The sequence below is a fragment of the Deltaproteobacteria bacterium genome (assembly GCA_016709225.1).
Lineage (GTDB): Bacteria > Myxococcota_A > Polyangia > Nannocystales > Nannocystaceae > Xiheibacterium > Xiheibacterium phototrophicum.
This window is the reverse complement of record JADJEE010000002.1, coordinates 2188794-2246464: the sequence shown is the minus strand read 5'-3', so window position 1 is coordinate 2246464 and position 57671 is coordinate 2188794. Positions and strand designations below refer to the sequence as shown.

The 57671-nt window shown below is 70.6% G+C and carries 45 protein-coding genes (2 of these 45 cut by a window edge); 27 read left to right on the top strand and 18 right to left on the bottom strand.

Annotated elements, in window-relative coordinates; genetic code table 11:
- From IPH07_23405 to IPH07_23395, 3 genes are all read right to left on the bottom strand, one after another.
- Positions 1-1069: the 5' portion of a DUF1552 domain-containing protein gene (locus IPH07_23405; GenBank protein ID MBK6920367.1), read on the bottom strand. 389 nt of this gene lie to the left of the window's left edge; 1069 of the gene's 1458 nt are visible here — the first part of the coding sequence; the start codon lies at positions 1067-1069; its stop codon lies off the left edge, out of view.
- Entirely contained in the window at positions 1069-2796 is a 1728-nt protein-coding gene (locus IPH07_23400) for a DUF1592 domain-containing protein (protein MBK6920366.1), read from the bottom strand. The genes IPH07_23405 and IPH07_23400 overlap by 1 nt, the downstream gene beginning before the upstream one ends.
- A gap of 73 nt (positions 2797-2869) precedes the next feature.
- Positions 2870-3271 carry a VOC family protein gene (locus tag IPH07_23395; protein MBK6920365.1) on the bottom strand — a complete coding sequence of 134 codons (402 nt, stop codon included), beginning with the start codon at positions 3269-3271 and terminating at the stop codon, positions 2870-2872.
- Positions 3272-3493: 222 nt separating this feature from the next.
- On the opposite strand from IPH07_23395, the gene IPH07_23390 reads away from it, so the two are divergent.
- Positions 3494-4681: a putative DNA binding domain-containing protein gene (locus IPH07_23390; protein MBK6920364.1), complete on the top strand. Its 1188-nt coding sequence runs from the start codon at positions 3494-3496 to the stop codon at positions 4679-4681.
- Positions 4678-5697 (top strand): ParA family protein, encoded by a 1020-nt coding sequence (locus IPH07_23385; protein ID MBK6920363.1) that lies wholly within the window; start codon positions 4678-4680, stop codon positions 5695-5697. Before IPH07_23390 ends, IPH07_23385 begins: the two co-directional genes overlap by 4 nt.
- A 45-nt stretch (positions 5698-5742) precedes the next feature.
- Here IPH07_23385 and IPH07_23380 read toward each other — a convergent pair whose 3' ends face one another.
- Positions 5743-6297 carry a hypothetical protein gene (locus IPH07_23380; GenBank protein ID MBK6920362.1) on the bottom strand — a complete coding sequence of 185 codons (555 nt, stop codon included), beginning with the start codon at positions 6295-6297 and terminating at the stop codon, positions 5743-5745.
- A 518-nt stretch (positions 6298-6815) separates the two neighbouring features.
- A complete protein-coding gene (locus tag IPH07_23375; protein ID MBK6920361.1) occupies positions 6816-8204 on the bottom strand; it encodes a hypothetical protein in 1389 nt (462 codons plus the stop codon).
- A 222-nt stretch (positions 8205-8426) separates the two neighbouring features.
- Here IPH07_23375 and IPH07_23370 point away from each other — a divergent pair, with 222 nt between their 5' ends.
- The 3 genes from IPH07_23370 (at position 8427) to IPH07_23360 (ending at position 13914) form a co-directional block, all read left to right on the top strand.
- The gene (locus IPH07_23370) at positions 8427-9071 is read left to right on the top strand and encodes a hypothetical protein (protein ID MBK6920360.1); all 645 of its coding nucleotides are present in this window, start codon (positions 8427-8429) and stop codon (positions 9069-9071) included.
- Between the two features lie 405 nt (positions 9072-9476).
- Complete coding sequence (locus IPH07_23365) at positions 9477-11279, top strand: acyl-CoA dehydrogenase (protein ID MBK6920359.1); 1803 nt, start codon at positions 9477-9479, stop codon at positions 11277-11279.
- A gap of 88 nt (positions 11280-11367) precedes the next feature.
- A complete protein-coding gene (locus IPH07_23360; GenBank protein MBK6920358.1) occupies positions 11368-13914 on the top strand; it encodes a S9 family peptidase in 2547 nt (848 codons plus the stop codon).
- Between the two features lie 23 nt (positions 13915-13937).
- Here IPH07_23360 and IPH07_23355 read toward each other — a convergent pair whose 3' ends face one another.
- Both IPH07_23355 and IPH07_23350 read right to left on the bottom strand, forming a co-directional pair.
- Entirely contained in the window at positions 13938-14498 is a 561-nt protein-coding gene (locus tag IPH07_23355) for a nucleotidyl transferase AbiEii/AbiGii toxin family protein (GenBank protein MBK6920357.1), read from the bottom strand.
- Entirely contained in the window at positions 14491-14670 is a 180-nt protein-coding gene (locus tag IPH07_23350; protein ID MBK6920356.1) for a hypothetical protein, read from the bottom strand. Before IPH07_23350 ends, IPH07_23355 begins: the two co-directional genes overlap by 8 nt.
- Positions 14671-14977: 307 nt before the next feature.
- On the opposite strand from IPH07_23350, the gene IPH07_23345 reads away from it, so the two are divergent.
- Positions 14978-15253: a hypothetical protein gene (locus tag IPH07_23345; GenBank protein ID MBK6920355.1), complete on the top strand. Its 276-nt coding sequence runs from the start codon at positions 14978-14980 to the stop codon at positions 15251-15253.
- 7 nt (positions 15254-15260) lie between these two features.
- On the opposite strand, the gene IPH07_23340 is transcribed toward IPH07_23345, so the two are convergent.
- The gene (locus IPH07_23340; GenBank protein MBK6920354.1) at positions 15261-17354 is read right to left on the bottom strand and encodes a sulfatase-like hydrolase/transferase; all 2094 of its coding nucleotides are present in this window, start codon (positions 17352-17354) and stop codon (positions 15261-15263) included.
- 17 nt (positions 17355-17371) lie between these two features.
- Positions 17372-20317: a serine/threonine protein kinase gene (locus IPH07_23335; protein ID MBK6920353.1), complete on the bottom strand. Its 2946-nt coding sequence runs from the start codon at positions 20315-20317 to the stop codon at positions 17372-17374.
- A 239-nt stretch (positions 20318-20556) separates the two neighbouring features.
- On the opposite strand from IPH07_23335, the gene IPH07_23330 reads away from it, so the two are divergent.
- Positions 20557-22416 carry an IgGFc-binding protein gene (locus IPH07_23330; protein MBK6920352.1) on the top strand — a complete coding sequence of 620 codons (1860 nt, stop codon included), beginning with the start codon at positions 20557-20559 and terminating at the stop codon, positions 22414-22416.
- 35 nt (positions 22417-22451) lie between these two features.
- Positions 22452-23636, top strand: a complete 1185-nt coding sequence (locus tag IPH07_23325; GenBank protein MBK6920351.1) for a putative Ig domain-containing protein — start codon at positions 22452-22454, stop codon at positions 23634-23636.
- Between the two features lie 230 nt (positions 23637-23866).
- Here IPH07_23325 and IPH07_23320 read toward each other — a convergent pair whose 3' ends face one another.
- Both IPH07_23320 and IPH07_23315 read right to left on the bottom strand, forming a co-directional pair.
- Entirely contained in the window at positions 23867-25489 is a 1623-nt protein-coding gene (locus IPH07_23320; protein MBK6920350.1) for a hypothetical protein, read from the bottom strand.
- 209 nt (positions 25490-25698) lie between these two features.
- Positions 25699-26496: a helix-turn-helix transcriptional regulator gene (locus IPH07_23315; GenBank protein MBK6920349.1), complete on the bottom strand. Its 798-nt coding sequence runs from the start codon at positions 26494-26496 to the stop codon at positions 25699-25701.
- Between the two features lie 107 nt (positions 26497-26603).
- On the opposite strand from IPH07_23315, the gene IPH07_23310 reads away from it, so the two are divergent.
- On the top strand, positions 26604-26969 hold the full coding sequence (locus IPH07_23310; protein MBK6920348.1) for a hypothetical protein: 366 nt from the start codon (positions 26604-26606) through the stop codon (positions 26967-26969).
- A 136-nt stretch (positions 26970-27105) separates the two neighbouring features.
- Here IPH07_23310 and IPH07_23305 read toward each other — a convergent pair whose 3' ends face one another.
- Positions 27106-28071 carry an NAD(P)-dependent alcohol dehydrogenase gene (locus IPH07_23305; protein ID MBK6920347.1) on the bottom strand — a complete coding sequence of 322 codons (966 nt, stop codon included), beginning with the start codon at positions 28069-28071 and terminating at the stop codon, positions 27106-27108.
- Positions 28072-28184: 113 nt separating this feature from the next.
- Between IPH07_23305 and IPH07_23300 the strand changes: the two genes are divergently transcribed.
- A complete protein-coding gene (locus tag IPH07_23300) occupies positions 28185-29891 on the top strand; it encodes a hypothetical protein (GenBank protein MBK6920346.1) in 1707 nt (568 codons plus the stop codon).
- 16 nt (positions 29892-29907) lie between these two features.
- Here the strand turns inward: IPH07_23300 and IPH07_23295 are convergent, their stop codons facing one another.
- Positions 29908-30303 (bottom strand): MAPEG family protein, encoded by a 396-nt coding sequence (locus IPH07_23295; protein MBK6920345.1) that lies wholly within the window; start codon positions 30301-30303, stop codon positions 29908-29910.
- Positions 30304-30468: 165 nt separating this feature from the next.
- On the opposite strand from IPH07_23295, the gene IPH07_23290 reads away from it, so the two are divergent.
- The 5 genes from IPH07_23290 to IPH07_23270 are packed head-to-tail and all read left to right on the top strand — an operon-like array spanning position 30469 to position 37338.
- Positions 30469-30993, top strand: a complete 525-nt coding sequence (locus tag IPH07_23290; protein MBK6920344.1) for a hypothetical protein — start codon at positions 30469-30471, stop codon at positions 30991-30993.
- A 57-nt stretch (positions 30994-31050) separates the two neighbouring features.
- Complete coding sequence (locus tag IPH07_23285; GenBank protein ID MBK6920343.1) at positions 31051-31680, top strand: peptidoglycan-binding protein; 630 nt, start codon at positions 31051-31053, stop codon at positions 31678-31680.
- Positions 31677-33068 carry a peptidoglycan-binding protein gene (locus IPH07_23280; GenBank protein ID MBK6920342.1) on the top strand — a complete coding sequence of 464 codons (1392 nt, stop codon included), beginning with the start codon at positions 31677-31679 and terminating at the stop codon, positions 33066-33068. The genes IPH07_23285 and IPH07_23280 overlap by 4 nt, the downstream gene beginning before the upstream one ends.
- Positions 33065-34300, top strand: a complete 1236-nt coding sequence (locus IPH07_23275) for a hypothetical protein (GenBank protein MBK6920341.1) — start codon at positions 33065-33067, stop codon at positions 34298-34300. The genes IPH07_23280 and IPH07_23275 overlap by 4 nt, the downstream gene beginning before the upstream one ends.
- 47 nt (positions 34301-34347) lie before the next feature.
- The gene (locus IPH07_23270) at positions 34348-37338 is read left to right on the top strand and encodes a tetratricopeptide repeat protein (GenBank protein ID MBK6920340.1); all 2991 of its coding nucleotides are present in this window, start codon (positions 34348-34350) and stop codon (positions 37336-37338) included.
- Positions 37339-37344: 6 nt separating this feature from the next.
- Here the strand turns inward: IPH07_23270 and IPH07_23265 are convergent, their stop codons facing one another.
- Genes IPH07_23265 through IPH07_23250 form a run of 4 tightly spaced genes read right to left on the bottom strand, consistent with a single transcriptional unit; the run spans position 37345 to position 42112 of the window.
- Complete coding sequence (locus IPH07_23265) at positions 37345-38418, bottom strand: agmatinase family protein (protein MBK6920339.1); 1074 nt, start codon at positions 38416-38418, stop codon at positions 37345-37347.
- Between the two features lie 2 nt (positions 38419-38420).
- Positions 38421-38972, bottom strand: a complete 552-nt coding sequence (locus IPH07_23260; GenBank protein MBK6920338.1) for an inorganic diphosphatase — start codon at positions 38970-38972, stop codon at positions 38421-38423.
- A gap of 57 nt (positions 38973-39029) precedes the next feature.
- Complete coding sequence (locus IPH07_23255) at positions 39030-40385, bottom strand: DUF1552 domain-containing protein (protein MBK6920337.1); 1356 nt, start codon at positions 40383-40385, stop codon at positions 39030-39032.
- 11 nt (positions 40386-40396) lie between these two features.
- Positions 40397-42112: a DUF1592 domain-containing protein gene (locus IPH07_23250; GenBank protein ID MBK6920336.1), complete on the bottom strand. Its 1716-nt coding sequence runs from the start codon at positions 42110-42112 to the stop codon at positions 40397-40399.
- A gap of 190 nt (positions 42113-42302) precedes the next feature.
- Here IPH07_23250 and IPH07_23245 point away from each other — a divergent pair, with 190 nt between their 5' ends.
- The 9 genes from IPH07_23245 (at position 42303) to IPH07_23205 (ending at position 54728) form a co-directional block, all read left to right on the top strand.
- Positions 42303-43256: a hypothetical protein gene (locus tag IPH07_23245; protein MBK6920335.1), complete on the top strand. Its 954-nt coding sequence runs from the start codon at positions 42303-42305 to the stop codon at positions 43254-43256.
- Between the two features lie 106 nt (positions 43257-43362).
- The gene (locus tag IPH07_23240) at positions 43363-45024 is read left to right on the top strand and encodes an alkaline phosphatase D family protein (protein ID MBK6920334.1); all 1662 of its coding nucleotides are present in this window, start codon (positions 43363-43365) and stop codon (positions 45022-45024) included.
- Between the two features lie 45 nt (positions 45025-45069).
- Positions 45070-45864 carry a class I SAM-dependent methyltransferase gene (locus IPH07_23235; protein MBK6920333.1) on the top strand — a complete coding sequence of 265 codons (795 nt, stop codon included), beginning with the start codon at positions 45070-45072 and terminating at the stop codon, positions 45862-45864.
- 244 nt (positions 45865-46108) lie between these two features.
- Positions 46109-47272 carry a hypothetical protein gene (locus IPH07_23230; GenBank protein ID MBK6920332.1) on the top strand — a complete coding sequence of 388 codons (1164 nt, stop codon included), beginning with the start codon at positions 46109-46111 and terminating at the stop codon, positions 47270-47272.
- Positions 47273-47482: 210 nt separating this feature from the next.
- On the top strand, positions 47483-48160 hold the full coding sequence (locus IPH07_23225) for a haloacid dehalogenase-like hydrolase (GenBank protein ID MBK6920331.1): 678 nt from the start codon (positions 47483-47485) through the stop codon (positions 48158-48160).
- Positions 48157-49905 (top strand): SDR family oxidoreductase, encoded by a 1749-nt coding sequence (locus IPH07_23220; protein MBK6920330.1) that lies wholly within the window; start codon positions 48157-48159, stop codon positions 49903-49905. Before IPH07_23225 ends, IPH07_23220 begins: the two co-directional genes overlap by 4 nt.
- A complete protein-coding gene (locus IPH07_23215) occupies positions 49906-51102 on the top strand; it encodes an SDR family oxidoreductase (protein ID MBK6920329.1) in 1197 nt (398 codons plus the stop codon).
- 4 nt (positions 51103-51106) lie between these two features.
- A complete protein-coding gene (locus IPH07_23210; protein MBK6920328.1) occupies positions 51107-52555 on the top strand; it encodes a polysaccharide pyruvyl transferase family protein in 1449 nt (482 codons plus the stop codon).
- A gap of 220 nt (positions 52556-52775) precedes the next feature.
- Positions 52776-54728, top strand: a complete 1953-nt coding sequence (locus IPH07_23205; protein ID MBK6920327.1) for a hypothetical protein — start codon at positions 52776-52778, stop codon at positions 54726-54728.
- Positions 54729-54747: 19 nt separating this feature from the next.
- Here IPH07_23205 and IPH07_23200 read toward each other — a convergent pair whose 3' ends face one another.
- Positions 54748-55539 (bottom strand): dimethylargininase, encoded by a 792-nt coding sequence (locus IPH07_23200; GenBank protein ID MBK6920326.1) that lies wholly within the window; start codon positions 55537-55539, stop codon positions 54748-54750.
- 160 nt (positions 55540-55699) lie between these two features.
- Between IPH07_23200 and IPH07_23195 the strand changes: the two genes are divergently transcribed.
- The 3 genes from IPH07_23195 to IPH07_23185 all read left to right on the top strand — a co-directional run.
- Positions 55700-56365, top strand: coding sequence for a hypothetical protein (locus IPH07_23195; GenBank protein MBK6920325.1), 666 nt, complete (start codon positions 55700-55702; stop codon positions 56363-56365).
- A gap of 230 nt (positions 56366-56595) precedes the next feature.
- Entirely contained in the window at positions 56596-56994 is a 399-nt protein-coding gene (locus IPH07_23190) for a hypothetical protein (protein MBK6920324.1), read from the top strand.
- Between the two features lie 30 nt (positions 56995-57024).
- Positions 57025-57671, top strand: partial view of a hypothetical protein gene (locus IPH07_23185; protein MBK6920323.1) — the beginning only. It continues 1579 nt past the right edge of the window; only the first 647 of its 2226 coding nucleotides appear in the window; it begins with the start codon at positions 57025-57027; the stop codon falls past the right edge of the window.

Here is a 57671-nt window from a genome sequence, read left to right as displayed (position 1 = left end):
ACAGCCAGGTGTCGAGCAGCGACGACGAGACCCCTGAAGCGCCGACGTCGCGCGCGTAGTGGCCGAGCGAGTGGCCGATGCCGAACGCCGAGTCCATCGGCGTACCGACCGGTGTCCACGGCGTGAGGATGTCGGCGATCTCGAGGTTCGCGACGTTGGTCAAGCCGCAGCGCAGCGCCGCGATGATGAGCTGCACGTGCTGATCGCCGATGATGTTGCCGACTTCGTTGCCGTTGGCGTCGATCCCGGTCGGTGGCTCGCACACGACCGGATGCTGCAGCTCGTACTCGAGTGCGCGCAGGTGATCGAGGTGGGCCTCGATGACCTGGAGGTCCTTGGCGCTCACGCGGCCCTTGCTGCGATCGTAGGACTCGATCAGCCCGTCGAGCACGCTGCCGCGAAGGCTCATCTGTCGCAGCTGCGCCGCGCTCGGCTCACCGCCGCTCACGCCCGCGAACAGCGTCGCGAACGCGGCCGCCGGGCTCTCCTCGCCGTAGGCGGCCTCGCCCGCGGCGCGGAAGTAGGGCGTGCCGTACTGGTGGCCCGGCACCATCAGGTGGATGCGGGGGAACGGCACCGGCTGGCTGACCAACAAGCGATCGGCGACGACCTGATCGATGCTCGGACTCTGCGCGATCGCGGCTTCGTCACCGCCCGGCGCGAGCGCGGCGGTCAGCGCCGTCACGTTCGAGATGCCGTGACCGCCGGAGTTGTAGTCGGCCTGCGACATCGCGGCCTTGTTGTCGACGCCCTCGAGCTGCAGCAGCTTGGCCTTGTAGGGCTCGAGCGGCTCGAGGATGGGCCCGAGCACCAGCGCAGTGCTGCTGGGATCGGCGGGGCGCCACCAATCGTTGCCCTGCTCGGCGCCGGTGCCGTCGTGGCGGCCCGAGTGGCTTTGGTTCGACAGCGTGCCGCCGTGCTCGAACATCGTGATGAAGCGACGCGGCGCGCCGTTGCCCGCGGCCCACAGGTGGCCGTGGGTGTACTCGAGCAGCGGCAGGCCCAGCACCGCCCCGCCCAGGCCCTTCAAGAACGCACGTCGACCGGAGTGTTTGAAATCGCGGCGCATCACTGCCCCTCCGTCGAGAAGTATCGGAAGCCGTCGCTGGTGACCAAGGTGATGAGCAGCTCGTGCATGTCGCCGGTCTCGACGAACCGATCGCGGACGTCGCGCTGCGTGCAAGGGTCCAGCGCAGAGCCCTCGACGCCGAGCGCGAGCATGGCCCAGCGATCGGCGAAGCACTCGCGCACCATGGTGCTGCCGGCCAGGCGCTCGCTGGTCTGCAGCGCGCCGTCGACCGCACCCTCGATGTCGCCCACCAGCTCGCCGCTGGCGTCGATCGGCTTGCCGCTGACGAGCTCTTGGTCCTGCCAGCGACCGATCGCGTCGTAGTGCTCGAACGAGAACCCGACCGGGTTGATCACGCCGTGGCAGCCGGTGCAGCTGCCGCCCGCAGTGCGCAGCTCGGTCTCTTCGCGCACGGTGCGGACGATGGGATTGCCGTTCTCGTCGACGTTTTCACCACCATCGACCGGGGTGTTGTCGACGTTCGCCGGTGGGTCACCGAGGTGCAGGCACATCATCTCCTTCACCACGAACACGCCGCGCCGGATCGGCGACTGCGCCTTCGAAGCGGCGTACACCGTGAGGAACGCGGCCCGCGTCAGCAGCCCCGCACGCTCGCCGGCGGGCAGCTCGACCCACGCCCAGGTATCGTCGTCGGCCGGCCCGGGCACGCCGTAGAGCTCCGCGAGCGAGGCGTTCACGTAGGCGTCGCGGGTCGTGAGCAGCGCCTCGAAGTCGCCACCTTGCTCGAAGAACACCCGGCGTACCAGCGCCTCGTGCTCGATGCGCATCGCGGCCTGCAGCGACGCGTCGTAGTCGGGGAACAGCGCGGCGTCCTTGGTCGTCTCCTCGAGCGGGAAGTGCAGCTTGCCGCCGTCGAGCTGCAGCCAGTCGGAGACGAAGTGCTGCAGCTTGGCGTCGGTGCGCGTGTCGGCCAGCATCCGCTGCACCTGCTCGCGCAGCCCGGCCTCGCTGTCGAGATCGCCGGCGTCGGCCGCCGCGAACAGCTCGTCGTCCGGCAGGCTGTCCCACAGCAGGTAGCTCAGGCGCGAGGCCAGCTCGTTGGGGTCGAGCTTGCGCAGGCCCGGGGCGTCGGGCACGTCGGTGCCGACCTCGAAGTGGTAGACGAAGGCGGGGCTCTGCAGCATCGCCATCAGCAGCGCGTCCATCGCGTCGGCGAAGCCCAGCTCGGCGAGTGCGGCGTCGTAGGTGGCGCGCAGCGTCGCGCGCTCCTCTTCGGTCACCGCGTGTCGCAGCGCGCGGCGGCCGAAGTCCGTGATGAAGCTGTCGACGCAGGCCTCGTCGGCGGCGCCGCTGGTGTCGCAGGGGAACACCGGCTTGGTCCAGCTGGCCTTGCGCGAGACCATCGCCTCGGCGTCGCTGCGCAGCTGGCGGACGCCGAGCTCGCTGGTGATGTCGGCGAGGTCGGCGTAGCTCGGATCGAAGTCGGGGTCGCCGAAGAGATCGCGCATCGTGTTGCGGTACTGCGCAGGCGTGAGGCGTCGCAGCGGGGCCGCGGGAATCGCCGCGCACTCGCCTTCGGGCACACCGCCGTCGGAGCTGCCGCCATCGGCCCCGCTACCGGCCGTACCGGCATCGGTGCCACCACCCTCGGCGCCCGAGGCCGCATCGCCGGCCTGGCCCGAGAGGCCCGAGTAGCAGCCCGGGACCAGCAGCGCGCAGCCGAGCGCGAGCGTGCCCATCCCGCGGGGACTTGGAATCCGTCGCATCGGACCATGAGTCACACGAACGGCCAAACCATCCACGGGTAATTTGCGTGGGGCAGGCCACATCAAAGCGGCATCACCCGCCGTGGGGTCGCGCGGGCGCGAGCAGCTGCACGATGTTGCCCTCGGGGTCCGCGCACTCGCAGTACTCGCGCCCGTCCCACGACCACGGCGCCTTCGCCTGACCTCCGTGGTCGAGGACGCGCTGTCGCTGCCCTGCGAGATCGTCGGTCGCGAAGCTCAGCTTCATCGCCGACTCCTCGCGCCACGCGGCTGGCGAGGTGAGAGCGATCGCCTCCGCGACGTGGTCGGGTACGCGGTGCAGCGCGAGGTCGCCCCCCGCGGGCCCGCGCAGCATCACGAAGCCGGCGTCCGCGGTGTCCTCGCGCGTGAAGTCCAGTGCGCGGACGTAGAAGTCGATCATGCGCTCGAGATCGCAGACGAACAGGAACGCGTGCGCGAGACGGGCGGTCGGCATCACCACGCGAGTGTAGTCGACGCGGGTGGCGTGGGGCCATCGCTCGACGTCGCGGGGAGCCGAACCATCGTCGACGCGAGCAGGCTTTGGCTGCCGCGGCTATCGATCGAGCCTCCGGTGACGGGCGCGAGCACCACACCGTCGACGTCGCCGCGGCCCGCGGCGGCAGCCGGCGACCCAGGAACGAGAAACCCGGCGACCTGCGATATGCTCCTCGGACGCATGATCGATGAAGCGACGGTGACGGCGCTGGCCCGCGCGCTCGAGAGTCAGCAGGTCGAGCGCAAGCAGTCGTTGTCCGACAAGTCCAAGGTCGAGCAAGCGATCTGCGCGTACGCCAACGATCTCCCAGGGACAGGCGCGAGTGGCTTCGTCCTCGTCGGCGTCACCGATGCCGGGGCTCCCGTCGGGACGCCGGTGACGGACCAGCTCCTTCGCGACCTCGCGAACATCCGGAGCGACGGCAACATCCTGCCGTTCCCCCGCATCGACGTGTACGAGGCGAAGCACGAGGGCGTGCCGATTGCGGTGGTCGAGGTCCACCCCTCGCCGAGTCCACCCGTGCGGCTGCGCGGAGCAGTGTGGATTCGTGTCGGGCCGACGTCGCGCCGCGCCACACGGGATGAGGAGCGTGTGCTGGTGGAGCGCCGGCGCGCCTGGGACGGTCCGTACGATCAGACCACCGTCCACGGTGCGACGATCGACGACCTCGACCTCGAGTTGTTTCGACGCGAGTACCTACCGAACGCGGTGGACACGGAGACGCTCCGGGAGAACCAGCGCTCCTTGCCCGAACAGCTCGCGGCGTTGCACCTCGCGGACCCAGACGCCGTCCCCAACGTCGCGGGGCTGCTGGTTCTCGGTCACGAGCCGACCGCGTTCGTGAAAGGGGCATACATCCAGTTCCTGCGCATCGATGGTCTCGAGCTCGCGGACCCGGTCGTCGATCGACGCGAACTCCGGGGTCCGCTGCCGATCCTCCTGCGACAGATGGATGAACTCACGCGTGCACACATCCGCACCGCCACGACGATTGCAGGGACGGATCGCGAGGTCGTACGGCCTGACTATCCGGTCGATGCGCTGCAGCAACTCCTTCGCAACGCAGTGAAGCATCGCAACTACGAGACGAGCTACGCACCGGTGCAGTGGTACTGGTTCCGCGATCGGATCGAGATCCACAATCCGGGTGGACTGTTCGGTCGTGCGACACCGGAGACGTTCGGGAATCCCGGCGGGAACGACTATCGCAATCCGACGATCGCTGAGGCCCTGCACGCACTCGGCTACGTTCAGCGATTCGGGTTCGGTGTGCCGATGGCGCGTAGGGCCTGCGCTGACAACGGCAACCCCCCGCCAGAGTTCAGCTTCCAGCCGGGCAATTTCGCGGCAATCGTGAGGTCGGCGTGAGGACGCTGGCGTTCTTCAACAACAAGGGTGGCGTCGGCAAGACGACGCTGGTCTATCACTTCGCGCACATGCTCGCAGAGTCCGGGATTCGCGTTCTCGTGGTCGATCTCGATCCGCAGTCGAATCTCACCGCGATGTGCTTGCCCGAGGAACGCCTCGAACAGCTGTGGCCGGACACACCGGAGCATGCGAGCACGGTGCTCGGGTGCTTGCGCCCCATCCTTCGCGGTACGGGGGATGTCGGTGAGCCGCACATCGAGCTGCTCGGTGAGCGTCTCGGACTCGTGCCCGGTGATCTCGGCCTTTCACAATTCGAGGACAAGCTGTCGGACGCGTGGCCGAGGGCGCTCAACCGCGACGAGGCGGCGTTCCGAACCTTGTCGGCGTTCCATCGGATTGCCCGTCGCGCCTCGGATGCGCACGCCGCCGCGGTGACCATCATCGACGTCGGCCCCAATCTGGGAGCGATCAATCGCGCCGCCTTGCTCGCCGCACAACACGTCGTGACACCACTCGCTCCCGACCTCTTCTCCGTTCAGGGTCTGCGAAACCTCGGACCGACGCTTGCGGATTGGCGTCGCGATTGGAAGGACCGTCTCGATCGAAGGCCGGCGGGCGTCGACTTGCCGGACGGCGGGATGAACCCGCTGGGCTACGTGCTGATGCAGGCGGTCATGCGCCTCAGTCGACCGGTGCGGGCCTACGAGCGTTGGGTGAGCCGCATGCCCGCGGAGTATCACCGTAGCCTGCTGATGGACCAGGCTCCCGCGAACGACGCTGCAGCAGATCCGGCGTGTCTCGGGATCATGAAGAACTATCAGAGCCTCATGCCGCTGGCCCACGATGCGCACAAGCCCATGTTCGCGCTGAAGCCGGCCGACGGCGCCATCGGGGCCCACGCGGCCGCGGTAGCGCGTTGTCGCGACGACTTCCACGCGCTCACGACTGCGGTGCTCCAACGAATCGTCGCGGTCGAGAGTGCGCGGGCTGGCGCGCTCCCCCGCGGCGTGGCCTGAACCGCCTGGGGAGCGCATGCGTGCGGGCGGCTCGAGCGGCGTGACTCAGCCGAACCACAGCTGGAGCGTGAACATCACGGTCTGGATCCGCGTGCCGGTGGTGTCGACGCGGAAGTCGTAGTCGACGCCCATGCGACCACCGACGTGGTCGCGCATGGTCTGCACGCCGATGCCGGCGACGCCGCCCACCGCCGGCAGCACCCGCGCGAGCTCGGCCCCGCGCGGGCCCGATGGCATGTTGGCCATCACACCGGCGCCGGCGCGGACGTAGACCGCGCGCCACGAGGCCGTGACCACGCCGTCGAGGCCGCCGGCGGGCCGCTTGCGACCGAAGTACTGCATGAGCTTGGGGTTGGCGCCGAACATCAGGCGGAGGTTGCCGCGGCGGAACGCGAAGCCGGACTCGACGTCGTAGCGGATGCCCGGCGCGAAGCCGTTGGCGTACATCGAGACCATCGGCGAGCTACCCATGATGAAGTAGCCGCTGCGCGAGAACCACGGCAGCTGCGGTGCGCGGCGAGTCGCAGCTGCCGACGCAGCGGTCGACGCCGTGCTCGAAACGGTCGGCGCCGTCTCGGGGCCGGGCGCTGTGAAAACCATCTGAACGAGGAAGAGGTAAGCAGCAGTTGCGATCACGCCAGAGACCATGACGCCGTGCGCGACGATCGTCCGCTCGTGCGCCACTCGCTGTGATGCGGGTCGCCCGGCAGCGCCGTGCACGGTCGGGTGGCACCCGTCGTTCGCATCGCGAACCCCAAGCGTCGCCGCTCGAAACCCGACGAACCTCCTCACCGTCCGTGGTCTCGCGAACACTCGCCTCGCATGCGTCGCGCGCAGTTGCCTGCGGTTGCATGACGCGTCGCGACCACGCGTGCGTCAGGCGGCCTGTTGCGTGCGCGCGACACTCGGCACGCGCATCCTTCGCCTGTGAAAACCGTGCGAACGGTGTCGAGGCTAGTACCTCGACACAGCGATAGTGACGGGCCATAACACCGCCCTGACCGCGCCTCGCTGCGTTGCCGCACCTTGAAATACGCCCGGTATTCCGGCGGCACGGCGCCTTGCGGAGTCGCGGCCATGACGGCGTTCTGACCCATCACTATCGCTGTGTCGAGGTACTAGTCGCGCGGCCACGCGCGCCACCAGGGCGGATGCGAGCGCAGGCCGCCACGACGGCGCCACAGCGCGAACAACACCACCGCATAGGCGACCAGCATCGCGATCGTGGTGCCGGTGCCGCCGTCGCCGTCGCGCCAGCCCGAGACGGAGATCGGGATCACCGCCAGGAAGAGCGGCATGCCGAGCGGCACCGCAGCGGTTGCCGCAAGCACGGTGCTGCGCGCGACCGGCCCGCGCAGCTCCGGGTCGACCATGCGCAGCAACGCGAAGCCGGTGGGCATGGTGCCGGTCGAGGTACCGAAGAGCATCAACACGTGGGCGAGTGGCGCGTCGGGGAAGGCGCGACGACCCAGCCACAGCGTCACCACGAGGGTGAACACGCCGCCGGCGGCCGCGATCACGAGGATCGGCGCGAGCCAGGGGCCGATCGCGTCGAGCTCGAGCGCTCCGAGGGCGGCGGCCGTGGTCAGGTCGACCGCCGTGATGGCGATGCGCGAGAGCACGATGTCGTCGAGCGCGAACCACTGGGTGCGATCGACGACGCGACGCAGCGTGATCGCGAGCGCGGAGCCGACCAGGAAGTGGAAGCCCCACACCGTGGCGGCGGCCGAGCTGCCGCTGGGCAGCAGCGAGGTGAGGCTCCAGAGGACTGCGAACACCAGCGCGTAGACACAGCCGATGCACACCGCCGCCAGCGTCAACGGCTCCATGCGTTGCTCGCGTCCGCCGTCGTGGTGCGCGGCCTCGTGGGTATTCGTGCTCGCGGCCTGCGGCGGCTCGATGGGCGTCGGCGGATCGAGCCAACCGCGCCGACGCGCCCACGCCACCAGCGGGATGCCGAGCACGCAGCATGCAGCGAAGCCCAACGCGGCGAACAGCAGGCCGATCTGTGCGCCCTGCACGAAGCCCAGCGCCTCCCACGCGCTGCCCAGCGAGAGCGCTTGGCCGGGGCCCTGCGCGAAGCCCAGCATCAGCATGAAGCCGAAGCCGGGGTGCAGCGCGTCGCCCGTGACGGCCGACCACGCCGCGATCGCGGCGAACCCCAGCAGCGATTGCAGCACCGCCAGCGCGATGAAGCCGAATGCCAGCGAGCGCGCGCCTGGGGTCACGAGCACGCGCGGCGCGGCGCGCAGGCCCAGCGCGATGAACACCACCGCGAAGCCGTGGTAGACCAGCGGCTCGAGCACGGCGCCGCCGAACGCGAGCGAGTGCGGCACCACGTCGAGCGCGCTCGGCCCGACCAGCAGCGCCAGCGCGCCGGCGAGCAGGCCATCGGGGATGCCCAGCCGCCGCAGCGGGGCGATGCGGGCCCGCAGCGTCGCTGCGATCGCGAGGGTGATCGCGAGCACCAGCAGGTTGCCGACGAGCGCGTGACGCCAGAACTCCATGCGATCGAAACCTTGGGCCGACGCCGGCCTGGCGCCGACGCGAGGCGCGATCGTGCAGCGGACGAGCGCCGCACGCCAGCCGGGTCGGCGCACAAAAGTCGCGGCTCGGGGCGAGCACACACCCCTCGGCTCGGTCGGAATCGATCGCCCGATGGCGCCGGCGGTCGCGGCCGTCGCGGCCCCGCGTTGCCGAGCGTGACGCCGCCGTGGTCTACTGCGGTGATGCGAACCTGTGCCCTGGGTGTGATCTTGGCTCTGTGCGCGTGCGTGATCGCCTCCGACGGCGATGACGGTGGCGATGGCAGCGACGGTTCGAGCGGCGGCGGCTCGGCCAGCGGCGCGAGCTCCCAGGGCTCGAGTGCCAGCGCGAGCGCGACGGCGAGCGACACCGCGAGTGCGGGTGACTCGAGTGGCGGTTCGATGTCGGGCTGCGAGAGCGGACCGCTGCCCGAGCCGATCGCCGGCTGCACACCGACCCCTGCGGCGAGCAGCGGCGACCCGTACCAGGACTGCGTCGATCGCATCAACCAGTTCCGCTGGGAGTGTCAGTGCCTGCCACCGCTGGCGCGCTGGACCGACGCCGAGATGTGCACCGACTCGCAGTCCGCCGCCGATCAGCAAGGCGGAGTCGCCCATGCGAACTTCGGCACCTGCGAGGAGTTCGCGCAGAACACCTGCCCCGACTGGCCGTCGACCGATCAGGTCATCGTCGGCTGCTTGCAGGCGATGTGGGACGAGGGGCCGGGCGAGCCCTTCGAAGAACACGGTCACTACATCAACATGTCGAACACCGAGTACACCAAGGTCGCCTGCGGCTTCTCGGAGTCCGGCCAGGGCATCTGGGCGAACCAGAACTTCTCGTTCTAGTACCTCGACACAGCGATAGTGATGGGTCAGAACGCCGTCATGGCCGCGACTCCGCAAGGCGCCGTGCCGCCGGAATACCGGGCGTATTTCAAGGTGCGGCAACGCAGCGAGGCGCGGTCAGGGCGGTGTTATGGCCCGTCACTATCGCTGTGTCGAGGTACTAGGCGCGCGGGCGTCGAGCGGCGCGGGCTGCTGGTGTGCCCGTGGTCGGCGAGGCGGACGCAGCGCGTACCGCCTCGACGTCCCGCGTCGTGCAGGCTGCTCGAGGGTTCGGAGCGCGGCCCCGCGCCGGCGGCTCGCCCCGCGCCCCCAGAGCGCGGCAGCCATGCAGCGCTGCAGTGCGATGGTGCAGTCGCGCCCTACCCAAAGTTGGTGATCGGCGGCTATTCTCTGCGCCGAAATCCCATGAGCACGCCGTTTCGCGTCGACCTGGACGATCTCGAGTTCATCTTCTTCGAGCAGCTGCGCGCGCACGAGCGCCTGGTGCAGTTCGAACCCTACCGTGAGCTCGATGCCGACACGTATCGCGCAACCTTCGCAGAGGCCGCCCGCCTCGCGACCGGCGTGCTGAGCCCGATCAACAGGGTCGGTGATCGCGAGGGTTGCAAGCTCGACGGCGAGGGCAACGTGACCACGCCGACGGGCTTTCGTGGCGCGTGGCGGCAGATGGCCGAGGGCGGCTGGATTGCCCCGTCGGCGCCGGTCGAGCTGGGCGGCGCTGGCATGCCGCGCTGCGTGACGATGGCGGTCAACGACATGTTCGATGCCGCCGCGATCGCGTTCATGATGTACCCCGGCCTCACCGCCGCAGCCGGGCGGATGGTGCGTGCGTTCGGGCCGGAGAACACCCGCGACATGGTTGCGGGCAAGCTGTTCGGCGGCCAGTGGGGCGGCACGATGTGCCTCACCGAGTCCGGCGCCGGTAGCTCGGTCGGCGACAACCGTGCCCGCGCCACGCCGAGCGACGAGCCCGGGGTGTGGCTGCTCGAGGGCGAGAAGATCTTCATCTCGGGTGGCGACAGTGACCTGGTCGAGAACGTCGTGCACCTGGTGCTCGCGCGCACGCCCGACTCGCCCAACGGCACCAAGGGCCTGTCGCTGTTCCTGGTGCCCAAGTTCATGTTCGACGAGGGCGGCAAGCTCGGCGCGCGCAACGGCGCGAAGGTCGTCGGCATCGAGCACAAGATGGGCATCAACGGCTCGGCCACCTGCACGCTGGCGCTCGGCGCCGACACACCGTGCAAGGGCTGGATGGTCGGCAAGGAGCGCGAGGGCATCGCGCTCATGTTCCACATGATGAACGAGGCCCGCATCGGCGTGGCGGGGCAGGGCACCGCGATCGCCGGCGCCGCGTACCACTACGCGGTGGACTACGCGAAGGACCGCGTGCAGGGCACCAAGCTGACCAAGCGCGACAGCGATGCCGAGCGCGTGGCCATCACCTCGCACCCCGACGTGCGCCGCATGTTGATGACGCTCAAGGTCATCGCCGAGACCACCCGCGCAGCGTGCATCCGCATGGTGTTCCTGCACGACATCGCGCGCAACACCACCGACGAGCAGGAGCGCGCGCGCTGCGAGGCTCGGCAGGACATCCTCATCCCCGTGCTCAAGGCCCACTGCACCGACCTCGGCTTCGAGATGGCCGCGCTGGCCGTGCAGGTCTACGGCGGCTATGGCTACCTCGGCGAGTACCCGGTCGAGCAGCTGGTGCGCGACGCGAAGATCCAGTCGATCTACGAGGGCACCAACGGCATCCAGGCGCTCGACCTGGTCGGTCGCAAGCTGCGGGCCCAGGGCGGCGCGGTGTTCATGGGCTGGATGAGCGAGGCGCAGGCCGAGCTCGCGGCCGCCGGCGCCGAGGGCTTCACCGCCCAAGCCGACGCGATCGGAAAGTCGCTCGCGCAGCTCGGTGCGTGCGCGATGCACCTCGGCAAGACCGCGGCCGGCGGCAACGTCGACGGTGCGTTCATCTATGCGGTCCCGCTGCTGCGCACGATGGGCGTGATCCAGCTCGCCTTCGAGGCGCTCGAGCAGGCCCGCGTGGCCAAGCGGGCGATCGCGGCCAGCGGCGAGACCCCGCTGCTGCGCGGCAAGCTGCTCAACCTCGACTTCTACGTCGCCCACATCCTGCCGCAGGCGATCGCGACCGCCAAGAGCGTGCAGTCGGGCGACGAGAGCTGCCTCGATCCATCGCTCTTCACGTGAGGTGACCTTGTCGATCCGCGCCCCGCTTCCTCGCCGTGCCCCGCTGTCGCGGGGCCTCCTGTCTGCTCTGCTGGCCGGCGCGCTGGCGATGGGAATGGGCGCCGGCGTGCTCCGGGCCGAGGATCGCTACCAGCAGGCCGCGCCGCAGGTGCGCGCGGTACTCGACACACCCGCGCCGCCGTCGGTGCGGGTGCCCTCGGTCGGTGCGTACGCGCTCGCGACCCGCACGCTGCGCTACCCGCCGATCGCCGAGCTCGCGCGACCGCTGCTCAAGCTCGCGGGCGTGCGCATCGATCCCGAGAACCGCTCGCACCACGGCCAGCGGCACGTGGTCGAGCTGTCGATGCTGACGCTCGCCGACGGCGTGACGCGTCCGGTGGCGCTGCCGGCCGGTGCTCGCGTGGACGACATCCAGTGGAACGCAGCCGGCACCAAGGCGGCCTTCACGGTCGTCGAGGATGGCGCGGTGCAGCTGTGGCTGCTCGACGCCAAGACTGCAAAGGCGCGCCGGGTCGGCAAGCTCGCGCTGAATCCGATGATCGGTGAGGCGCTGCAGTGGCTGCCCGACGGGCAGTCGCTGTTGGTGCAGCTGGTGGTCCCGGGCGCGCCACCCAAGCCCGCGCCTGCGCCCGCCGGGCCCCGCATCGAGTCGAGTGCGAAGGCGGCGGCCGCCAGCAGCACGTACGAGTCCCGCGACCTGCTGCGCACGCCCCACGAGGCCGATCTTTTCCAGCACTACGCGACGTCGCAGCTGGCGATCGTCGAGGCCAGCGGCCGCACGCGCAAGCTCGGTGCGCCCGCGGTCTACGGCAACACCGAGGTCTCGCCCGACGGCAAGCACCTGCTCGTGCATCGCATCGAGCGGCCGTACTCGCTGACGCGGGCCTACTGGCGCTTCCCCACCGATGTCGAGGTCTGGGACCTGCGGGGCCACGTGGTCGAGACCATCGCGGAGCTGCCGCTGGCAGACGCGGTGCCGGTCGATGGCGTCCGCGTGGGCCCGCGCGACGTCGGCTGGCGACCGACCGCACCGTCGACGTTGGTGTGGGCCGAGGCCCAGGACGGCGGCGACACCTACAAAGAGGTCGCGCACCACGACCGCGTGATCACCAAGCCGGTCGGCAAGCCGGCGACGACGTGGTTCGAGACCAAGCAGCGCTTCGGCGGCATCGCGTGGTTCGACGACGGCAAGCACGCGCTGGTCTCGGAGGTCGATCGCGATCGACACCGGCTCCTCACCAAGCTGATCGAGGTCGATGGCTCGGCCACCGCCGCCCGCACGGTGTGGGATCGCAGCTACGACGACCGCTATGGCGACCCCGGCGCGCCAGTGTATCGCGTGAGCGCCGATGGCAGCTGGTTGGTGCAGGTCGATCGCGGTGCGATCTACCTCGTGGGCGAGGGCGCCACGTCCGAGGGCGATCGACCGTTCCTCGATCGCCTCGACCTCGCGACGCTGGAGACCGAGCGACTGTTCCGCTCCGATGCGACGGGCGTCGAGCGCTTCGTGCGTTGGCTCGATCCTGTCGCGGGCACGTTCTTGACGCTGCGCGAGACGCCGGACACGCCGCGCAACCTCGTCACGCGGACGCTCGGGGCCCCGGTCGCGAAGCCCGGCAAGGCTGACGCGGTGCGCAGCAGCACCGCGGTGGCGCTGACCCACTTCGAAGATCCCACGCCGCAGCTGCGCGCGGTCACCAAGAAGCTCGTGAAGTACGAGCGTGCCGACGGCGTGCCGCTGTCGTTCACGCTGTACCTGCCGCCCGGCTACGAGGCGGGCACGCGCCTGCCCACGGTGTTCTGGGCCTACCCGCTCGACTACACCGACAAGTCCCACGCCGGGCAGGTCGACGCTGCGCCGCAGGAGTACACCGCGGTGGTCGGGCCGTCGCCGATCTTCCTCGCGCTGCAGGGCTACGCTGTGCTGGACAACGTGTCGATGCCGGTGGTCGGGCCCACGCAGAGCGCCTACGACGACTTCCTGCCGCAGGTGGAGGCCAACGCCAAGGCCGCGATCGACAAGGCCGTCGAGCTCGGCGTCACCGATCGCGAGCGCGTGGGCGTGATGGGCCACAGCCACGGCGGCTTGATGACCGCCAACCTGCTGGCCTGGACCGATCTGTTCCGCGCCGGCGTCGCGCGCAGCGGCGCGTACAACCACACCATGCGGCCGTTCGGCTTCCAGAACGAGCGACGCAGCCTCTACCAGGCCCCGCAGACGTATCTGCAGCTGTCACCGGTCGTGCATGCCGAGCGCATCGACGAGCCGCTGCTCATCATCCACGGTGAAATCGATGCCAACCCCGGCACCGTACCCCTGCAGTCGGAGAAGCTCTTCGAGGCGGTGCGCGGCGTCGGTGGCACCACGCGATTGGTGATGCTGCCGTTCGAGTCCCACGGCTACGTCGCGCGCGAGTCGGTCGAGCACGTGATCGCCGAGACCACCGCGTGGTTCGATCAGCACGTGAAGGACGCGGGCCCGCGCAAGCCCAAGCCGAAGGTCGCGATGAAGCCGACGCCCGCGGCCGGGGCGAAGCCGGTCGTCGCGAAGCCGGCTGCCGCGGCCACGAGTGCGAAGCCGTGCGAGCCCGAGCGTCGCCGGGGACGTCGGGCCAAGCGACGCGCGCCACGGTAGTGTAGCGCACGGCACGAGCCGCCTCAGTCGGTGGCGGCCCGCACCAGCGCCCAGAGGTCGTCGAGCCCGCGCTGGATGATCATCGACTGCAGTTGCTCCGTGTCGATCTGCGCGCCCGAGGCTTCCAGCATCCGGCGGATGTCGTGGACGTGCTTCTCGCTTCCGCCCTCTCGGTAGAACTCGAGCTTGCGGACGATGACATACTCGGGCGGCGCGACACTCAGCGCCTGGCTCCCGAGGTGCAGACGACGTCGACGCTGCATGGCCCACCGGTGAAGCGGGTCGCGACCGGCGATGTAGACGTCGGCTCTGAAGCCGGTCTCGTGATGGATGATGTTGAAGTGGCCCCGATGCCCCCGGAGGATTTCGACGCGCACGACCTCGGCGGGTGCGCAGTAGAAGAGTTCGTCCGGGAAGGCGGCCACGAGGGCGGGGATCTCTGCGACCTGCAGTGTCACCACCAGATCGATGTCGTTCGTGAGCCGGGGTTCACCGTAGGCCATCGCGGCGACGCTTCCCACGATCATCGACTCGATGCCGGCCTGGTCGAGACGCGACACGAAGACGGCGAACAAGTCATCCATGTCGGAACAAGAAGGCCTCGCGGACGGCCGCTGCGATGGCCTGCTCGGACCAGTCAGGGTGTACCGCGCGCAGGGCCGCTGCCTTGAACGCGCGCGCCGACCAGTAGAGCCGGAGAGCGGTCTGCAGGCGCTGCTCTGGCGTCGTGGTCGGCGCTGTCGGTGGTGCGGACAAGGCGGTCGACGGCAGCCTAGCACGCGCGGTTCGCTTTCGAGCGGTGGGGTCGCATGGCGTCGGTGCGGGTGGCCCGATCCGGCCAAGTGGGCCGGCCAACGGGCCACCCTGGCCACCCTTGCGGTCGCGTGAAGACGGCGGAATCACGCGCCGCGTCGTGGGCACGCGTCGTGTACACGGCGCCCGGCATCATGACGATCACCACGATCCTTCCCCGCGGCATCGCGATGCTGCTCACCGTGTCCTGCCTCTTCACCACCGCCTGCAACGACGACGACAGCGAGAGAAGAGCTCGAACACCGCCGGCATGATGCCAGCGGGCAACGGTGCTGGCGATGGTGGCGCGGCCGCGGGCGATGACGGTGGTGCGGTCGACAATGTCGGCGCGTGCGAAGACCTGGCCGCGGAGCTGAAGTGCGACGGCGGCATCGATGTCTCGACTGCGCTGCCGTGCTCCAGCTACGGCTCGTACGCGTGCGATCTGGCGCCCTACTTCGACTGTGTGGCCGATGCGTGGAGCTGCGACCCGAGCCAGCTCGATCCGGCCGCGCTGATGGCCTGCACCGGCAAGCTGACTTGTTGATCGCGAATCAGTCGATGCCGACGACCTGCAGCGGTGGCGCGTCGACGTAGCGCCGCAGCTGCTCGGTCCATGCCGTGGGGTCGATCTGTGCGGCCACGGCCTGGGGTGGCGTCTCGGGTCGCTGCAGGTCGAGCAGGCCCAAGGCCTGCTTGGTGCGCTCGAGCACCAGCTCGCGGGTGCCGTCGGTGAGGCCGGCCTGATCGAAGAGCACCGCACCATCGAAGCTGCGGTGCCAGGTGTCGACGAAGACGCGGCGATCGCCGGGGATCGGCGCGCCCGCGAGGTCGAGGCCATCGAGATAGCCCGGCGCCGGGGTCTGCGTCTGTGCGAGGATGGTCGGCACCAGATCGAGCGTGCTGACCACCGCGGGCTCGCGGCCGGCGGGTAGGCCGGTGCCGCCGATCACGAGCGGCACCTGGATGACGCCGCGGCCGAGGTCGAAACCGTGCATGCGGTCGTTGGCCTGCAGCGACTCGCCGTGGTCGGCGGTGACGACCCACACCAGCGCGGGCGTGCGCTCGGTCGCGGCCCGCAGGAGGCGATCGAGCTGGGCATCGACGAAGCGGATCTCGTGGTCGTAGCCGGCCACGAGGTCATCACCGAAGCGGGGCACGTCGGCGTGCTCGGTGTTGGGCGAGTGGGGGCCGAACAGGTGCACCCACAGGAAGAACGGGCGGTCGGCCGGCAACGAGGCGAGGGTCTCGATCGCGAGGTCGACCACGAGGTCATCGGGATCGCGGCCGCGGATCGCGTCGGCGTCGACGAAGCGATCGAAGCCGAGGTCGGTACCGAGCGAGGGATCGAGCAGCTCGGAGAAGCGATCGTCGACCACCGCTGCGGTCACCATGCCGCGCCGCCGCAGCCACCACGACAGCGGCGGTGCACCGCCGTCGGGCAGCAAGAAGGTCTGCACACCCTGCTCGCCGGGATCGAGGGCGATGGGCTCGTCGCGGGCGAACAGTCGCCCGCGGTTGGTTTCGGCGTAGGGCTGCCAGGGCAGACGGCGGGCGTTCACACCGCGCAGCAGCGTGGGGATCGCGATGCTGGTCCACGCACCCGCCGTGAACGCGCGCTCGTAGACCCGCGCGTCGCGGGCCCAGCGCTCGAGCGCCGGCGTGGTCTCGCGCGTGTAGCCGTAGAGGCTGGTGTGGTCGGCCCGCAGGGTCTCGATCGTCACGAGCAGCACGCTCTTGGGCGAGGCTGCGGTGGGGACCGCGACGGCGGCGAGGTCGAACACGTCGGCGATCGCGTCGCCGTCGCTGCAGTTGTCGTCGACGCCGTTGCCGGGGATCTCGACCGCGGAAGGATGCACCTCGGGATCGAAGGGCGCACAGTCGCCGCCGCCGAGCCAGCCGGAGTGACCATCGCCGTCGAAGTCGGTGGCGCGGCGCAACATCGCGATGCCCTCGTCGGCCCACGGTGTGGCCCACACCGCCTGGAGCTCGGCCGTGCCGGACGACAGCGTCGCAAACGGCGTGGCGCCGATCAGCAACGCGAGCGCGACCAGTCGCGCGTCGACGGGCGCCGCGATGCGTCCGCGCCAACCGGCGGCCGCGGCGAATGCGACCAGCGCGAGCGCCGTCGCACGCAGCACGGTGTGCGCGGCGGGGTGGAGGCCGGCAAACAGCAGGCGATCGGCGACACTGGCCGCGACCGCGCCGAGCAGCTGCGCTGCGAGCACCAGACGTCGCCGCTCGGGTGTCGCGTCGACGAAGCGCGGCGCGCCGTCGGCCTGCGGTGCCCACCACCACGCGATCGCGCCGGCGAGCCCGCCCGCGCCGAGGCTACCCGCGATCGCCAACCACGCGAGGCCGGCGTTGCGCGTACCGAGCCGCGCGAACGCGGCCAGCTCGAGCGATAGCCACGCCGCGATTGCGAGCGCGATCAGGGTCAGCATCGCGACGCGGCCGCGCGCGCGCAGACCGGCGAGCAGCCGCAGTAGCCCAAGCCAGATGAGGCCATGCACGCTCGCCCACGCGACCGCGCCGCCGAGCCCGACCGCGATCGCGTGCACGCCGGCGCCACGCAGCGGCAGCTCGAGCGCGGTCGCAATCGCGGCGACGCCGACGAAGGCGAGCACGACATCGGCGCGCCCGGGCATGGTTCGCGCGCGAGAGGTCACGGCGCGGCGTTGGCGAGGGCGGTCGCAGGTGCACGTGCGGCGGCGGCAATGGCGGCCGCGAACGCAGTGCGGTAGAGCGCGCGATCGGCCCGCAGTGTGACGCCGTCGTCGGCCGCCGCGGTGCCGTCGATCGCCGTGTCGACCATCGCGTCGAGCATGCGCTCGAGTGCGGGGTCGTGCACCGTGACGTCGATGGGGCTCTCGATGGGCCGCGTCAGCGCGGCGCGGGCGGCCTCGAGGCGACCTTCGCTGCGCGTGATCAGGGCTTCGAGCCGACGCAGGCTCCGCGGCAAGTCGACGTTCGAGTCACCCTCGCCGGGCAGCGATCGACACGCAGCCAGGTGCACCGCGGCGCCGCGCAGATCACCGCTCGCGAGGTGGGTCCAGCCGGCGAGGTGCTGCGCGCCGACACCAAAGTCGGCCATCGCGTCGGGGGCGTCGGCGAGCGCTGCGATTGCGCGATCGGCCGCCGCGGCGGCGTCGTCGAAGTGCATGCCCAACCATGCCACATGGGCGATGAGCAGCTCGTAGCGGATCCGATCGGGGTGGCTCGGGCCCTGCGTCGACATCACGAGATCGCGGGCCTCGACCGCCAGCGAGGTCGCCTCGTCGAAGTGGCCCAGCTTGGCCTCGGCGCGGGCGGCCGCGTCGAGTCCGACCGCGAGGAACGGGTGGCCGTGCAGACGTCTGCGGATGCGGCCCACGACACCGCGGAAGCCCTCGGCCGCGGCCTCGAAGTCGCCGCGATCGTCGGCCATGCCGGCCTCGATGAACGCGATGGTGGCGAAGCTGAGATCGGTCGGGAGCGCGACGTCGTCGAGGATCGCCGCGGCTCGCTCGAGCATCGCAGGCACCTTGGTGGCGTCGCCGTGCTCGGCCTCCCAGCCCGCCAGCGACATCAGGCAGCGCGCGGCCTCCTCCGACGGCGGCAGGGTCTCGAACACCGCCCACGCGCGGTCGTACATGGCCTTGGCGCCGTCCAGCTCACTGTGCTCGATGAGGATGTACGCGTAGGTGGCGTCGAGCGTGGCGAGGGCCTGACGCGGGTCCGCGACCTGCTCGGTCATCACGCGTGCGTGCGCCAGCAGGCGTTCGGCCTCGGAGCGGTCGCGCAGGTCGCTGCCGACCGCGAGCACGAGGATCGGCATCATCTCGAGCGCGCGGTCGAGCTCGCCGGCCGCGGTCGAGCGGAACACCGCGGTGCGCATGAACTGCACCGCCTCCTCGAAGCGACCGGCCGCGCGCGCGACCTGGCTACGGCGCCACGCGAGCATCGATACCAAGCGATCGTCGCCGAGCGCGTCGGCACGGGTCATCGCGCGCTCCACCCACGCGGGATCGTCGATCGTGCCGGTCGCGCTGACCTCCACGCCGAGCGCGTCGGTGCCCCGCCACAGCTCGGCGAGCTCGCTGCGTTGCGCCGCGGGTCGCGGATCGGCATCGAGCGCGAGGCACCCCTCGGGATCGGGCAGCGCGTCGACCAGCGCGCCGGCGCGGCTGAGCTCGTCGAGCTCGAGCGCCGTCAACGAGCCGATCACACCCTCGGTCTGCGCGAGCTCGCGATCGAGGCACTCGAGCTGGGCGTCGAGCCGCGGCGAAGGCTCGGCGTTGCAGGCCTCCTCCCGCGCGGCGCTCCAGCGGCGCGTGTTGGCCTCGATGCGCACGGCCACGCGCTCGGCGAGGCGCTTCGCATTGGGATCGAGCAAGCTCGCCAGCGCAGTGGTGAGCTGGACCTGCTGTGGCGCCGACCACACCTTCTGCACGTCGACCGGCGCGGCATCGCAGGGGTGCTGCGTGGGGGCGTGGCCGAGCCACAGCGCCAGCGGCACGGTCGCGGCCGCGAGCAGGCTCGCTGCCTGCACGGGTCTGCGCGGGGCGCAGGCGCGTCGCATGACGTCGAGCAACGTCGCGAGATCGGCGTGGCGCTGCTCTGGGCGTGCCGCGAGCCCGCGACGGAGCACCGCCTGCACCGCGCGTGGCACTGGGCCTTTGCGCCGCGGCACGATCGCGGCGTGCTTGCGTCGCGACAGCTCCGCGAGCCCGGCGGCGGCGAACGGCGGCTCGCCGAACAGCGCCGCGAACAGCGACACGCACCACGCGTACTGATCCGCCGCCGGTCCCGCGACGTGACCGTCGTGCTGCTCGGGTGCCATGTAGATCGGCGTGCCGACGATGCGGGACGCGCGGGTGTGGCTGCCGGAGCCCGCGTCGTCGTCGTCACCGTCGTCGCTGCGACCGTCGAGCAACTCGCCGGTCGCGTCGGCGAGCTCGAGCGCGATCTCCTGGGCTTCGTCGGCGAGCCCGAAGTCGATGAGCACCACGCGATCGTCGTCGGTGATGAGCACATTGTCCGGCTTGAAGTCGCGGTGCACGATGCCGGCGGCGTGGGCGGCCACGAGGCCCAGCGCCGCCTGCTCGAACACCGCGATGATCTCGCGCCACGGTCGCGGCCCACGATCCAACCACTGCCGCAGCGTCACGCCACGCAGCCGCTCCATCACCAGGAAGACACCGAGCTGCCCCTCGCCGCTGTCGCGGGCGCGCGCGTCGTGGCCGTAGGTGGTGGTGCCCGCGTCGTAGACCTCGACGACGTTGGGGTGCCGCAGCTTCGCGAGCGCCTGCGCCTCGCGCTGCAGCGCCTTCTGCCACGCCGCGCCGCGCTCGTCGCGATCGCGCGTCGGTAGCACGACCTTGATCGCGACCTCGCGACCGAGCTCGGGATCGTCGGCGAGCAGCACCAGCCCGCAGCCACCGTGGCCGAGTCGACGCCGCACCACGTAGCGACCGATCTGCACGTCGCGGACGCGACCGAGCATCCCCGCCATGACGGCGCGCATCGCCATCTGCATCTCGATGTCCGGGATGCCGTGGGCCCGCGCCGATGCCGAAGTCGGTTCGGCCCGCGGCGCCCTCGGCCGCTCGCTGTGGACGGGGGAGTCCATGCCGCTTGCGATTGGACACCATTATCCGCCCGCGCACCGGGGTCGGGTGCAGCGTCGCGGCCCGCGGGCCCCTCGCTCGCGCGCAAGCAGCCGCGGGAACCCTGTTCGCGGCAGTGTCGGCGGCCGCAAGGGACCCACGGCGCGCCGCGCGGTCGCGCGCGGTGGTCATCCGTACAGCCGCATGCATGGACGCCCGCGGCCCGACTCGGCGAATCTCTGGCGTGGGGGCGATGATCTCGATGCAGACCACGACGACGGCGCGGGCGCGATGGGCCGGTGCTTTGGCGATGCTCGCGGCGTGTGGCGGCGACACCGGGGCCGCGACGACGGCGGCGACCGGTGCGAGCACGGGCGCGAGCGCGGGCAGCGAAGACAGCGGCACGCACGGCACCACCGGCGTCGCCACCGGCGAGACGATCGGCACCGGGGTCGATGGCAGCGGCAGCAGCGGCAGCAGCGGCGGCGGCGTGAAGTTCGACTTCGCGGTCGAGCCCGATCTGCCGCCACCCGACTGCCTCACCTGCTCGGCCGACTTCCACGAGGTGCTCACCTGCGACGGCGCGCCCGTGACCGGCTGCGTCGGCACGCAGGGCTGCGACCTGGCGACCGGCACGTGCATCGATGCGTGCACGGCGGCCGCCAACAACCGCCAGTCGATCGGCTGCGAGTACTACGCCACCTTCATGCAGCACTGGGATGGTCCCGGCAATCGCTGCTTCGTCGCGTTCGTCGCCAACACCTGGAACACGCCGGCGACGATCGAGGTGAGCTACCAGGGCACGGCGCTGACGGTCGATGACTTCGCGCGCATCCCCAACGGCACCGGGCCCGGACTCACCTATGACGCGTACGACGGTGCCGTCGGGCTCGCGCCGGGCGAGGTCGCGATCCTGTTCCTCAGCGGTCCGCAGGGCGCGGGGCCAGCGTGCCCGGTGGCGTCGGCGGTGCCGAGCGGCGTCGCTGTGACCGGCACCGGCATCGGCGACGCGTTCCGCATCACCACCGATGTACCGGTGGTGGCCTACCAGATGAATCCCTATGGCGGCGGCAGTGCGGCGGTCACCGGCGCGTCGCTGTTGTTGCCGACCAGTGCCTGGGACACCAACTACGTGGTCGTGAACCCGCAGGCGGCCAGCATCGGCGTGCCGACGGCGAACATCGTGGCGCAGGTCGATGGCACCACCGTGACGATCGAGCCGACTGCGGCGATCGTCGGCGGCACGGGCGTGCCCGCGACGCCGGCGGGCGTGAGTGTCGACGTGCTGCTCGATCGCGGCCAGCACCTGCAGCTGACGCAGAGCGCCGAGCTCACCGGCTCGATCGTGCAGACCGACCAGCCGGTGGGGCTGATGGGCGGCCACACTGGCATGCAGGTGCCGGTCGGGACCCCGTACTCCGACCACGCCGAGCAGATGATCCCGCCGGTGCGCTCGCTCGGGCACGAGTATGTGGGGGTGATGCACCGCCCGCGCGTGGACGAGCCCGCGCTGTGGCGCGTGGTCGGGGTCGTCGACGGCACCGATCTGACGTGGAGCACGAACATCGCCGGATCGCCGATGAGTGTGCAGCGCGGGGAGGCGGTCGATTTCATCAGCGCCGATCCGTTCGTGGTCGAGAGCCAGGACGCCGACCACCCCTTCGTGCTGCTCGAGCTGATGAGTGGCTCGCAGTGGCAGCCCAGCATCAGCGGCTACGGCGACTCGGACTTCGTGCTCGGGGTCCCGCCGGAGCAGTACATGCCGCGCTTCGTGTTCTTCACCGACCCGACGTATCCCGAGACGAACCTGGTGGTGGTGCGAAGGGCGGTGAACGGCAGCTTCGCCGACGTCGATCTCGATTGCTTGGGTGTGCTCGACGGCTGGGAGAGCGTGGGCAACTACGAGTGGACGCGTGTGGATCTCTCGACCGGCAACTTCATGTCGGTCGATGGCTGCGACAACGGTCGCCACGAGATGACGAGCGCGGGCCGCTTCGGGCTGTGGGTGTGGGGCTGGGGCACGCCGCTGACGACACCGAACACGCAGAACGTTTCGTACGGTTACCCCGGCGGGATGAACGTGCAGCCGATCAACGACGTCGTGCTCGACCCCGAGGGCTGACGTTTTCGCGCGCGCCTTCGTGTTAGCGTGGGAACATGCGCTTGCCTTGTCGCCCGATCCTGATCGGCGTGTCGGCGTGGTCCTTGGGGTGCGGCGAAGCCGACGGCGTGGGCGGTAGCTTCACGACGGCGCCGACGGGTACGAGCAGCGAAGGCAGCAGCAGCAGCAGCAGCGAGGGCGGCGCGTCGTCGAGCACGGCGGTCGCCGACAGCTCGAGCTCCGCGGCGCCGGCGATGTTGGTGGTCGAGTGCGGCGAGGTGCCGCCGGCGGCGGTGGGGGCGACGTTCTCGTTCACGCCGAGCTTGAGCGGTGACCACGGCTCGGCACTGTGGTCGGCCGAAGGGTTACCGGCCGGGCTGGTGTCGGCGCAGATCGGCGGAACGATCTACGGCACGCCCGCGGAAGCGGGGAGCTACGACGTCGAGGTCACCGCGAGCGAGGAGGGTGCGATCGCGACGGCGACATGCACGATCGCGGTGGGGCCGGCGATCTCGATCGACCTCGATGCGCTCGGCAAGCCCTGCCTCGAGCCGGGCGACGATCCGAGCGCGCTGGTGGTCGGTGGCGATGGCTCGCCGCTGTCGTGCTCGGTGCCGCCGGGCAGCGGCAACGGCATCATCGCGCCCGGGCTCGCGGTGGATCCGGACACGTGCATGATCACCGGCACGATCGACGCCGCCGATGGCGACAACTACGGCACGTGGGCGTGGATGACCCGCATCGAGCAGGCGGGCGTGAAGACGTGGGTGCCTTACTGCGCGACCCAGGCGGAGCCGCCGATGCCGGGCTATGTGATCGACGGCGATCACTCGGGGCAGGTCGGCAACATCCTCGATCCCGCGGTCGGCACGTTCGTGCCGGGCGAGCCGATCGCGTGGGCGGGTGGCGGCGCGGCGACGGTGCGGGTGACGGGGCCGTGTGGCAGCAACTCGTGCTACCACGGGGTGCTGCTCTCGATCGCGGGCTCACCGTTCGACGACGTGTCGCTCGATCCGATCACGACGCTCCACGATGTCAGCGACGCACCGATCGGCCTGGCCCACGAGTTCAGCGCGAGCGGGCCCCCGGTCGCGGCGGGGTTCGAGGCACGAGCGTGGGTGCAGTCGTGGTACGTGCGCTACTGCATCGCGCCCGACGCGGTCACGTGTGCGGACGGCACGGCGATCGACGCCAACGGCCAGGGCTCCCTGCGGTTCGCGACGATCATGCGACCGCAGTGACGCGCGGTTCGGTTCAGCCACCCACATCGCGAGGCGTCCGTCACGTACGGGCGCGTCGCGGCCGGGTGCGGTCACCCGGCCGCGCCCGCTCAGCCCACGCCTACCAAGCAATGGGGAAGGGCGGCCCGCCCTTCCCCTCCGTCGGGCCGAGCCCGCCGGAGTCCTCCCCATCCCTCATCGCTTCGCTCCTTGCCTTCGTCGCGGGTGAACGCTTCGCGTTCATCCGCAACTCAGTCGCCCTGGACCATCGTCGAACCGAGCGTTCGGGGGATCAGCGCGTCGGGGATCCGAGCTCCCGGCGTCGCCATGGCCTCGCGGATCGCGTCTTCGTGCTCGGAGTACTTCGCGATCAGGCGGTCGGCGTAGGCGCCGAACCGACGGTCGCGATTCGCACGCTTCTCCTCGAGCAGTGCCGCCTTGAGTGTCGCCAGCTGCTTCATCCGCGGCTCGCCGATCGCCTTGATGATGCTGGCGCGCGCCGCAGCGAGTTGCTTGTCGCGCGAACCATCGGCGATCGACTTCGCGGTCGCGGGTACGAACTTCTCTGCGTGCGTGCGGAGCACCGAGCGCACGTGGGCCTCGTGGGCGATGAAGGCCTGCTTGCGCTTCTCGGTGATGCGAGTCATCGGCGCACGGATCGCTGCGGGTAGCTTGGCAATTCGCGCGGCGTCCCACTTCACCGTGACCTTGAGCGGGCTGGCGTCGAAACCATCGAGCTGGTTGCCGATGGTGTGGCGCTGCGCGTCGACACCAATCACGTGCTCGAGGGTCTTGGGGATCCGGTGCAACGCGTCGGGGGCCGGATTCCAGATCATGTGGCAGCTGGGGTTCTTCTTCATGAACCAGGTCTCGAACTGAGGCCACGAGTGGATGCCGCTCTGGGCCGCCGGTGGCCCACCGTCGATGTCCTTGCCGGTGCCCGACTTCAGCGCCGACCACAGCGCATCGAAGCCGCCGCATGCCTTCGATAGCCGCAACAGGCGAGAGGCCACCTCGCCCTCGTACTCGAATTTTCCGCTGCCCTGGATCGGATCCCAGTTCTCGACGCGCTTCTTGTCGTTCTCGTCGAGGAACGTGGAGTGATAGATCGCCCAGCCCTCGTTGAATGCGAAGCCGAGATTCGAGCGGTACGGCTTGCCGTCGATGTACATGCCGTGGGTACGGGCGTACTGGAATAGCATCAGATCGCCGATGAAGTGCGGCTCTCCGCCGTCTTGCGCGTGGCGGATGCGGTGGCCGAACTCGTGGAAGACTGCGGTGGTGTCGAAGTAGTCGCCGGGCCAGTGGATTGCATCGATGCCGGTGTACGGGACGCCGCCCTCCAACACCTCGGGCACCAGCACGTCGACCATGCCGTCGTTGCGGGGGATCTTCGCGTCGCCGCTCAACGCGGTGAAGTTCGCGTACTGGCGCTGCGCGTAGGCGAAGAGCCGCGGATAGAGCGCTTCGTCGCTCTCGAAGCGCCACTGACCGAAGTCGATGGTGCCGGCCCGATCCTCGCGCGCCGCGGTGAGCCCGAAGTGCGTGAAGCCCCACAGGTTGTGGATGTCGACGCGGTCGTTCTCCCACAGGATGAACTTGATGTAGGGGTCCGGCTTGTCGCAGCCGTCGCAGACGGTCCACGAGTCTTCGGCCTTGCCGGTGAGGTCGAAGCGACCGTCGGCGTTGGTCTTGCCGACCGCCATGACCTCGTCGAAGTCGATGTCTTGGTCCATCAGCTGCACCCGCACGCGCGGGTTGGGGCGCAGCGGCCCGCTGTTGCCCTCCGCATCGCGATACACCAGGCGGCCGGTGGCGTGGACGGTGTACTCGGCGCGGGCGTTGCCGGCGAGGCCGAGGACTGCGAGCCCCAAGCTCGTAGCGCGAATGGAACTGCGCGGTGTCATGGCGGGGGTGAGACCGGGCTTCTCGAGTTGTGACACCACCATTGCGTCGCGACAGCGGCCCCCGCCGGCGGTTGCCGGGCGGAGATGAGCTCGTTCACCCGGGGTCGCCCGCGCGCAGGCACGCTGCGCCGCGCAGGCCAAGGAGCTCGCGCACCGCTCGTGCATCGCGCCCGCGTTCAGCCAGCCGCTGCGGCGTCGCGGAAGAAGGCGGCGCTGGCCTCGTCGGCGGGGAACATCAGCTCGACGCGGAGCTCGGAGGCCGTGACCTCGACGGCGGTGTCGAAGCGCAGCACCGCGCCGATGGTGCGGACTCGGCGATCGCCGATGCGCAGCCGTGGGCACGCGAAGGGCATGTCGGCCGCCGGTGGCGTGGGCGCGAGCGAGGCCCGCTGCGCCAGCGTCTCCGCGCGGCGCAGGAGCTTGGTCGAGCGCGGATCTGCGGTCTGTCGGACCTCGCGACGCAGCGTGTCGAGCAGGGCGGTCGAGACCTCGGGCCAGTTCTCGATCATCGCGCGCAGCGGCCCGGGGCGGAACCACAGGTCGATGATTGCGGTCGGGTCCATCTGCGCGAGATCGGGGAACAGCCGCGCGGCGGCCCGATTGGCGCCGAGGATCCGCAGACCCGTGCCGTAGATCCACGCGGGATAGGGCTCGTGCGACGCGAGCACGCGCTGCAGCACGGCGGTGAGCGGCGAAGCGGAGCGATCGTCGTCGAGCCCGAGACTGGGGTACTCGGGGGCGAGGCCCGCTGCCACCAGCATGGCGTTGCGATCGCGCAGCGGGATGTCGAGCGCGGCCGCGAGGCGCAGCACCAGCTCACGGCCCGGGCGTGAGCGACCGGTCTCGAGGAACGAGAGGTGGCGGGGGGTCGTGCCCGCGGTGCTCGCGAGCTGCAGCTGCGTCGCGCCACGTCGGCTGCGCCACAGCGCGAGCAGGCGACCGAACGCGGGCGGAGTCGAAGCGCGTGCGACCACGGCGGGACTCTACCGGACCCGCTGGCCGGCTGCTGCACCACGCCTGTGGGTTCGATTGTCACGGGCGCGTGGTCAGATCCGGGCATCGGGCACTTACGTTGTCCGCGATGTTGGGGCTCGTGCTCGAGTGGGTGAGACCGCTCTTCGACGGCCATGGACCCACGATCGAAGGGCCACCGCCCCCACCACCGCCACCGCTGCCGCCGGGGCTCGCCACCGTCGTCGTGGTGCTGACGGCGTTCGCAATGCTGTGCTGGATGCTGCGCTGGGCCTCGCGCCGCTTCGGCGTGGGTGCCCGCCACGCCGCGCGCATCGGGCTGCTGAGCGGCGCCATCGGCAACGCGTTGATGGACCTGGCGGCGGTGATGCAGCCGGATCGCCCGCGCATGGAGGAGATCCAGCAGCTGCGCCAGACGGCAGTCCGTCCCGAGGAAGGGCGCACCCGCGCCCGGGGGCAACGCGCAGGATCGTGAGATCGCCGTCTCATCGCGGAAGCGGTGGGGACGAGATCGCGATCGTGCGGATCGAGCTTGCGACTGGTCGAGCCCTGGTGACTCGCCACCATGCTTGATGGGAGGGGTCGCTCCGATGCGTCGGCCCGACACGTCGTCAGCCCACGCGGACCACGAGCTTACCGTGTACGCCGCGATGGAAGTGCCGGAACGCCTCGGGGACCTCCTCCAGCGCGTAGACGCGATCGATGCTCGGGGTCAGCGTGCCGGCTGCGAACCGCTCGACGAGTGCGTCGAGGCCGTGGTTCGGCTTCATGATCGACAGGCGCATGCGCTTGCGCTGTCGCCACGAGATCCAAGGTCCCACGGCGACGAGCTGCAGGATCCGTCCGGGTGCGCCGCCGAGCATCACGTAGGTGCCACCGCGCCGGAGCGCCCGTGCGTACGCGAACATCGAGCGATGCGCCGTGACGTCGAGGATGAGATCGTATCGGCTCGCCTCGCGCGCGAAGTCCTCGCGGGTGTAGTCGAGCACGCGATCGGCCCCGAGCACCCGCATGGTCTCGAGCTTGTCGGTGCGATCGACACCGGTCACCTCGGCGCCCACCGCCCGCGCGATCTGGATCGCGAAGGTCCCCACACCGCCGCCGCCGCCGTTGATCATGACGGCGTGGCCGGGCTGGAGGCCGCCGTCCTCACAGAGCCCCTGCAGCGCCATGCAGCCGGCCTGCGGGAGCGCGGCGGCCTGCTCGACGCGCATCGACGCCGGCCTGCGCGCCCACGCGGTCTCAGGGGCGCACGCGAACTCGGCGAAGCCACCCCAGCGGTGCGCCGAGAGGTCGCCGAAGACCTCGTCGCCGGGGGCGAACCGGGTCACGCGCTCGCCGACTGCCTCCACGCGACCGGCGACGTCGGCCCCGAGCACGCGGTGACGCGGTCGCAGCAGACCGTGCGCGAGTCGGAACGCATACGGTGTGCCGGTCAGCAGATCCCAGTCCCACGAGTTCACCGACGTAGCAGCGACCCGCACCAGCACCTCGTTCGGGGCCGGGACCGGCGTCGGGAGGTCTTCGAGGCGCAGGATGTCGGGTGAACCGTAGCGATCGTGGGTGACGGCTTTCATGCGTCCACTCGAGCGGCGGTCGGCTACCGAGCCCGCGCGGCGCTTGTTCCCAGGAGCCGAGGTCTCACACTTTGCGTCGCGAGTCGCATCTCCACAGCGCTAGCATCAGTTCCATGCTCCGTGCACGTGTGTGTTCCTCGGCGTTGGTGCTCGTCGCGATCGCCTGCGATGCGGCGGCGCCCGACGCTCCCGCGAAGGCCATCGCTGAGCCGGTCGCGGATGCGAAGCCGGTCGCGGATGCGAAGCCGGTCGCGGATGCGAAGCCGGTCGCGGATGCGAAGCCGGTCGCGGATGCGAAGCCGGTCGCGGATGCGAAGCCGGTCGCAGATGCGAATCCGGTCGAGCCCGCCGCGGTGCCCCAGTCCTACAGTCACGCGAAGGTGCCCGCCGACGCGCCCACGTTCGTGGTGGCGGGCGCACGCGGCGAGGGCAACAACGCGGCCGAGGTGCGGCTGTTCGAGCTCGACGGGGCCCAGGCCTTCGCGGCCACCGGCGCCGCGCTGATGCGCCTGCGCGCCGACGGATCGATCGAGCACGCCGCCGACTGGGCGCGCGGCATCGACGAGCGCGACATCATCCTCGAGTCGGTCGAGTCCGGCTACAGCTGGTGGCAGACCGAGCTGCTCGGCGGGGGGTGGCCCGACGGCGCGATCTTGGTGCTGCGGCCGCAATCCGGCGGACGCGGTGGCAACGAGACGCCGGCGGTCTACCGGCGCAGCAACGGAGTGTGGTCGCGCATCGCGGGGAGCGATCGGCTGTTCGATCGATTCCCCCGCGCGCTCGGGCGCTGGACGGAGGGCTCGTTGTTGGCGTTGTACAGCTTCGAGCCCCGCTACGCGCACCCCGGCGACGAGGAGTCCGGGCCACCGGCGGCCGAGGTGGCCGCCAGCGCGGCGGCGATCGCCAAGCAGAAGCGCCTCGTGGTGCTCCGCGGCACGCCCAAGGCACCCGCCTTCGGTATGCGCGATGTCCAGGCGTTCGCGTCGCAGGCGAGCGGTGAGATCGTCGCAGCGATCGCCGAGGGAGATCGCACCGTCGTCCTGCACCACGACGCGACCGTCGATCGCGAGCTGACACTGCCCGGTCGCGGGGTCATGCCGAGTGCGGAGACCCGGGTGAAGATGTCGGCGCCCGATCGCGCGTGGCTGGTCGGCGTCGCCGCGACGGCGCCCGACGCCGCGTCGACGGGATACGTCGCCCGCTTCGACGGTACGGCGTGGAGCGAGGTCCCGACCGAGTGCGACTCGGCCCCGTCGTCGCTGTCGATCGATCGCGATGGATCGGCCTACTTCGTGTGTTCGGTGAACATCGGCAAGGATGCGTCGCGTGCGGTGTTGTTCCGGGTCCGTGGCGGCGTGCTCGAGGAGCTGCCGGTGTCGGCACCACCGTCGGGTGTGGTGGCGATCGCCCCGGACGACATCTGGGTCGCGACCGGGGGTTGGGGCGAGCCCGTACAGTTGCTGCACACCGGCGCACCCGCGGGTGAGCCCTTCGTGATCCCGGACGCCACGACCGCCGCGCGGGCCGTGCTCGAGTGGGCCGAGCCGCGCCCGTTCACCGACGCGTGCAGCACGGCCTGGATCCCGCTTGCCGACGGCGCGAAGCGGGCCGACCTCGCGGCGAAGGTCGACGCGTTCGAGCTCGAAGGCATCTATCCCGAGGTCGTCGACGTGCACGTGCGCGGCGCGATCGTCTCGGGTGTCGTCGTGCACCTCAGCGACAAGCGCGACGCCCGTCGCATCGGCAAGCTGACCGCCGCGCTCGGGCAGCTGGTCGGCGCGCCGAGCTGCAACGCCTATCCGCCGGTTCGCGCCGGATAGTCCAGGGGACGAGCGACTACCCCCACGACAGCGCCGCGATCATCATCGCCAGGCCCACCCACGACACCACCCACGCGGTCGATCGCACGCCGGGCACACCGCTCAGGTACGCCGGCACGTAGGCCACGCGGGCGAGCACGAAGATCGCTGCACCGAGCTTGGCATCGTCGGCGTGCTGCGCATGGGCGACGAGCGCGAGCGGCACGAACACGACCATCGCCTCGTGCAGGTTCGCGAGCGCCCGCGCGGCGCGGTCGGCCAGCACCGAGGCCCGCGGCGTCGCGTCGCGGGGCCCGAGTGCGGCACGCAGCGAAGCGCCGAGCGGGCCGTCGCCGCCGAAGTAGCGCAGCGAGTTCGGCACCAAGGTCTGCAGGACGAACAATCCCAGCGCCGCGGCGAGCCACACGATCATGCGTCCACGGCTGTAGCGCCGGCGACCGAAGGCGTCGATTCCCGCGCAGGGAAGCCGCCGCGGATCGGGCGCGCACGGGTGCTGCGGCGAGGTTCTGCGGGATTTCGCCCGGGCCGCGTCACACCGGCACGGCCCGCGCCTCCGACGGTTCGGGACGTTGGCGTGATGCACTGGTACAGCGAGGCTCCGGGCATGCGTGCGGCGTCGTGGGCGTTCGGGCGCGCGCAGCTGTGGGAGGCGATGGCGGCCGGCGTCGTGGAGCGCCGCGCGGCGCTCGAGCCCGAGGCGGCAGTGCGCTGGTGGCAGACCCACGGCGAGTGCCATCCCTACGACGAGACCCTCGATCGCCTCCGCCGCGGCACCGTGCTGCTGCTGCTCGTGCCCGAGTCGCACGCGGCCGGCGTCGGCCCGCGTGTGGTGCCGGCGACGCGCGAGGAGACCGCGGTGCCGCTGCGGCTGCTGGCCGTGCCACAGACCGCCTCGGAGGCGCTGACCTGGCTCGAGATCGTGCTCGTCGACGGCGCCGACCGGCCGGTGCCCTTCGAGGCCTACGAGGTCGAGCTGCCCGATGGCCGCGTGATCACGGGCCAGCTCGACGCCGATGGCTTCGCGCGCGTCGATGGCGTGCGTGCGGGGCAGTGCGTGGTGCGGTTCCCAGATTGCGCCCGCGAGGACGTCGAGGCCGCGTGAGCCCGGGCTCGGCCCCACGGTGTCGCCGACGGGCTGGTAGAGTCGCTGGGGGCAGGGATGTCGCGCATCGTCGTCGTCGGACCCAGTGATCACCTCGCGAAGATCGCCGCGCGCTGTGGCATCCGCGATCCCGAGCGGCTGTGGGCGCACGATGACAACGCGGCGCTGCGCTCGAAGCGGGGCAACCCGCACGTGCTGTGCGAGGGCGACGAGATCGTCGTGCCCGATGCGGAGCCGACCGCGTTCGAGGTGCCGGCCGGGCGTCGCCACGGCTTTCGGCTGCATGCCCCGCCGCTGACGCTGCGCCTGCGCCTGCTCGATCTGCACGGCGAGCCGCGGGTCGGCGAGGCGGTCGAGGCCGACGTCGAGGGCGAGCGGCACACGCTGCACACCGACGACGACGGCGTGGTCGAGATCCCGGTGCGGGCACAGACCGAGCGCGTGTTGCTGACCTACGGCGAGACCGAGCGCGAACTCGTGGTCGGCGGCCTCGATCCGATCGATACCCCCAGCGGCCTGCGCATGCGGCTGGCCGCGCTCGGCTACCTCGCGGGCGAGCTCGTCGACGGCGATCCCGACGAGCTCGCCTTCGCGATCGCACTGCTGCAGGCCGACCTCGGCCTGCCGATCGACGGCCGCCTCGACGACGCCGCGCGCGAGGCGTTGGAGGCGGCGTTCGGCACGTGAGCGACCCGGACGATCACGGCTCGGTCGCGGGCAGCTGGCGACCGCCGCGTCGGCTGCCGCTGGCGGTCGCGACCACCGAGGCCGCCGCGCGCAACACCCTGCGCGATCCGTTGCTGCCGATGGCGTGCTGGCGGCTCGATGACGTCCGCTTCGCGTTCGATTCGTCGTTCGTGTCGCCGGCCGCCAAGCCCGACTTCGCCCGCTTCGCCGCGTTGTGGCGGCGTACGGGGCAGCCGCCCGCGTCGGTGTTCGGCCACGCCGATCCGGTCGGTGACGACGGCTACAACAAGGTGCTCGCGGGACGCCGCGCGCTGTCGATCTACGCGATGCTCGTGCGCGACACCGCGATCTGGGAGCAGCTCTACGCGCAGCCGCATGGCGGCGACGACTGGCGCACGCAGGCGGTGCCGCAGATGCTCGGCGCGCTCGGTCACGGCAGCGTTGCATCGTTCCAGTCCGCCGAGGGGCTCGCGGTCGATGGCGCCGCGGGGCCGATCACCCGCCGCGCGTTGTTCGAGCGCTACATGGATGCGGTGGTCACCGACGACACGCAGGCGCCCTTCCGCCTCGAGCGCACCGACTTCCTCGGCCGCGGCACCGACGAGGGCGGCAAGGGCGATGTGCAGGGCTGCAGCGAGTTCAATCCGCTGCGGGTGCTGTCGGCCAGCGAGGAGCAGAGCTTCGCGCAGTCACCCGACAAGACCGCGCGCAACGAGGCCAATCTGCCCAATCGTCGCGTGTTGGTGCTGCTGTTCCCGCCGGGCTCGAGCATCGATCCCGCGCGCTGGCCCTGCCCGCGGGCGCGGGAGGGCGACGCCGAGTGTCGGGCGCAGTTCTGGCCCGACGGCGAGCTGCGGCGCACCCCCGGCGCGACGCGCCGCGAGTACGCGACCCACAAGGACACCTTCGCGTGCCGCTTCTACGACGCGATGGCGCGGCGATCGCCGTGCGAGCTGCTGCGCACGACGCTGCGGCTGCGATTGCACGGCAGCGATCGCGCGCCGCTGGCGAACGTGCGCTACCAGCTCGAGGCCGGCGCCCACGACATCCGCGAGGGCGACACCGACGCCGACGGCCGGCTCGTGGAGGTCGACGTGCTCGCGCCCAGCCGCGTGACCCTGCGATGGGGCGCGCCCGACGACGTCGCGTGGCTGGGCCGGTTCCCGTACACGCGCCGCATCTACCTCGACTACGACGTCGGCGATGACGACGCCCGCACGCGCAAGCGCCTGCACAACCTCGGCTACGATCTCGCCGAGGAGCTCGCGCCGACGATCGCGGCGTTCCAGCGCGATCACGGCCTGCCGGTCACGGGTGTGAACGATGGCGCGACGATGGCCGAGCTGGTCGCGGCGCACGACGCCGAACTCACCGGAGGACGAGCATGAGCAGCGTGGTGCCGACACAGCGGATCCGGCTGTCGATCTGGGTCGGCGCCACCGATCTCGACGAGAAGGTGGTGGCGGGCGCGGCCGGCATCGTCGACGACCTCACCCTCATCTTCACGATCGCCAACGACGAGACCACCAATCGCATCGGCTACGAGATCATGATGACGGCCGACCGCGGCGCGCGCGAGGCTGCGGCCTGCCACAAGTTCGGCGTGCAGTGCTTGGCCGGCTTCCAGCTCACCGGCAGCGGCGTCAAGAAGGGCCCGCGGACGCAGCGGTTCGAGTCGTTCTTGAAGACCGCGAGCAACGATCAGATCGATGCCTTCGCCAAGGAGATGGTCGCGAAGCTCGACGAGCCCACCACCAAGGGGCCACGCACGCCGACGCAGCGCTTCGATGGCTTGGGCTTCGACAACGAGAGCGTCTCCGACGTCTCGCTGCGCGACAAGCTCACGCGGCTGTATCGCGCGGTCGCGACCGAGCTGGTCAAGGGCGACGGCAGCGGTGGGCGCTTCGTGTCGGTCGCCGCCGGTCCGCTGTCGAGCCCGACGCAGACGGTGCTGCCGTGCCCCGAGGCCCCCGGCGGCGGCAAGGCCGAGGGCTTCGTGCTCAACCACCCCTACGAGATGAGCGCGGGCCTGCCCAACCTCGTGGTGCGACCGATGTGCTACGACACGTTCTCGGCCAATCCGCCGACCACCGCGGCCACCCGCGACCGTTGGCACGGCGAGATCCTCGACTACGCGGTCGGCAAGGGTATCCACAACGGCAACAAGCCGGCGACGCGCGCGGCGGTGTTCCAGATGGGCTTCAAGAACGCCCCGGGCTTCCACAACAACCCCGCCAACGCCGGCAAGGTCGACGAGAACGGCAACAAGTTCCAGAACCTCGACGGCATCGTCGATGCCGGCACCGAGATGGAGGCGGTCTGCTGGCACATGCGCCAGCACGGCGTCGGCGTGGTGTTGTTTGCATTCCCGCCCCGCGGCGACGCGAAGACCAAGCAGCCCAAGCCGGAGAAGCAGTACCTCGCGGAGCTCGCCGAGTACTACAAGAAGATCGCGCGCTACAACTTCGCGCTCAACGGCGCGGCCACGAGCGACGGACCCGACTGGACGCGCTTCGACGCCGCCAATCCCACCAAGGACACGCGCTCGCCCGGTACCGCCGATGCGCCGGCGCAGGCGCCCATCGGCGCCGATGGCCAGAAACGCCTCGGTAAGCCGTAACGGCGCGAAGGGCGTTTCATCGTACACTGCGGCGACGACCGCAGCGGATGCCCGACTCCTCGCCATCGCCGGCCACCCAGGCCAGCCCCGCGGCCAACCCCGATCCCATCGGTGTCGATGCCGATCTGACACTGCGACCGGGGTTCGAGGGCGACGAGACCATGCTCTCCCACGGCGGTGGCACGGCCGCGCGGGCCGAGCGTGCGGCCGAGCTGCTCGATGGCGAGCTGCCCCGCGGAACTCCGGTCGGTCGGTTCGTGGTGCTCGATCGCATCGGCATGGGCGGCATGGGCGTCGTCTATGCTGCGTACGATCCTGAGCTCGATCGGCGGGTCGCCATCAAGGTGGTTCGCGGCATCGATGGCGCGGCCGATGCGAGCGCGCGGATTCGACTGCAGCGCGAGGCGCAGTCGATGGCCCAGCTGTCCCATCCCAACGTGGCGGCGCTCTACGACGTCGGCACGATCGCCGACGGCGTGTACCTCGCGATGGAGTTCATCGAGGGCTGGACGCTCACCGAGTGGCTCGCGCAGCGCGAGCGCAGCTGGCGGGAGATCGTCGCGGTGTTCATCGCCGCGGGCCGTGGCATCGAGGCCGCCCATGCCGCGGGCATCATCCACCGCGATCTCAAGCCCGACAACATCATGGTCGGTCGCGATGCTCGGCCGCGCGTGCTCGACTTCGGGCTCGCACGTGCGCTCGCAGGGCCGCGCAGCAACCACGACGCCACCATCGAAGGTGGCGACACCAGCGAGTCGAACTGGGCCCCGGCCAGCAGCCTCGAGATGCAGCTGACGATGCCCGGCATCGTGATGGGCACGCCGATGTACATGGCGCCCGAGCAGCACCTCGGTCGCGCCATCGATCACCGCGCCGACATCTACGCGTTCTGCGTGGCGCTGTGGGAGGCGGTGCATCGCCAGCGCCCGTTCACCGGACGATCGCTGCACGAGATCGCGACCAACGTGACGACCGGTCGCATCGTCGAGCCGAGCCATCCCGGGCGCGTGCCGGGGTGGCTGCGGGCGCTGATGCGGCGCGGCCTCGCGCGGCGCCCCGAGGACCGCTTCGCCAGCATGCATGAGCTGCTGTCGGAGCTCTCGCGCGATCGCACGCGTCGGCTGCGACGCCTCGCGATCGCGGCGGCGGTGGTGGGTGCGCTCGGGGTCGGCATCGGCGTGACGCACTCGCTGACGGCGGCCGGCGGCGCCGTCTGCGACGACGCCGACGAGATCCTGCGCGGGATCTGGGACGACGATGTCCGTACCGCGATCGCCAAGGCGTTCGACGCCGAGCAGAAGTCGTACACCGACGCGAGCTGGGCCAACGTCGAGGCTACGCTGGAGCGCTACACCACCGAGCTCACCGCGATGCGCAAGGAGGCGTGCGAGGCCACGCGCATCCAGGGCACGCAGTCCGATGAGCTGATGACGCGGCGCATGGCCTGCCTCGATCGGCGAATCCGGCGGGTCGAGGCGCTCACGCAGACGCTGTCAGAGGGCGGCGCCGATACCATGCAGCGCGCCGTCGAGGCCGCCCACGGCCTGCTCGAGCTGGCCCCGTGTGCCGACGCCGAGGGCCTCATGGCCGGGGTCGCGCCGCCCGACGACCCGGACATCGCCCGCGAGGTCGAGGCGATCCGCGGCGAGGTCGAGGCCATCCGTGTGTTCGCCTCGGCCGGCAAGATCACGGGGCTGCGCGAGCGCCTCGACGAGGCGGTCGCACGCGCGCGTGCGACGGAGTACCCGCCGGTGATCTCCGAGGTGTTGATCCTGCGGGGCACCTTCGAGAACAACCTCTCCGATCGCAATCTCGCGGCCGAGTTCCTGATCGACGCGATCGACATCGCCGAGCGCAGTGGGCACGAGCCCGCGGTCGCCGAGGCCAGCGCGGTGCTGCTGCAGGTCGAGGCCCGTCGCGATCGCTTCGACGTCGCCGAGGTCTATGCGCGCCGTGCCGCCGCAGTGCTCGATCGCATGCAGGAGCACGGTCGCCTCCGGTTGCAGTACCTGTCGAACCTCGGGCAGGCATTGAACTCGCAGGGGCGCTCGACCGAGGCGCTCTCGACCTTGCAGCGGGCGCTCGAGCTCGCGACCGAGATGGGCAAGGAGAATGATCCCAACGTCGTGCCGATCCTGAACGCAACGGTGACGGTCTTGATCGAAGAGGGGCGGCTCGATGACGCCGACGTCGCGCTGCAGCGGGCGCAACGCGTGGTCGAGGCCCAGCTCGGCCCCGAGCACCCCAACGTCGGCGTGTTGCTGTCGAGCAAGGCACGCCTGCGGCACATGCAGCACCGCGACGAGGAGGCGCTGGTGGAGTGGCAGCAGGCCCGCGAGGTCTTCGTGCACGCACTGGGGCCGTTGCACACCAACGTCGCGGCGACCGACAACGGCGCGGGGCTGACGTACGCCGGGCTCGGACGGGACCGTGAGGCCATCGTCGCGCTGGGGAGCGCGCTGCACATCGCAGAGACGTCGTCGGGCCCCGAGAGCACCGCGACGGCCGCGGTGCTCATCAACCTCGGCAGCGCGTACCTCCGCACCGGCGAGACCGAGCGCGCGATCGCCATGTTCCAGCGCTGCATAACGATCAAGTCGGCCCGACTCGGCGCAGCCCACGAGGACGTCGGGTTCGCGCAGGACCTGCTCGGCGACGCACTACGGGCGGCCGGCGACCTCGATGGCGCACGGCGCAGCTACGAGCAGTCGATGGCGTTGTTCGAGCGGCTCGGTGGCGCGAGCGATCATCGACGCGCGTACGCAATCGCCGGCCTCGGTCGCGTCGCGCTCGCGCGCGGTGACCGAGCGGGTGCGCGCGCACTGTTGGAGCAGGCCTACACGCTGCAGACCGAGGCCGACGAGATCGACCATCGCGGCGACCTGCGCTTCGAGCTCGCGCAGCTGGTCGCGCCGGACGACGTCACCCGTGCGCGCAAGCTCGCCGCCGAGGCGCGGGTGTTGTACCGCGAGATCGGCCCGCAGCGCGCAGACCGGCTGGCCGCACTCGAGGCGTGGTTGGCCTCGCTGCCGCCGTGACGCCGATCAGTCGCTGCCGCCGTGGCTGGCGAGCATGACCCCGCACAGCTTGTAGAGCAGACGCGCACCGACGTTGCCGTCCCACTGGTCGCCCGCGCGCGAGCCCGGTGCGACCTCGACGAGATCGAAGCCGACGATGGTCTTGCCGGCGCGGACCAGCGTGGCCAGCAGGGTGCACGCCTCGCTGAACGACAGCCCGCCCGGCACCGGTGTGCCCGTGCTCGGACACAGCGCGGGGTCGAGCCCGTCGATGTCGAACGTGACGTAGACCTGCTCGGGGAGTGCCGCGACCATGCGGCCGCACAGCACCGACCACGGTACGCCGTCGGCGAGCTCGCGTCGCAGCGCGTGATCGAAGAACGTCTCGATCTTGGGGTGCGAGCGCGCCAGCGCGAACTCCTCGGCGCTCAGATCGCGGATGCCGACCTGCACCAGCGTGCCGAGCGACTCCACGCGGTCGACCGCATTGCGCAGCACGCTGGCGTGCGAGCGCTCGAAGCCCTCGTAGGCCTCGCGCAGATCGGCGTGGGCGTCGATGTGCAGCACACCCATGCCGGGGTATCGCGCGGCATGGGCCGCGATCGAACCCAGCGCGACGCTGTGGTCGCCACCGACCACGCCGACCAGCTTGCCAGCGGCGAGCAGCTGCTCGACCTCGTGCTCGACCCAGCGATCGAGCTCGCGCGAGAGGTTGTTGACATCGGCGAGCGCGCTCTGCAGCTCGGCGTCGTCGCCGATGACCCCGCCGGCGGCGATGATCGGCAGCGCCCGGGCGCACGCGCGCTCGTTCCACGCCCGCACCAGCGACGACTCCTCGAGCATGTGCAGCCCGAACATCCACGGCTGTCCGAGGCCGAGCTCGGCCAGCTCGACGTCGAACAGATCGAGCTGCGGGCTCGCGTCGCGGATCGTCGCGGGGCCGCGGGCGGTGCCGCGACCGTAGCTCGTCGTGGCCTCCCACGGCACCGGCAAGAGCACCAAGCTGGCCTCGTCCTGCGTGCACGGCACGCCGAACACGCTCGCGTCCGGGTCGCCGGCCGACGAAGGATCGAAGCGGGACAGGTCGGGCTTGTGCAGCATCACTACCTCCAGCCGCGCAGCTGGTTCTCTTCCTTGCGGTAGAGCGCCAGCGCCTCCCGCACCACCTCGACCGCCCGCACCGCGTCGGAGAACTCCTCGACCTTGACGCGCTTGTTCTCGAGCGCCTTGTAGTCCTCGAAGAAGCGACGGATCTCCGCGAAGGTGTGCTTGGGCAGCTGCGAGATGTCGGTGATCTCGGCGAACGCGGGATCGTGCACGTGCACGCCGATGATCTTGTCGTCGTCCTGGCCCTCGTCCTCCATGTGCATCACGCCGATCGGGCGCGCCTGCATCATCGCCAGCGGTACCACCGGCTCGGCGCCGAGCACGAGGATGTCGAGCGGATCCCCGTCGCCGCAGTAGGAGCGGGGCAGGAAGCCGTAGTTGGCCGGATACATCACCGAGCTGTAGAGGATGCGATCCACACGCAGCAGGCCGGTGGGCTTGTCGAGCTCGTACTTGACCTTCGAGCCCCGCGGGATCTCGATCACCACGTTCACGATCTCGTCGGCGGTATCGGGATTGTTGGGCAGGTCGTGCCAGGGGTGCGCCATGTTTGGGGCGAGACTACCAGCATGTCTGGCCCCGCGCCCTGCGAGCGCGTGCGCGCGTCACACCAGCATTTCGCTGATCGGCTCGGTGGCGCCGTAGCTCGCGTCGCCGAAGCTCGTGACCGGCGTGCCGAGCTGGTCGCCGACCGCCTGCAGCAGCGTCAACGCCACCGCCGAGGTGCGCTTGCCGGTCGCGGCGACGTGGTTGCCGCTGGCGAGCGCGCCGCCCGCTCGACCCGCGACCAGCACCGGGTAGTCCGACACCGTGTGTTGCTGCCCGTCCGCCAGGTCGCTCGAGCAGTAGATCGCGCAGCGATCGAGCAGCATGCCCTCGCCCTCGGGGATGGTCGCGAGCTGCGTCAGCAGGTACGCGAACTGCTCCATCGTGAACGCGACCGCGCTGGTGTAGTTGGCGCGCTTGCTGGGGTCGTGCGTGATGGTGTGCAGGCCCTCGACGTTGCCGATCTCCCAGAACACGGTGTCCGAGATGGCCTGGTTGAAGCGCAGCGAGAACACGCGCACGAGATCGCAAGCGAGCGCCTGCGCCAGCACGTCGAGCATCAGCTGCGATCGCGTCGAGAGCGGCTCCTGGGCGCCCTCGTCCTGCGGATCGCCGGGCGCGGTGGGTGGGTTGCACGTCGGTGGCTCGCTGAGCAGGCGCGTCTCGAGCTCCGACAGCCCCTGTAGGTGCGCGTCGAGTCGCTGGCGATCGGCGCTGCCGAGCTTCGCCTGCAGCTCCTGCGCGTCGGCGCGCACGGCATCGATGACACCGAGCCGCGTGTCGAGGATTCGGGTGTCGGGCTGGAAGCCGGCAAAGAGGCGGTTGAAGAGGTTGAGCGGCGAGAACTCGGCCGGCAACAGCTGGCCGTCGCGCATCGAGCACGAGAACTCGTCGGTGCCAGCCCCCATCACGCTGGCCTTCGAGACCCCGAGCTCGACCGAGCGGAACGCGGTCGTGGCCCCCAGGAGATCGGCGGCGACCTGATCGACGCTGAGCATCGTGCTGGCCGCGTCGGCCTGTGCACCGGTGGGTGCACCGTTGGTCGCGCCGCTGAAGGCGACCGCGCGCGACATGATGTGATCGCCGAAGCCGACCCCGAGATCGGTACCGCTGATGACGCTGACGTAGGGCTTGATGGTCGCGTCGCCCAGCGGCAGCAGGCAGCCCTTGGGCGCCCAGTCGGGGCCGGTTGCGGCGGGCGTCCACTCCTCGGGCGGTGCGCCGTTGCCGAACATCCAGCTGCCGACCCGCAGCGGCAGCGGCTCGCCCGATGCGAACGCGTGGCCGTTGCGATGGAGCATCGCCTCGAAGAGTGGCAGGCCCACCGCGCAGCCGAGGCCGGCGACGGTGCCCCGCAGGAAGCGACGACGGCCGAGCTCGCGTGCGGTCTTGGTGTGGATGGGGCTACACGGCATGACGGGCCTCCTCACTCGACCTCGGCAAAGGTCCGGAACGCGGTGCTGCTGACCAGCGCGGGCAGGAACTCCGACAGGCGGCCATCGGCGGCGGCGAAGTCGTCGGCCAGCGCCACGATCGCGGGCTCGTCGATGTCGGCCTGCTCGACGTGGCCGGTGCTGAAGCGATACAGGTGCCGCACCATGCAGGTCTCGACCTCGGGGTCCTCGCGCAGGATCGCGACCAACTCCTGCAGGCCGTGGAACTCGGCCTCGCCGAGCTTGCCGGCGTCGTCGATCGGCAGCCCGAGATCTTGGTCGCGCCAGCGTCCGAGCGCGTCGAAGTGCTCGAGCGCGAGCCCCAGCGGATCGACCACCGCGTGGCAGGTCGCGCACGCCGGGTTGGTGTCGTGCTCCTCGAGCAGCTCGCGCATGGTTGCGGGCGTCGCTTCGTCGGCGGGATTGTCGGGCAGCTCGACGTCGACATCGGGCGGCGGCGGCGGCAGCTCGACGCAGCGCCAGCGCTGCTGCACGTAGATGCCCCGCAGCGTCGGCGCCGTGCGGGCCCGTCGGCTGGTCAACGACAGCACCGCGGCGGTGCCGAGCATGCCGATGCGGGGATCGTCGTCGCTGCGCTCGACTGCGGTCATGCCACCAGCCGGCGCGTCCATGCCGTAGATGCCGGCCAAGGTCTCGTCGACGAACGCGGTGCGGGTGTCGAGCAGCGACAGCAGCGACGCGTCCTGCTCGAACACCACGTGATCGACCATGTGCTGGATCTCGCTCGCCATCGACGCGAACACGGTCGCGTCGGCGGTCGGGAACACCGCGGGGTCCTTGGTCTGCGCGGCCATGGCCTCGGTCGAGAGCCACTCGGCGAAGAAGCGGCCCATGCCCTCGCGGGCCGCGGGCGCCGCGAGCATGTCGCGCGCAGCCTCGGCGATCGCGTCGGGCTCGACCAGGCCGCCCTGCTCGGCCAGATCGAGCAGCGCGTCGTCGGGCCCGTGGCCCCACAGGAAGAACGACAGCCGCGAGGCCATCTCGACGCTGGTGTAGCGACGTCGCGCGGGCTCGTCGGGATCGGGCTCGCCGATGTCCGCGATGTACAAGAAGTTCGGCGAGGCGAGCATCGAGCCGATGACCGCGTGCACGCCCTGCCACGGATCGTCGAAGCGCGACGCGGTGCCCTGTGCGAGCGCGTGGTAGCGCTCCGACTCCGCGTCGCTGAGCGTGCGACGGAATGCGCGGCGACCGAACGCGTCGACGAAGTCGTCGAGACAGGTGCCGGCGGCGGGGTCGCAGCCCACCAACGCCGTGCGACGCGCCTCGTCGTCGATGATCGCATCGGCGAGGGTGCCGGCCGCGGTCTCGTACTGCTCGACGTCGAACGACGACACCGGCAGCGGGCCGGTGCCCACGGTCGTGAAGTGATGATCCTGGGCGTCGGGCGGCAAGCCATCGGGCACCGGCGTGTCGGCGCCCAGCAGCAGCTGCACCGAGCGCGCGTACTGATCGCGGGTCAGCCGACGCAGCTGCACGCGCACCGCGGGCTCGGCCGAGGCGGTGCCGTCACCATCGCCACCGTCGCCACCGTCGCCGGCCCCATCGTCGCCGATGCTGCCCGCGCCGTTGTTCACCCCGAGCGGCTGGTTGTTCATGTCGATCGAGCACGCCGAGGCGGTCGGCAGTGCGAGGCCCGCGGCGAGGACGAGCAAAGCGCGACGCGGTGTGGACGTGGTCTGCGGCATCGTCGTCGTCTCCTGCATTGCGTGCGTTACCCCGCGCCCGCTGGAGGTTCCCACCCGGTCGCACCCGGCCGCGCCCGCCGCGGCCGGTGGGCGCAGGCGCGGTAGAGCGCCCGCGAGGCTCGATTCCGTGGCTTTGCGCCGGGGCCCAAATGGCGCGTCGCGACCGGCCTGGTTATTCTCGGGGGCCAACGTGGCCGGCCGCATCGCACGACGGGATCTGCTGCGCGCGCTCGCAATCGCCGGCGTCGCGCCGACGCTGTGGTTGCCGGGTCGCGCGTCGGCGAGGGCCACCGCCCTCGACGTCGGTCTGCGCGGGACCACGGCCGGAGAGCTCGGCGTGACCGTCGAGTTCGGGCTCGCCAACGGCCCGTTCCCGTGCGAGGGCACGCCGTACCGCGACAACAGCTGCTTCGTGTTCGTGCCGCGACACTTCCGCGTGTCACAGGAGCAGCGCATCGACACGATGGTGCACTTCCACGGGCACAGCAACACCGCCAAGCACGTGCTCGATCGCCACCAGCTGCGCGAGCAGTTCCACGCCAGCCGGCAGAACGCGATCCTCGTGGTGCCGCAGGGTCCCGTCGAGGCCAAGGACTCGCGCGGCGGCAAGCTCGAGCGCGAGGGTGGTCTGCTGGCGTTCCTCGGCGAGATCCGCAAGGCGCTGCAGACCCCGGAGGTGAGCAAGGCGCTCGGGGGCGCCGCGATCCCTGCGGCCGCACGCATCGGCGCGACGGTGATCTCGGCGCACTCCGGGGGCTACCGCGTGGCGGCGGCCTGCGTCGCGCAGGGCGGCTGGAACGTCAACGAGGTCTATCTCTTCGATGCGCTCTACGGCGGGCGCGATCAGTTCCGCGAGTGGATCGCGGCCAGGCGCGATCACAACGCCGCCCGCGAGCGGCACAAGCTGGTTGCCTGGTACACCAAGGGCGCGGTCGAGGCCAACTGCAAGAAGCTGCGCGCCGAGCTCGAAGCCGAGGGCATCACCTCGCGGCTCGAGCTCAGCGACGAGAAGCTCGAGCGCAGCAAGATGGTCCGCGCACGGGTTGCGTTCGTGCACACCAGCGTCGGCCACAGCAACGTCATGCACGAGCGCGACGCCCTGCGAGAGTGCCTGAGCTGGTCGTGCTTCACGCGCGCGCCCTGACGCTGCACCGCGCCGAAGCGGGCCTGCAACAGCCCCGTGACATCGTCGGCGTGCCGCTTCCCAAGCCCGTGGTTTTGCTGGTACTGCGACGAAGGACGCGTTCGACATGGCACTGACACGGCGAGAACTCCTTCGACGCGCGAGCGCCTGGTCGCTCGCGGCGCATTGGCCTCTCTTCACCGCCTGCGGCTCGTCCGAGCCCGGCTCGGACGGCACGCAGGACAGCGGCAGCGGCGACGGCACCACCGCGGCCGACTCGTCCGGCAGCAGCACCGGCGACGACGGGCTGCCCGACTACGCGTACGACGGCGAGCCCGGCCCCGAGGACCTCTTCCAGCACGGCGTCGCGAGTGGCGATCCGCTGCTCGACGCGGTGATCCTGTGGTCGCGCGTGACCGGTGCGCCCGAGGGTCCGGTCGAGGCGTTCTACGAGGTCGCGACCGATCCCGAGTTCGCCCACCGCGTGGCCGCGGCCTACGTCGAGACCGGCCCCGAGCGCGACTACACCATCAAGCTCGACATCGACGGCCTCGCGCCCGGCACGACCTACTACTACCGCTTCTACGCGCTGGGCCGCACCTCGCCCATCGGTCGCACGCGCACGGCGGGCGAGGGCGACGTGACGCGCCTGCGCATCGGCGTGGTGTCGTGCTCGAGCCTCGCGCACGGCTACTTCCACGCCTATCGCCGCGTGGCCGAGCGCGCCGATCTCGACCTCGTGGTGCACCTGGGCGACTACATCTACGAGTACGGCAGCGGCGAATACGGCGACATCCGGCCCTACGAGCCCGAGCACGAGGCCGTCACGCTCGACGATTATCGTCAGCGCTACGCACAATATCGTCGCGATGCCGACCTGCAGGAGTGCCATCGCCAGCACCCGATGGTGGCGGTATGGGACGATCACGAGCTCGCCGACAATGCCTACGACGGCGGCGCCGAGAACCACACCGAAGGTACCGAGGGCACCTTCGCCGATCGCAAGTCCGCGGCCGCGCAGGCCTATGCCGAGTGGCTGCCGTACCGCGAGGGCGCGGCCGGCATCGTCTACCGCGCGCTCGGGTTCGGCGATCTGCTGCAGCTGGTGCTGCTCGACACGCGCATCGTCGGTCGCGATGCACAGGCCGAGGGCATCGACGACCCGTCGCTCGACGACCCCGCGCGTCAGCTGCTCGGCGAGACCCAGGAGATGTGGCTCGACGGCGTGCTCGACGAGGCCGTCACCTGGCGCGTGCTCGGGCAGCAGGTGATGGTCGCGCAGCTGCGCCTGGGCGAGGCACCGCTCAACCTCGATCAGTGGGATGGCTACCCCGCCGCGCGCACGCGCCTGTTCGACATCATCCGCGAGCGCTCACCCGACAATCTCGTGGTGTTGACCGGCGACATCCACTCGTCGTGGGCGTTCGAGCTGGCCGATGATCCGTTCGGTGCCGACTACGATCCGGCGACCGCAGCGGGCGCAATCGCGGTGGAGTTCGTCGCGCCGTCGGTCACGTCGCCGGGCTTCCCCGCCAACAGCGCGGCCCAGTTCATGCAGACCCACCCGCACCTCAAGTGGGGCAACCTCGTCGAGCACGGCTACATGCTGCTCGACGTCACGCCCGAGCGGCTGCAGTGCAGCTGGTGGTTGGTGGGCGACGTGACGTCGACGACCGGCGGCGCCGAGAGGCTCGCGGCCGCGTGGTCGGTCGCGTCCGGCAGCCACCAGCTCGTGCAGGACGGCGGCGCTGCGCCACCCCGCGACGACGCACCAGCGCCGGCACCCTGACGCCCGGCGGCCGACACACGGCGGGTGTACCGTGGCGACATCGCCATGGACTCCATCACCGCGTTCAAGCAGCAGCAGAAATCCGCGTGGTCGAACTTCGCCCAGTTCGAGAATGCCACCGCCACCTCGGCACCGCGCCTGGTCGCCTTCGCCGGCGTCACCGCGGGCACCCGTGTGCTCGACGTCGCCTGTGGCACCGGCGTGGTCGCACTGACGGCGGCGCGCCTCGGTGCGCATGTGACGGGCGCGGATCTCACGCCCGAGCTGGTCGTGCGGGCGCGGCACAACGCCCAGCTCATGGGTCTCTCGCTCGAGGTCCACGAGGCCGATGCCGAGGCGCTGCCGTTCGAATCGGCGTCGTTCGACGTCGTGGTGAGCCAGTTCGGCCACATGTTCGCGCCGCGCCCCGCGGTGGTCATCGCCGAGATGCTGCGGGTGTTGCGACCCGGCGGCACGATTGCATTCTCGACGTGGCCGCCGGAGCTGTTCGTCGGTCGCATGTTCGAGCTGCTCGGCCGCTACGGCCCGCCGACCCCCTCGGGCGTGGCGGCCCCGTCGCTGTGGGGTGACCCGCACATCGTCCGCGACCGCCTCGGCGACGACGTGAACGATCTGCGTTTCGACCGCGCCAGCATGTGGCTGCAGACGCTCAGCGTGCAGCACTACCGCGCATTCATGGAATCCGGCGGCCCCGCGCAGCGATTGTTGGCAGGCCTCGATGCCCACGATCCGCCGCGCGCCGCGATGCTGCGCGCGGACCTCGAGGCGCTGGCGGCAGAGTACTTTCATGATAATATGATTCGGCAGGACTATCTGCTGACCCGCGCGATCAAGCGGTGAGTTGGGCGGGGGCCGAGGGATGCGCGACGGAACTCCACCCGCTCGAGACGCCGGCGTGCGTCGACGAGTAGACCGCGAGGCGCGAGCGCCGGTCGGCGACCCGCACGCGCCCGAGCCGCTGCGCGCACGCGCTCGTCCCCCCGTCCGCGATTGGCCCCACGTCGACGCGTGATCGCCCGTGGCGCGCGCGCTCGCACGCTGCGACAATCGATCGACGCGCTCCGACGTCTCTGGACCACCCGCCATGAGCTTCCGATTTGGTCGACGAACCTTCTTCGCTGCGAGCCTCGCGACCGCGGCCTGTGGCAAGCCCCCCACCGACGTCGCGGTCGGCGACGACTGCCAGATCGCCCGCGAGGCCGAGCGCAGGGGCGACTACCGCACGGCACGCTCGGCGTTCGCGACCTGCCTGCAGCGTGAGCCGGGGTTCATCGACTCGCACCTCAGCTATCAGCGCATCCTCGAGCTGGAGGATGGCATCGAGGGCGCCCGCAAGATCTACGCCGAGCTCGCGCGCGACAACCCTGGGGTCATGACCACGTTCGCGCACGCGCGCATCCTGCCCACCGGTGATCGGGCGAGCGCGCTCGAGCGCCTCGCGGCCAGCAACCCCGATTTTGCGCCGGTCTACTACGAGCTGGCCAACGACGTCTCCGATCGCGTGATGGGCCTGCAGCCGCTGGCGGCCAAGCGCAAGGAGAAGCTGTACCTGCAGCAGTTCCTCGATCGCGCCAAGGGTCCGGAGTTCGTGAAGTGGTTCGCCGACTATGCGCTCGCGGAGTCGTGGATCCGCGACGCCCAGGCGCGCATGGCCAAGCTCGGGGCAATCTCGGCCTTCACCGCCGACCCGCCGCTGACGATGACCGCGAGCCCGAGCAACGCCGGGTGGATGATCTCGTTCGCCGCCAGCGAGCTGAACACCGGCATGGAGTACCGGCTCGGCGGCGAGACGGACTTCAAGACCTTCGAGAGCTACTTCACCGTGCCGCTCGGCACCGACACCACGCGCATCGAGGTCCGCTACCGCGATCCCAGCGGCGCGTGGCAGGGCCCGTTCGACTTCACGCTCGAGCCGCGCAAGCAGCTGGGCAGCTTCGGCAAGTCGGTGCTCGAGAAGATGCCGAACATCTGGGTCGCGCTCGGCGAGGGCGACAACGCCAAGTGGCTGTACTTCACCACCGCGATGGTCTACCGCTGCTCGATCGATCGGCTGGAGTACGGACTCGACACCGACACGCCCGACCGCGAGTTCAGCCTGCCACCCTGCGATCCGCGCGACCCGATGGCGATCCCCGACGGCACGCTGCCGATGATCGAGATCGATCCGAAGGTCGACTTCGTGTCCGTGCGCTTGACCTTCGCCGATGGCGAGCGCACCGAGGTGCACCGCATCGAGCGACGGCGCTGATCGCCGGCGCTACGGCGCGTGCGCAGGCGTGCCAGCACCCGAGCGGATCACCTTGCGATTCCCGGCCCATGCACCGGTGCGCAGGGGCGTTCGCGCCTGCCGACCGTGAGTGTGCGCAAGTGCCAGCTCGATCTGCGCACTTGGGGCCGCGGGCTTCCGGTGTACAAGCGCGGGCGGCCCCCCGGTAGACTCGCCGGCCGCCACGACACGATGAGCGCAAAGCACACCGCAGCCTTCTTCCGCGCCGAAGGCGTCCTGGTCTCCAACGGCGTGATGCATGCCGCGATGTTCATGGCCGGCCAGCGGGCCGGCATGCGCGAGCGTGCGCTCCGCTTCGGCCAGGCGCTGGCCTCGGTGCCGGTGTTCGGCCTGCTGGGCCAGAACGACCGCACCATGGGCAACCGGGTCGCGCACCTCTGCTATCGCGACATGACCGAGGACCGCATCGTCGTGCTGTCGGAGGAGTACGTCGAGGACGTGCTGTCCGAGAAGGTGCTCGACAGCGGCGTCGAGCTCATGCGCAAGGCCAAGGCCGATGGCCACCGCGTGGTGGTGCTGAGCGAGGGCATCGCCGAGATCATGGAGCGCATGCGCGAGCGCTGGCGCCACGTCGACGAGCTGGTCTGCAACCACCTCGAGTACCGCGACGGCAAGGCCACCGGCAAGCTGCGCGAGCCCATCCTGGGCGGCTACGAGGGCGGCAAGTGGCTGCGCCAGTATGCCGCCGAGCACGACATCGACCTCTCGCGGTCGTTCGCCTACGGCGCCCACGGTCCCGACCTGTTGTTGTTGTCGGCGGTCGGTCACCCCTGCGCGGTCAATGCCGACCTCACGCTGCGCAAGGCCGCACGCGAGGCCGACTGGCCGGTCATGGACTACAAGGCATGAGCGACACCTCGAGCACCGCCAGCGCGCGCGACGGCGCCTTCTCGATCCGCGAGACGCTCACCGGCAAGCACGTGCTGCTCACCGGCGCGTCGGGCTTCGTGGGCAAGGTGTGGCTGGCGATGATGCTGCAGCAGCTGCCGCAGATCGGCCGCATCTATGTGCTGCTGCGCGGCAAGGGCCGCGGCGCGCGCGAGCGCTTCGAGAAGATCGTCAACGAGAGCCACGTCTTCAAGGGCCTGCACGAGGCCCACGGCGAGCGCATGAGCGAGTTCGTCTCGCAGCGCGTCGAGGTCATCGGCGGCGACGTCTCGCAGCCCCACCTCGGCATGGACGAGCAGACCGAGGCGCGGCTTCTGCGTGACGTCGACGTGGTGATCAACTTCGCCGGCCTGGTCGACTTCAACCCCGACGTCCGCGAGGCGATGGCCTCGAACGTCGGCGGCGCGCTCAACGTGGCCGACTTCTGCGAGCGCAGCGATCACGGCACGCTGCTGCACGTCTCGACCTGCTACGTCGCCGGCCACCGCGACGGTCGCGTGGGCGAGGTGCCGGTCCGCGAGCGCACGCCCAACGGGAGCGTGCTGTCGGCCAGCGCCGAGTACGAGACCCTCAAGCAGATCATCGCCGGCGTGATCGCCGACAACGACGACCCCGCGACCGAGGCGACCCTGCGCGAGGACGTGCTGCGGCGACTGGCCGAGCGCGGTCACGAGGGCAGCGACGCCAAGCGGGTGACCGACATGGTCACCCGCCTCAAGCGCAAGCGGCTGCGCGAGAACATGGCGAACGCCGGCACCGATCGCGCCAAGGTGCTGGGCTGGCCCAACACGTACACGTACACCAAGGCGCTGGCCGAGGCGCTGCTCGAGGAGCGCGGCGACAAGCTGCGCTTCGCGGTGCTGCGCCCAGCGATCGTCGAGAGCGCGACCGAGTTCCCGTTCGCGGGCTGGAACGAGGGCTTCAACACCTCGGGTCCGCTGGTCTACCTCGCCGGCACCTGGTTCCGCCACGTGCCGGCCGCGGCCGGCAACCCGCTCGACATCATCCCGGTCGACTTCGTGTGCAAGGCCATCACGATCGTGGCCTGCGCGCTCATCCGCGGCGAGGCCACCCGCATCTATCAATGCGGCTCGTCGGACCGGAACTTCCTCGCCATCGACCGCCTGACCGAGCTGTCGGCGCTGGGCCATCGCCAGCACCTGCGCAAGCACGGCGGCACCGCGCTCGACAAGCTGGTCTTGTCGCGATGGGACGCCAAGGCGGCCGACCCCGAGCACGTGCTCAACGTGACCAACATCCGCAAGCTGATGGCGCAGGTCACCCGCTACCTGAAGCACGGGCGGCCCGAGAAGATCCCCAGTGAGGTCCGCGAGTGGGCCGACGACATGTCGAAGACCACCGATAATGGCGTCCGCAAGCTGCGGCAGATCGAGGACGTGCTCGAGCTGTTCATGCCGTTCACCTACGAGCACTTCTGCGTGTTCGTGTGCCGCGCGATCGACAAGCACGTGATCGCCGAGCCCGAGTTCCGCTTCGCGCCCGAGACCATCGAGTGGCGCTCGTACTGGCTCGACGTGCACATGCCGGGGCTGCGCCGCTGGTGCTTCCCCGAGTACGAAGACAAACCGAAGGAAATCTACGCACCGGCGACCCCGTTCCGCCTGCTCGATCCGCCGGCGACGACCAACGCGTCGGTCGCGAGCTCGGGCAAGCCCAGCGGTAGCTCGGTGGGGGAGGTAGGCTAAGTGACCATCCTGCTCACCGGCGCGACCGGATACATCGGCTCCTACGTGGCCAACGAGCTGCTCACCCGCACCGACGATCGCATCGCGGTGTTGGTGCGGGCCAAGTCGGAGGCCGAGGGCCAGCAGCGGCTGTGGAAGTCGATGCAGCTGCACATGGACTTCGACCGCTTCGCCGCGGCGCTGCCCCGCTTCGACATCTACCTCGGCGACCTCACCGTCGACGGCCTGGGCCTACGGCCCGACGCGCGCGCGCGGCTGGTCGACACCATGCGCTCGGTGATCCACTGCGCCGCCTCGCTCAACCGCAAGAGCGACAAGGTCTGCTTCAACGTCAACCTCCGCGGCACCCTCGAGCTCATCAAGCTCGCGCGCGAAGCCCAGGACGCCCACGGCCTGCGCCGCTTCAGCGACGTGTCGACGGTGGCGGTCGCCGGCCATCGCAACGCCGAGGTCGTGCAGGAGGACGCGGCCATCGAGTGGGATCGCAGCGACTACGACCCGTACGCGCGGACCAAGAAGTTCTGCGAGCACATGGTCCACGAGCTGCTGCCGGAGGTGCCGAGCACCATCTTCCGGCCCAGCATCGTGCTCGGCGACAGCCGCTTCCCCGAGACCACGCAGTTCGACATGGTGCGCGCGTTCGCGGCGCTCGCGGTGATGCGGGTGCTACCGCTGCGCCGCGAGTGGCGGGTCGACATCGTGCCGGCCAACTACGTCGGTGAGGCCATTGCCCGCATCCACATCGATCCGTCGCCGAAGCACGGCATCTATCACCTGTCGTCGGGTGAGGGCTCGCTGACCTACGGCGAGGTCGTCGACGGCCTGCGTCGCGCCGGTCACCGCGCCCGCAGCGTGTTCTTGCCGCAGCTCGAGAAGCCGTTCGCGCTGGCGGTCGAGGGCCTGATGGCGACCCCGCGCAAGTATGGCCTGTCGCCGGCGGCGTCGCTGATGAAGGTCTTCCTGCCGTACCTCACCTACGACACCGTGTTCGACAATCGCCGCGTGATCGAGGCGCTTGGCCACGTGCCGGCGCCGTTCACCGACTACGCATATCCGCTGCTGCGCTTCGCGGTCGACGGCAAGTACCGTTACCCCTACCGCGAGTGGCCGGCGGATGCCGAGGCGCGGCTGGCCCGCGCGAGCAAGGCCGGCGCTGGGGTCACGCGGGTGGCGATGTCGCCGGAGCAGGGGATCTAGAACCGTGGGCATTCTGTCGCGCATCAAGAACGCGCTCGATCCCGATCGCGTGCTGCAAGAGATCATGAACGGCTTCATCGAGGCCGTTGCCGTCGAGCGTGCGCTCGACGTGCGCCAGGAGACCTGGGCGCCCGGCAAGCCGCTCAAGCTGCTGTTCGCCGGCTACGTCGGCACGCGCAACACCGGCGCCGATGTCCGCGTCGAGGAGATGATCCGGCAGATTCGCCACGTGGTCGGCGACGACGAGCTCGAGCTGACCATCATGACCGTCGACCCCAAGCTGACCGCGGGCTATTTCCGCACGGTGCGGCAGGTCGAGCTGCCGGTGGTGTTCCCCAAGTTCCTGCACGACGAGTGCCCCAAGCACCATGGCGTGATTGCCTGCGAAGGCTCGATGTTCAAGTCCAAGTTCGCCAGCGCGCTCAGCGTGATGATGGCGGGCTCGCTCGGCATCGCCAACGCCGAGGGCAAGCTCAGCGTCGGCTACGGCGCCGAGGCCGGCAACATGACGCCCGCGCTGCGGGACTTCGTGAAGAAGCACTGCCGAAACTCGCTGGTGATCTGCCGCAACGAGCCTTCGCGCGACGTGCTCGGGCAGCTCGGCATCCGCACCACCGGCGGTGCCGATACGGCGTGGACGTTCGAGCCCGCACCGCTGCCGGTCGGCGCCGAGCTGCTGCGCAAGGCCGGCTGGGACGGCAAGACGCCGGTGCTGGTGGTGTGCCCCATCAACCCGTTCTGGTGGCCGGTGAAGCCCGACATCGCGAAGGCGACCGCCATGCGCCTGGTCGGGCAGTACCGCGACGAGCACTACCAGTCGATCTACTTCCACCACAGCTCGCCCGAGGCAACCGCCAAGTACGAGAACTACCTCGACGCGATCGCCACCGGCGTGAACCACTTCGCGTCGACGCGGCCGTGCTTCCCGATCCTCGTGGCGATGGAGCAGCTCGACAAGTACGCCTGTGAGGACCTCGCGCCGCGCTTGAAGACCAACGCACCGATCTTCGGCAGCGCCGACATCCCGATGTTCGAGATGGTGAGCCTGCTGCGCAACTGCACGTGGATGCTGAGCTCGCGCTTCCACGCGGTCGTGACCTCGATGCCGGGCCAGGTCGCGTCGGCCGGCATCACGATGGACGAGCGCATCCGCAATCTCATGAACGACCGTGGGCACTCGCACCTCTTCCTCGAGGTCGACGAGCCCGATCTGGCCGACAAGGTCATTCGCGTGCTCGAGACCGTCGATCGCGATCGCGAGCAGATTCGGCACGACATCGGCCGCGCGGTGCCCAAGCAGCTGGCGCTGATGGGCGGCATGGGCATCGACTTCATGGACGAGGTCGCCCGCGTGTATCCCGAGTTCCCGCGGCGCGAGCTGCCGCGCACGTGGCAGGCCCACCTGCCGCCGATGGAACCGGTGCTGATGAAGCTGCTCGAGACCTACGGCTGATCGCGCGGAATCGACGTCGCCGCACACCGGGGTGGCCCCGGTGGCGCGCGTGACGACGTGACAATGGCCGATCGATCGCGGTGAATCGATCACCGGCGCCTTGACGCGTACGGGTTTCGACGTGCACCCTGGTGGCGGAGGTTCGAATCGGATGCATTCGAGCAGATGCGCCACAGGAATGTGCGCCATCGCGGTGATGATCGCGGTTGGTTGCAATGATATGGACTCCACCCCCGCGGGTGCCGACGGCAGTAGCAGCGGCGGCACCACCGAGGATTCGGGCACCACGTCGGGCACGACGGGTGATGGGGCCGATTCGTCGAGCACGGGTGCGCCCGCACTGTCGTTCTGCCAGGGGGCGTTCGAGGTGCGCTACGACCCGGCGGGGCCGGGTCTGCACGCGTTTCCCGACGATCTATGGACGGAGACTGCCGACACGCGCACGGGGCTGCGGCTGCGATCGCCCATCGACGTGCTCGCGCCCGAGGATCCCATCGTCGGCTTCCCGAGCGTATTCGCGGAGATGGGATCGCTCGATGGGTTCGGTGTCACCGCGCCGGCGTTCGTGCGCGTGACCGGGGCGGTCGATCCGGCGAGCCTGCCGTCGGCGGGCGACGAGACCGACCCGCTCGGCTCCTCGCTGCTGCTCGTCGATCTCGACGCCGAGCCGCCGGCGTTCCTGCCGTTCGACCTGCGCGTGATCGAGGAGAACGGCCTCGACGACGGCACCACGCTGATGCTCGCGCCGCTGCGCCCGCTGCGGGCCGGGGCGAGGCACGCGGTGGTGATGACGCGCGACGTCGTCGACGAGCAGGGCGAGTGCTTCACGCCCAGCACGGCGATGCAGTCGCTGCTGGCGGGTGACACCGATGCCCCCGAGCTGATGCGACTGGGCGGCGGCTACGCGCGCGTGCTCGAGGTCCTGCGCGAGGCCGGCACCATCGCCGAGGCGGACGAACTGTCGGCCGCGGTCGTGTACACCACCGCGACGACCATCGAGCAGAGCATCGACATCGCGGCTGCGATCGCGAGTTCGTTCCCATCGCCGTACACCCTGGACGAGCAGGGTTGCTACCTCACGGGCTACCCGTTCCGCACCTGCGAAGGCACCATCCGCATGGTCGACTTCGCCGACGACGACGGCATCATCCGCGGGGTCGCGCCGGTGTCGACCTTCGAGCTGCCGTTCGTCGCGTATCTGCCGACGCAAGGGCTCGGTCCGTTCCCCACGGTGGTCTACGGCCACGGGCTGACCGGCGACCGGCTGACCGCGTGGTACCCCGCGGCCTACTACCTCGCGCAGGACGGCTTCGCCGTCGTCGCCATCGATGCACCCAAGCACGGCGACCACCCCGACGCTGCGGTCACCAACTCGACCTTCGATCTGCTGGGTCTCAGCAACGATCCGTTCGACCCCTTCGATCCGTTCGACGCGCGGGACAACTTCCGGCAGGCTGCGTTCGACAAGCTCCAGCTGGTGCATCGCCTGCTCGCCGGCATGGACGTGACCGGCGACGGCAACCCCGACCTCGACCCCCAGCGCCTGCTCTACCAGGGTGACTCGCTCGGCGGGGTCATGGGGCCGCAGATGTTGGCGCTGAGCGACGCGTTCGAATCGGCGACGCTGGTCGTCCCCGGCGGCAACCTCACGAACATCGTCGACCAGGCCAGCGAGTTCCAGCCGTTGGTGCTGCTGGTGACGCAGTCGATGTCCGACGACGAGCGGCTGCGGATGCTCGCCGTCACGCAGACGGCGATCGATGGCGGCGATCCGATGACCTTCGCGCCGTGGGTGATCGCCGCTCGCCTGCCCGAGTTCGCCGGCCGTACCCCGCACGTGCTCGCGCAGATGGCGTTGAACGACACGGTGGTGCCCAATTCGTCGACGACCTACCTGGTGCGTGCGCTGGGTATCCCGATCGTCGGTGAGCCGAAGTTCGAGATGCGCGACGTCGCGGTCGAGCTGGGCTTCCCGGTCGTCGGCAACCTTCCCGGGTCGCGCACCGGCGGTCTGTACCAGTACGATGTGATGGCGCGCGGCAACGGCGATGTCGTGCCCGCAACCCACCGCGAGCTGCAGGTCGACCCGTACGCGCTCTCGCAGCAGTGGGTCTTCATGAACAGCGGCGACGCGCCCGAGGGCGCGCAGATCATGGATCCTTTCGGGCCGTAGCGGCTTCGACCGCGGCCTGTCAGGCCACCCAGGCGCCGGCCGGCGGCACGCGCAGCGACAGGCAGGTCAGCGCGCCGTCGCCGGCGTGGATCTGCGAGAGCGCGAGCAGGCGCGGGGCGCCGCCGCGCTTGGCCACCAGCTCGGCGGTGCGCGGGGCCGCGTCGGACATCAGCACGCGGTCGGCGAAGGGCAGCACGTTGGCGCCGGCGGGCTCGGACACGGCGATGCAGTCGAGGCGCAAGGGGGCGAGCGCGTCGATGGTGAAGGCGCCGGGCCAGTACAGCAGGGTGGCGGCGTCGAGCATGGTGCAGGCCGACTTGAGGTGCAGGCCGGCGGCGAGCTGGACCACGTGGGTGCGCAGGCCGAAGCGGGCCGCGAACTCGGTGAGCGCCGCGATGCCGCCCTCGTTCGTGCGCTGGGAGTGGCCGACCACCAGCGTGTCACCGCAACGCATCACGTCGCCGCCATCGAGGGTCGCGGGCCCGTGCATGTGTGTGATCGCCATGCTGCTCGCGAGCACGGCGGCGACCGATGGGGTCTCCTCGCGGCGGGCGAGCGCACCGGGGTGAGTCACGAGCGCCGCGCCATCCACGACGACCGCGGTGTCCTCCACGAACGTCGCGTCGGGGGCGTCGACCAGCGGCGGCAGCCACTGCACGTCGATGCCCGCGTCGCGGAGCGCGGCGACGTAGCCGTCGTGCTGCTGGGTCGCGACGCCGACGTCGATGGCGCAAGGTTGCTCGCGCAGGCAGCGGGCGTAGGCGGTGGAGGGCGCACGCACGAACGCATGGGTCGGAGTCGTCAGGGGCATGGTTCTTCCCGCTTCATGGTGCAGCTTCGCACGGGAGTTGTCGCCCGTCACAGCCGTCGTTGGTCGGCTTCGCATCGTGTCACGGGAACGCTCGGGGTCGGCGAATCCACCGTGCATGCGCGCTGCAGATCCGTGGTGCGCGAAGCAACGGAGCGATCGAATGAACCGTATCCAACTCGTGATGTCCTTGTTCTCGTGTGCCGTGATGCAGGCCTGCGTCATCAGCGGTGACGGTGATACCAACGCCAGCGCCAGCGCGAGCGCGAGCGCCAGCGCCAGCGCCAGCGAGAGCGCCAGCGTGAGTGCCGGCGACTCCGGCGACGACTCCGGCACCGACGGGGACTCGGCGAGTGCCAGCGCGAGCGCCAGTGCGACGGTCAGCGCCAGCGACTCGCAGACTGCGTCGGCATCCGCGTCCGAGAGCGCGAGCGACACGGCCACCGCGTCGGCGAGCGACACCGCGACGGCATCGGCGAGCGACACCAACGCGGACTCCGGCAGCTCCGATGGCGGGAGCGGGGGCGAGACGTCCGGCGACACCGAGTGCCCGCTCGGTGCGTGCGTGCAGGTCTGCGAGCCGGGTGCCACGTGCGACTTCACCTGCGACGGTGGCGGCTGCCAGCAGACCTGCGGTGCCGGGGCGACGTGCACGTTCGGCTGTGCCGGTGGCGGCTGCAACAGCGACTGCGGCAGCGGCTCGATCTGCGAGATCGACTGCCAGCCCGCGGGTGGCTGCGCGGTGACCTGCGACGCCGACGTCGACACCTGCGACGTTGCGTGTCCGGTCGAGCAACCGTGCACCTGCAACGCGCTGCCCTGCGAGTGATCGACGGCGCTTCCGGCCGTCCGCGGCGAACCGGGCCCACCCGCCGAGCCCGGGGCGCCGCGGTTCGCAACGGTGCAGGCTGCTCCACCTGCGGCGCCCAGGCGCCGCGCGCAATGGCCCGCGGGCCGGCCCGCGCAGTCGATTCGGGCTGGCACCTCGGTTGCACAACCCAAGCCCGTGGCCGCCCGCGTCGGCGGCCCCGAACCCACCCGATGCTCAGCCTCACCGCCATGATGCTCGCTTCCGTCCTCGTCGGTCCCGCCCCCGCGGAGTCCACGACGACCGTCATCGTCACGCGCAAGACGGCGCCGACGGGTTCCGGGGTGGCGTGGACGCGCCCGGAGCAGCTCGGCCAGACCCCCGAGCTCCGTGAGCCCTTCGACGGCACGCCGGTGCTCGCGGTGCTGGGGCGCCCGAGCGCGACGTCGGCCGAGCTCCGCGATCCCTTCGACTCGAGCGTCGACGCGGCGGTGGTGCAGACAGCCCGCGGTAGCGGCCTGCGCGATGGCTCGCTGCGTGCGGGTCGGCGTGCCGAGCCGGCCGCGGTCGCGCCGGTCGCCGTCGAGTCTGTGCCGGCTGCACGCGCCGCTGCACGCGGGGAGCTGCGTGAACCGTTCCGGCGCATGTGAAGCCACGCGGTCCGTGTTACCCCTGATGACGTGATTCGCCGTCTGCGTCCGTGGGTCTCGTCGTGCGTGATCGCCCTGCTCGCCGCGGGTGCCTGCAACAAGAAGAAGGACGAGCCCGTCGAGGGCGGAGTCGGCGTGTTGGGCGGCCTGGTGCCGGTGGCGGGGTTCGAGCGGATGCCCGCGCGCAAGCTCGAGGCGTTCGGCGCGAGGCCGGGGTTCATCGCCGACGGCACCGTCTACGCCGCGGTTCGCCTCGGCACCGCCCTGGCGTGGCTGCGCACGCTGCCGTTGCCCGGTGAGGTCTCGCGCGAGCTGGCCGAGTTCAGCATCGAGACCGGCGTCGACTGGCGCTCGGAGGATGTCGTCCAGCGCTTTGCGCTGGCGCCCGATGGGGTCGTGAGCATGACGTTGCTGCGCCCGATCCTGGGTGACGGCAAGCGCATGCGATCGGAGCTGACCGTCGCGAGTGCGGCCCGCGATGCCATCCCCGCGGCGCTGCGCGAGCGTGGCCTCGGGGCTGCGATCCCCGAGCCCTCGCCGCCCGACGAGCCGAAGCCGGTGGAGCGGGCGCCGATGCCGATGCCGGTCCCCGCGACGCCGCCGCCACCCGAGCCCTTGCCGATGGTGGCGCCCGTCGAGCCGCCGCCACCGATGCCCGCCACGCCGCCGACGGAACC

Coding starts and splice junctions, on each gene's coding strand:
- IPH07_23400 (MBK6920366.1), bottom strand. CDS start 2,796: ATGCGACGGATTCCAAGTCCCCGCGGGATGGGCACGCTCGCGCTCGGC.
- IPH07_23395 (MBK6920365.1), bottom strand. CDS start 3,271: ATGCCGACCGCCCGTCTCGCGCACGCGTTCCTGTTCGTCTGCGATCTC.
- IPH07_23390 (MBK6920364.1), top strand. CDS start 3,494: ATGATCGATGAAGCGACGGTGACGGCGCTGGCCCGCGCGCTCGAGAGT.
- IPH07_23380 (MBK6920362.1), bottom strand. CDS start 6,297: ATGGTTTTCACAGCGCCCGGCCCCGAGACGGCGCCGACCGTTTCGAGC.
- IPH07_23375 (MBK6920361.1), bottom strand. CDS start 8,204: ATGGAGTTCTGGCGTCACGCGCTCGTCGGCAACCTGCTGGTGCTCGCG.
- IPH07_23370 (MBK6920360.1), top strand. CDS start 8,427: ATGCGAACCTGTGCCCTGGGTGTGATCTTGGCTCTGTGCGCGTGCGTG.
- IPH07_23365 (MBK6920359.1), top strand. CDS start 9,477: ATGAGCACGCCGTTTCGCGTCGACCTGGACGATCTCGAGTTCATCTTC.
- IPH07_23360 (MBK6920358.1), top strand. CDS start 11,368: ATGGGAATGGGCGCCGGCGTGCTCCGGGCCGAGGATCGCTACCAGCAG.
- IPH07_23355 (MBK6920357.1), bottom strand. CDS start 14,498: ATGGATGACTTGTTCGCCGTCTTCGTGTCGCGTCTCGACCAGGCCGGC.
- IPH07_23345 (MBK6920355.1), top strand. CDS start 14,978: ATGATGCCAGCGGGCAACGGTGCTGGCGATGGTGGCGCGGCCGCGGGC.
- IPH07_23340 (MBK6920354.1), bottom strand. CDS start 17,354: ATGCCCGGGCGCGCCGATGTCGTGCTCGCCTTCGTCGGCGTCGCCGCG.
- IPH07_23335 (MBK6920353.1), bottom strand. CDS start 20,317: ATGGACTCCCCCGTCCACAGCGAGCGGCCGAGGGCGCCGCGGGCCGAA.
- IPH07_23330 (MBK6920352.1), top strand. CDS start 20,557: ATGCAGACCACGACGACGGCGCGGGCGCGATGGGCCGGTGCTTTGGCG.
- IPH07_23325 (MBK6920351.1), top strand. CDS start 22,452: ATGCGCTTGCCTTGTCGCCCGATCCTGATCGGCGTGTCGGCGTGGTCC.
- IPH07_23310 (MBK6920348.1), top strand. CDS start 26,604: ATGTTGGGGCTCGTGCTCGAGTGGGTGAGACCGCTCTTCGACGGCCAT.
- IPH07_23305 (MBK6920347.1), bottom strand. CDS start 28,071: ATGAAAGCCGTCACCCACGATCGCTACGGTTCACCCGACATCCTGCGC.
- IPH07_23300 (MBK6920346.1), top strand. CDS start 28,185: ATGCTCCGTGCACGTGTGTGTTCCTCGGCGTTGGTGCTCGTCGCGATC.
- IPH07_23295 (MBK6920345.1), bottom strand. CDS start 30,303: ATGATCGTGTGGCTCGCCGCGGCGCTGGGATTGTTCGTCCTGCAGACC.
- IPH07_23290 (MBK6920344.1), top strand. CDS start 30,469: ATGCACTGGTACAGCGAGGCTCCGGGCATGCGTGCGGCGTCGTGGGCG.
- IPH07_23285 (MBK6920343.1), top strand. CDS start 31,051: ATGTCGCGCATCGTCGTCGTCGGACCCAGTGATCACCTCGCGAAGATC.
- IPH07_23275 (MBK6920341.1), top strand. CDS start 33,065: ATGAGCAGCGTGGTGCCGACACAGCGGATCCGGCTGTCGATCTGGGTC.
- IPH07_23270 (MBK6920340.1), top strand. CDS start 34,348: ATGCCCGACTCCTCGCCATCGCCGGCCACCCAGGCCAGCCCCGCGGCC.
- IPH07_23265 (MBK6920339.1), bottom strand. CDS start 38,418: ATGCTGCACAAGCCCGACCTGTCCCGCTTCGATCCTTCGTCGGCCGGC.
- IPH07_23260 (MBK6920338.1), bottom strand. CDS start 38,972: ATGGCGCACCCCTGGCACGACCTGCCCAACAATCCCGATACCGCCGAC.
- IPH07_23255 (MBK6920337.1), bottom strand. CDS start 40,385: ATGCCGTGTAGCCCCATCCACACCAAGACCGCACGCGAGCTCGGCCGT.
- IPH07_23250 (MBK6920336.1), bottom strand. CDS start 42,112: ATGCCGCAGACCACGTCCACACCGCGTCGCGCTTTGCTCGTCCTCGCC.
- IPH07_23240 (MBK6920334.1), top strand. CDS start 43,363: ATGGCACTGACACGGCGAGAACTCCTTCGACGCGCGAGCGCCTGGTCG.
- IPH07_23235 (MBK6920333.1), top strand. CDS start 45,070: ATGGACTCCATCACCGCGTTCAAGCAGCAGCAGAAATCCGCGTGGTCG.
- IPH07_23230 (MBK6920332.1), top strand. CDS start 46,109: ATGAGCTTCCGATTTGGTCGACGAACCTTCTTCGCTGCGAGCCTCGCG.
- IPH07_23225 (MBK6920331.1), top strand. CDS start 47,483: ATGAGCGCAAAGCACACCGCAGCCTTCTTCCGCGCCGAAGGCGTCCTG.
- IPH07_23220 (MBK6920330.1), top strand. CDS start 48,157: ATGAGCGACACCTCGAGCACCGCCAGCGCGCGCGACGGCGCCTTCTCG.
- IPH07_23205 (MBK6920327.1), top strand. CDS start 52,776: ATGGACTCCACCCCCGCGGGTGCCGACGGCAGTAGCAGCGGCGGCACC.
- IPH07_23200 (MBK6920326.1), bottom strand. CDS start 55,539: ATGCCCCTGACGACTCCGACCCATGCGTTCGTGCGTGCGCCCTCCACC.
- IPH07_23195 (MBK6920325.1), top strand. CDS start 55,700: ATGAACCGTATCCAACTCGTGATGTCCTTGTTCTCGTGTGCCGTGATG.
- IPH07_23190 (MBK6920324.1), top strand. CDS start 56,596: ATGATGCTCGCTTCCGTCCTCGTCGGTCCCGCCCCCGCGGAGTCCACG.